Source organism: Rhodobacter sp. SY28-1 (assembly GCF_005222785.1).
GTDB lineage: Bacteria > Pseudomonadota > Alphaproteobacteria > Rhodobacterales > Rhodobacteraceae > Tabrizicola.
The window spans coordinates 276,618-332,013 of sequence record NZ_STGH01000001.1 but is presented as its reverse complement, the minus strand read 5'-3'; the positions used below and the strand labels follow the sequence as shown (position 1 = coordinate 332,013).

The following is a 55,396-nucleotide window of genomic DNA, read 5'->3' as shown; positions in this document are numbered from 1 at the left end:
CCGGCCCGGCTTCATTGATCGGATCAGACGATTTCCGTCTCGACCTCGATGTTGCCCTTGGTCGCGTTCGAATACGGGCAGATGAAATGGCCGCGTTCGGCGATCTTCTCTGCCACCGCCCGGTCGATGCCTGGCATGCTGACCACCAGCTTCACCTTCAGCCCGAACCCGCCGTCTGACCGCCCGCCGATCCCGACATGCGCCGTCACGGTCGCAGTTTCAGGCACGGTGCCCAGCTTCTCGCTGCCCGCTGCAAAGCGCATCGCGCCCAGGTAGCAGGCGCTGTAGCCCAGCGCGAACAGTTCTTCCGGGTTGTGACCAAGACCGGATCCGCCCAGTTCCTTCGGGCTGGCATGGGTCACCGTCAGCTGGCCGTTCGCCAGGCTGGCAACGCCATTGCGCCCGCCGCCGGTTGCCTTCGCTTCTGTCCAGTACTTCACGTCAACGGTCATGTTCTCTATCCTTCTAATGCGATTAAATCGTGCACGATGCTTAAGTGGCAGCAGCCCGGGCTTCTGTCAAGCGCTTGCTTTTATATCGCGCGCGATATATTAATGTTTCATGACCCTCACGCCGTCCGACATGCTCTGCTTTGCGCTGCATTCCGCTGCCCATGCCGTGCATGCGGCCTATGCGCCGCTCTTGCAGCCGCTGGGTCTCACCTATCCGCAATATCTTGCCATCTCGGCGCTCAATGCCACCGACGGGCTGACCGTCAGCCAGCTGGGAGCCGAGCTTCGACTGGAATCGAACACGCTGACCCCACTGCTCAAGCGGATGGAATCGGCAGGCTGGCTGACCCGCAGCCGCGACACCCGGGATGAGCGTCAGGTCCGCCTGCGCCTTACCGACGCAGGGCGGTCCCTGGCAGCGCAGACCGCCTTGGTCCCGCGCGCCTTTGCCGAAAAGACCGGGCTTCAGCAGTCCGAACTGGCTGACCTGCGCGACATCCTTGCCGCGCTGCGCGACCGGCTGAAACCGGCGAAAGCTTGACGGGGCGTTAACGCCCCCTCTCAAGTCCTTGATCTTGCTGGACTGGACTTTTTGTCCACGGTGGACAGATCAGGCGCTGCGCCCACGCTCGATCCGCAGGAACTGCACCAGCCGGGACGCACCCGAGGTGCCCCTTGGCCGCAACCAGGTATCCTTGGGTGTCCGGGACAGTCGCAGAAAATGCTTCACGCGGCCCCCACTCGTCCGGGCGCGGTGATCGGCAAGATGACGGCTCATGCTATCCTCCCAGGCTTCAGCATTGCCGCCAGCATGCACCCGAATCGCCGGTTTCCCTACAGTGATCCACTGTCCGCCAGCATCAAACCGCCGAAAATCCGTTGTCGACGAACAACTGGGCTCCGTTGACGAACTCGGCATCGTCCGACGCCAGATACAGCGCCGCCCGCGCCACGTCCTCAGGCTTGCCCATCCGACCCTGAGCCGCAGCAATCGCCGCGTCCGAAACGTCGACCCCGTATTTCATCAGCCCCTCGACCTCCCGGTTGCCATGCGGCGTCTGGATGAACCCCGGGCAGACCGCGTTGCAGCGGATGCCCCGATCCCGAAACTCCACCGCAATCGCCCGCGCGAACATGTGGCACGCCCCTTTCGTCGCGTCATACAGCACCTCGTTCGGCGTCGCATAGACCGCCGAGATCGACGAAGTGCAGACAATCGACCCCCCGCCGTTGGCCAGCATCTGCGGCAGCACGGCGCGGGTCATCAGGTACATCGACTTGACGTTCACATCGAACAGGAAGTCCCAATCGGCCTCTTCCGTCTCCAGGAACGGCTTGATGACAATTGTACCCGCATGGTTGAACAACACGTTCACCGGCCCCAGCGCCGCAGTCACCGCCGCCACCGCCGCCTCGACCTCAACCTTCGACGACACGTCGGCCTTGGCAAACGCCGCCTTGTGCCCTGCCACCGTCAACTCGGCCACCAGCGCCTCCCCGGCCTCCACATTGCGGTCGATCACTCCGACCGCCGCGCCCTCTGCCGCGAACAGCCGGGCCGAGGCTGCGCCCATTCCCGTCGCCCCGCCCGAAATGATCGCCGTCTTGCCCTTCAGCCGGTCCATGCTTCCCCCCTCAGCCGCCCCACCGCCCAGCGCGCCGCATCCGCAACCGCCGGGTCGTCGTCCTCAACCAGAACCGCCGCCGCCTCGCCAAGCTGCGGCAGGCCCGAGTTTCCAATCGCATAAAGCACATTCCGCACGAATCTGTCGCGCCCGATCCGCTTGATCGGAGACTCTGCGAACCGCGCCCGGAACCCGGCGTCGTCCAGTGCCGCCAACTCGGCAAGCTCGGGCAACCCGTGCTTCGGACGATACCCGATCTCCCGCGCCGCCACGGCGAACTTGTTCCAGGGGCAGACCGCCAGACAGTCATCGCACCCGTAGATTCGGTTGCCCATAAAGGCCCGCAGCTCTGTATCTACAGGCCCTTTGTGTTCGATGGTCAGATAGGAAATGCAGCGCCGGGCATCCAGTTGATACGGCGCGGGAAACGCGCGTGTCGGGCAGATATCCAGGCAGGCCGTGCAAGTCCCGCAATGGCTGACTTCCGGCGCATCCGGCTCCAGCTCCAGCGTGGTGAAGATCGCCCCCAGGAACACCCAGTTCCCCAGATCGCGGCCCAGAAGGTTGGTATGTTTCCCCTGCCACCCCAGCCCCGCCGCCTGCGCCAGCGGCTTCTCCATCACCGGAGCCGTATCGACAAACACCTTGATCTCGCCGCCAGCCTGTTCGATCAGCCAGCGCCCCAACCGCTTGAGCCGCCGCTTGACCAGGTCGTGGTAGTCCTTGCCTTGCGCATAGACACTGATGACCCCCCGGTCCCGCTGCGCAAGTCCCGCCAGCGGGTCCCCATCGGGAGTGTAGGCCTCCGCCAGTATGATGACCGACCGCGCCTCGGGCCACAGCGCCGCCGCCGACCCGCGCCATTCCTCCCGGTCGGCCATCCAGCCCATCTGCCCATGCCGCCCGGCATCCAGAAACGCCCGCAACCGCCCCGCCGCCTCCGGCACCGCGTCCGGACGGCAGATGCCCACTTTCACGAACCCTTCCTCCAAGGCCCGCGCCTGCACCTTGCGCTTCAGAAGGTCTTTCTCTTCTGCAAAGATCCCGGGGGTTCGGGGGTTGGCCCCCGATCCGCCGCCGGCCTCAGAAGTCGAGGTCGGCATAATGCGGCGCCGGCGGAAAGCCCGAGATCTGGTCCGCCAGCAGGGGCCGGAACGACGGCCGCGACTTGATCTTCGCGTACCAGTCCTTCAGCACCGCATGTCGGTTCCAGTCAACGTCGCTGATGTAGTCCAGGCAGCTCAGATGCGCCGCCGCGGTGAAATCCGCCAGCGTCATCGCATCCCCCGCCAGCCAGCGCCGCTGGTCCAGAAGCCAGGCCATATAGTCCAGGTGATACTTGATCCTGGTGGAGCCCAGCTTGACGTTCTTCGAATCCGGGTAGCCCTGGCCAGTGACCTTCTTGTTCACCCGCTCGTACAACAGCTTCGACGTCACCTCGTGGTGAAACTTGTCGTCAAACCAGGCACATAGGCGCCGCACCTCGTACCGGCCATCCGCGTCCTTCGGCATCAGCGGCACTTGCGGCGCGATCTCCTCCAGATATTCGCAGATCGCCTGGCTTTCGCTCATCACCCGGTTGCCCATCTTCAGGATCGGCACCTTCCCCGCCGGGTTGCGGCGCAGGAAATCGGGCGAGGGCTCCCAATACCGCTCCTCGACCAGCTCGGCCTCGATCTTCTTTTCCGCCAGCGTCAGGCGCACCTTGCGGCAGAAGGGCGACAGCGGGACGTGATACAGACGGTTCGAGGGTCGGTTCATCGGGCGGAGATCTCCGGTCTTCCCCTTCATTGCCGCGCCGGGGGCTGGAATTCAATCCCCGGCCCGCGTCAGCCTTCGAAACAGGCGGATCTTCCGTCCGCGGCAATGGTTTCCGCCCCCGCGATGATCGCCCGCGTCCGGCTGCGGACAAAGCTTGATGGCTCCGAGGCACTGCGCCCTTTTGGGTCCGGCAACACCGCCGCCAGCCGCGCCGCCTGCAGGGCCGACAGATCCTTGGCATCCACCCCGAAATGGTGCTGCGCCGCCGCCTGGATGCCAAAGACGCCCTCATCGAACTCGGCCACGTTCAGATAGACCTCCAGGATGCGCTGCTTCGACCAGACCAGCTCCACTGCCGGGGTCATGATCGCCTCCATCGCTTTCCGCACCCAGCTGCGACCGTGCCAGAGGAACACATTCTTCGTCACCTGCTGGCTGATGGTCGAGGCGCCCCGATTGCTGCCCTCCTCGATGGCCTGCCGGATGGCCGCCATGTCGAAACCCCAGTGATTGCAGAAGTTTGCATCCTCTGCCGCCACTGCCGACCGCCCCATCACCGGGGCAATTTCCTCCCAACTGACCCAGTCCTTCTCGATCCCGCCCAGCCGCCAGGATTCCCCCAGCTGATAGAGGTTGATCGGGGGCGGCACGAAGGCGAACAAGAGGATCAGCACGGCATAGAAGCCCGCAACCGCACCAAGACCACGCAACAGCCACTTTGCGCCCCGGTGCAGCCGCGAGACGGGCGCGGGCGGCGCGGCCTCGACGCGCGGCTTCCGTTTTCGCGCGGTCCCGCCCGGCTTTGCCGCGGGTCTATTGGCAGATTTCTCGGTCATGCAGACACATGGACGCAGCCGCAGCGCGCCCGTCAAGCCAGAAGTCGTTCAGAACGCGTCATGTCCGGCGGGCTGATCCAGTGCCGCCTCAGGGATTTGACCCTGCATGTCGATCAGCGCGTCTTCGGTGTCCGGATCAAGCCGGGTCCAGAGAATCTTCGGGGAGCCGGGCATCCCGGTCAGCTTTTCCACCACCCGGTCACGGCCAAGAAGCCTGACCCGCATGCCGACCGCCGCCCCGCCCTTGCCCAGCGCCTTGGTCGCCTCCTGCAGGAACTTTTCATCCAGTCCGACCGCACCAAGCTGCGCCGCCAGCCCCTTGGCACCCGGTTGCGGCTTGCGGCGATCCAGAAACAGAAGGCCGATCATCGCGCCCCAACGTCCACCGCCAAGCGGGTTGCCGGTCGCAAGATCGATCGACTGGTTGATCCCGACCCGGCCCGACGCATCGCGCGTTACGACCACAATATCCTCCGCTTCAGTCCCGGCCGCCCTTTGGAAGACGGCAAGCGCCTGACCGGCGGCAAAAGCGGCATTCTGCGTGCGGTAGATGGCAAGGATCAGGTCGGACACGTCACGCACTCCATGCTCGGGTCGGTGCCCCTGTATCTAGGCGCCCGCGAAATCCCGCAACAAGCGGAATCCGCGCCGCAAGCGATTTTGGCCCGGCCCAGACCAGTCTGCCCGTTCGGGGACCATTTGATCTTGACCCGCTGTGGATCGGGCTGTTCCCTGCCGCTGGCCGCGACCCGCCGGTCGGCGCCGATGCAAGCAGGGGGAGGTCAGACCAGTGATTTCGCGCAGTCATTCCACGGGCGGGACGGTGTCCGAGGCGGTGTACTCCGATTGCGAACGCTATCGCTACCTCCTGACGCGGACATGGGGGCAGGGGCCCAAGGCCCTGTTTGTCATGCTGAATCCGTCCACGGCAACCGAGGTTCAGAATGATCCGACGGTGGAACGCTGTCAGCGTCGCGCCGTGGCGCTGGGGTATGGGGCGTTCCGGGTGACGAACATCTTCGCCTTTCGCGCCACCGACCCCTGGGTCATGCGGGCCGAGGCCGATCCGGTCGGCCCTGCGAATGACGCCGCCATCCGGGACAGCGCATCCTGGGCCGACACGGTCCTGTGTGCCTGGGGCAATCATGGCCTGCACCTTGACCGGGGCGCTGCCGTCACCGACCTGTTGCGGCAGACCGGCGTGCCGCTGTTTCACCTTGGCCTGACCGGCCAGCAGCAGCCGCGCCATCCGCTCTATGTAGGCTATGACCAGCAACCCCAGCCCTGGTAGCTTTACGCGGTGACCAGCCGGATATCGGCAAGATCGACCGGCGCACCAGTCACGACCGCGACCTTTGCGCCATCAAGGTAGATCACCTGGCCTTGCCCGCCGTCATCCGGCCCCATCGTCAGGACCGGATCGGAATGCACCGACGGGTCATAGACAATGACCAGCCGATCGTCGGCAGGGTCATAATCGGCGATATGGGCAACTTCGGGCTGATCCAGCCAGTCCTGAAGGACGAAGTCATCCTCGCCATCGCCGCCGGTTGCGTAGTCCCCGGCGCCGACAAAGATCTGGTCATTCCCCGCGCCGCCGTTCAGGAAATCGACCTGTTGCGCGTCAGGGTCATCTTCCAGACCGGACATCCAGTCGTCACCCGCGCCGCCGTCCAGTTCGTCCACGCCCTGTCCGCCGATCAGCGTGTCATTGCCGGTTCCACCCGCGAGCCAGTCGTTATCGTCACCGCCATCCAGCCAGTCATCATCCTCGCCGCCCAGCAGCGTGTCAGTCCCGACACCGCCCGTCAGGCTGTCATCGCCTTCGCACCCCGCAAGGCTGTCGTTGCCCGCGCCGCCCGTCAGCGCATCATCGCCCGCCTGGCCGATCAGGCTGTCATTGCCTTCATCCCCCCAGACGGAATCGTCGCCATCACCGGCCCAGACAGCATCGTTGCCGTCCCCCGCCTCGATCCAGTCGTCCCCGCCCCGGCCGTCGATCAGATCAGACCCGCCGAAGCCGTAGATGTCGTCGTCGCCCCCCTGACCGGACAGGTTGTCGACAATGTCACCGCCCTTTAGCGTCAAAGGGTCATCCGTCTGATCCGGAGTGTCGTCGGACACCGGCACCCCAGGCTCGCCCACGATACCATCGAGCAAATCGCCGTTGTCTTCAGCATCATCTTCGGGGCCGGGCGGCAGGTCGGAATCGTCCTGTTCATTCCGATCCTCGTCCCGACTGAACATCAGGGCATCGGCAGCGATGCCGGCCATCAGGGCCCCGAACAAACCTAGCACCGCAAGCAAACCGGACCACTCCACAACACCGGGACAAACTTGAGCCCAACCATGGATCCAATACGTTAACCAACTGTTAACGAATGAAAACCTCGTCGAGAAATACCACGCCAGTGGATTTGGACAAAGCCCTGTTCGCAAGTCCGTGGCCGGATTTTGCGTTCATGGTTAAGGCCGGTTTATCTCGTCCCACCCAAGCCCCTTTCCTTTCCCGGCATTTCCGCCTATACGCCCGCATCCGCCTGAACGCGGAGCCTCCAAGGGCCTTGCTGGACGACATCCCGGCTTGCGCCATAACTCTTTTGACAGGAGATCCCGATGTCGATCACCGTTGAAGAAAAAGCGAAGCTGATCAAGGAATACGCGACCAAGGAAGGCGACACCGGTTCGCCGGAAGTCCAGGTTGCGATCCTCTCCTCGCGCATCGCCACCCTGACCGAGCATTTCAAGGGCCACAAGAACGACAACCATTCGCGTCGTGGCCTTCTCATGCTCGTCGCCCAGCGCCGCAAGCTGCTGGACTACCTGAAAAAGACGGACGAAGCGCGGTATTCCTCGCTTATCACCCGCCTCGGCCTGCGCCGCTAATCCCGGCCAAAGGTTTCGCGAACGCCCGTACCGAAAGGTGCGGGCGTTTTGCATTGCCCGTGCCGCGCGACTATATGGGGGCAAACGGAGGGTATCATGGCTGACGACAAATTCCCCGGCTGGCACGGCACGACGATCCTCGCAGTCCGCCGCGGGGGCGAGGTCGTCGTCGCAGGCGACGGCCAGGTCTCCCTCGGCCAGACCGTGATCAAGGGCACCGCCCGCAAGGTCCGCCGCCTCACCCCCGGCGGGCACGAGGTCATCGCCGGGTTCGCCGGATCGACCGCCGACGCCTTCACCCTGCTGGAACGGCTTGAGAAGAAGCTTGAAGCCGCCCCTGGCCAGTTGGCCCGCGCCTGCGTCGATCTCGCCAAGGACTGGCGGATGGACAAATACCTGCGCAACCTCGAAGCCATGCTGATCGTCACCGACGGCAAGGCTTTGTTCGTCATCACTGGCGCCGGGGACGTGCTGGAGCCGGAACACGACGTCGCCGCCATCGGGTCCGGCGGCAACTTCGCCCTCGCCGCCGCGCGCGGGCTCATGGCCACCGACCTCGATGCCGAAACCGTTGCCCGCAAGGCGATGGCGATCGCTGCGGACATATGCGTATATACAAATGGGAACCTGACGGTCGAGCGGATCAGTCCGCCGAAGGCCTGACCTTCAGCCCTGACCCATCTCTTTCTTCACCTGCATATAGGCTTGCAGGACGGCGTTCATCCGGGTCTGGTAGCCCGGCCCCTGCGCCTTGAAGAACTCCAGCACTTCGGGGTCAACCCGCAGCGAGATCAGCTTCTTCCGCGTCTGTTCGGGCAGCACCGTGTCGGTCCAGTCCCCTGCGGTCAGCACCTCTTCCACCTGGTCATCGCTGCTCAGCATCAGCGGGCTGCTCAGCGCGCGCTTTTCGGCAATGCTCAGCCGTTTCGGACCTTCGTCAACCATTCACAACTCCCTCGGACGACTGGCACTTCTGCTCTGGTTCGTGTTCTTTTACAGTCACTTCTGACCCGAAGCGCATATCAATACGAACTGTAGCTACACATTTCGCGCGTATATACTGCGGGTACATACCAATTTACCTGACTTGGTTTGCAGCCACAAACCCCTTATCTGTGCACTGACAGTTTCCCGCCGAAGAAGGCCGATGATGACCCCAGAAGACCTGCGCGCCGGCGTTGCTGCCGGGATATTAAGCGAAGCCCAGGCCGCATCGCTTTCGGCCCTTGCAAACGACCGCGCGGGCAAGCGCGCCTCCCTTCCGTCAGAAGACGAGCCGTTCGAGTTCTTTCGCGGCTTCTCGGAAATCTTCATCTCGGTCGGTCTCGTCATCCTGCTCAGCGGAGTGGCCGCGCTTCTTGCAGCTTTCGGCGGCTTTGCCCTTCTGACCCTGGTCCCGCTGGCCTGTGCCGCCATCGCCTGGTGGTGGGCCGGCTACTTCACGCTCAAGCGCCGGATGACCCTGCCCTCGATGGTCCTCGCCAGCGCCTTCGGCGTCGGGATCGTGATCTTCACCTTCACCGCGCTGGCCCAGACCGGCCTTGACGAACGCATGATCGCGATCCTCGGCTTTTCCGCCTCTGCCCTGGCGCTTGTCGCCTGGTATCAGCGCTTCCGCCTGCCGTTCGCAGCCTTCCTGACGGGTGCCGCCGTACTGGCCGCCGTCTATTCGATCACCGCCTCGGCCGCGAATGTTGTCGGCCTCGTCGGGACGGGCGGCTACCAGGCGCTCTTCGACCTTGGCGAAAGCCCGGCCTTCGCCACCGCCACGCTCCTGTTCGGGATCGGAGCTTTCCTGACCGGCATGTGGTTCGACACCCGCGACCCGCACCGCCTTGGCCGTCACTCGGCCACCGCCTTCTGGTGCCACCTCCTTGCCGCGCCCGCGCTGGTCAACACTGTGGCCGTCACCCTTATGAACGGCGGCGGCACCGGCCTTCTCGCCGTGGCACTGATCCCGATTGCCCTTCTCGCCCTGGTGATCGACCGCCGCAGCTTCCTCACTGCCGCCATCGCCTACATCGCCATCGTCATCGGCTGGGTGATGGGCGAAGGCGGCGGAACCAGCTGGATCTTCGTCCTTCTCCTGCTTGGGGCGTTCATCACCGCCATCGGCACCTGGTGGGTGCAGTTGCGCGCCGCCGTGATGCGCCTGCTTCCCGACTTTCCCGGCAAATCCCGCCTGCCGCCCTATGGATCCACCGAATGACTGACCTGACCCCCCGCGAAATCGTCTCCGAGCTTGACCGTTTCATCATCGGCCAGCGCGAGGCAAAGCGCGCGGTTGCTGTGGCGCTGCGCAACCGCTGGCGGCGCAAGCAGCTGGGTGATGACCTGCGGGACGAGGTCTACCCGAAAAACATCCTGATGATCGGCCCCACCGGCGTCGGCAAGACCGAGATCAGCCGCCGCCTTGCCCGGCTGGCCAAGGCGCCCTTCCTGAAGGTCGAGGCCACGAAATTCACCGAGGTCGGCTATGTCGGCCGCGACGTGGATTCCATCGTGCGTGATCTGGTCGACGTGGCGATCAACGACACCCGCGCCCGGATGCGCGACGACGTGAAGGCAAAGGCTCAGAAGTCCGCCGAGGATCGGGTGATCGACGCCATCGCCGGCAAGGACGCCCGCGACCAGACGCGCGACATGTTCCGCGCCAAACTGAAACGCGGCGAGCTTGACGACACCATGATCGAGATCGACGTTGCCGATGCTGCCCCCGCGATGCCCCTGGGCTTTGGCATGCCCGGGATGGAACAGCAGATGCAGGGCCTGCAGGACCTGTTCAAGGCGTTCGGCGGCCGCTCGACCCGCAAGCGGATGACCGTGGCGCAAAGCTATGAGGTGCTGATCGGGCAAGAGGCTGACAAGCTTCTCGACGACGAAGCCGTGCGCGCCGCCGCTTTGGAGGCCGTGCAGGAAAACGGCATCGTCTTTCTGGACGAGATCGACAAGATCTGCGCCCACAGCGATGCGCGTGGGGCCGATGTCAGCCGCGAAGGCGTCCAGCGCGACCTTCTGCCGCTGATCGAAGGCACGACCGTCAGCACCAAGCATGGCCCGGTCAAGACCGACCACATCCTCTTCATCGCCTCCGGCGCGTTCCACATCGCCAAACCCTCGGACCTTCTGCCCGAACTACAGGGGCGCCTGCCAATCCGCGTTGAACTCGCCCCCCTGACCGAGGATGACTTCGTCCGCATCCTGACAGACACCGACAACGCCCTGACCCGGCAATACGCAGCCCTGATGGCGACCGAGGAGGTGCAGGTCACCTTCACCGCGGACGGCATCGCCGCCCTGGCCCGCATCGCCGCCGAGGTGAACCGAAGCGTCGAAAACATCGGCGCCCGCCGCCTTTACACGGTGATGGAACGTGTCTTCGAAGAGCTGTCCTTCAACGCCCCAGACCGCTCCGGGCAATCAGTAACGGTGGACGCCGCTTTCGTGGAAACCAACATCGGCGCGCTGTCCCGTTCGGCGGATATCTCAAGATACGTGCTGTAGGTCGGGCTTCAGCCCGACTTCCTTCGACAGACGCGCCCGCACGGTCGGAACCATCCAACCCCTACACGGGAAATCCCGATCCACGGATGTAGGTTGGGCATCGGCCAGCCCTTCGACGTTCCGCAAGTACGCTCACGTCGGAACATCCCTCTCTGCCCTTACGGAACGCCGTCCGTCGCACGGGACACCCTGACCTCCGTATTTGCCCATCTCCCAAGTACTCCCGCCTGAGGCAGCAAACCTTGCCGCCCTCCCGCCGCCAATGGCCAGGCACCACGCCGAAACCCGCGTCCCCTCTCCCTTTGGGGGAGAGGGTCAGGGTGAGGGGGCTGCCTGTGAAATTCCTAACACCCGGTAAACGCCCACATCCAACCCACTGAAATCAAACGCTCTCCCCAGACCGCCCAGCGTGGACAGCCCCCTTCCCCGGCCCCCCGCAACCCGATACTCTCCCCGCACTCAAGGGGGCACGATGACCGAAGACACCGTCACGCCGATGATGGCGCAGTATCTGGAAATCAAGGCCCAGAACCCCGGCGCGCTCCTCTTCTACCGGATGGGCGACTTCTACGAGATGTTCTTCGACGACGCCGTTGCGGCCGCCGCGGCCCTCGACATCGCCCTGACGAAGCGCGGCTTCCACTTGGGCGAGCCCATCGCCATGTGCGGCGTCCCGGTCCATTCCGCCGAAGGCTACCTCCTCACCCTGATCCGGAAAGGCTTCCGCGTCGCCATCGCCGAACAGCTGGAAGACCCGGCCGAGGCAAAGAAGCGCGGCTCCAAGGCGGTCGTCAAACGCGACGTCGTCCGCCTCGTCACCCCCGGCACGCTGACCGAGGATTCCCTCCTCGAAGCCCGCCGCCACAACTTCCTCGCCGCCTTCGCCGAGGTCCGCGACCAGGCCGCCCTCGCCTGGGCCGACATCTCCACCGGCGAGTTCCGGGTGATGCCCTCCTCCCTCACCCGCCTTGGCCCCGACCTCGCCCGCATCTCCCCCCGCGAACTTCTCCTGTCCGAAGCGCGCGAGGCCGACATCACCCGCCTCATCGACGCCACAGCCGTCACCCCCCTCTCCCGCGGCAGCTTCGACTCCACCAACGCCGAGCGCCGCCTCTGCGACCTCTTCCACGTCGCCTCCCTCGACGCATTCGGCACCTTCGACCGCGCCGAAATCTCCGCGATGGGCGCCCTCATCGACTACCTCCACCTCACCCAGCGCGGTCGGATGCCTCTCCTCCGCCCACCCGTCAAGGAGCCCCTCGGCGGCACGATGCAGATCGACGCCGCAACCCGCCGCAACCTCGAACTGACCCAGGCCCTGTCCGGCGGCCGGGAAGGCTCGCTCCTCGCCGCCATCGACCGCACCGTCACCGCAGGCGGCGCTCGCCTCCTCGAACGCCGCCTCTCCTCGCCCTCGCTCGACCTCCACATCATCCACGCACGCCAGGCCGCCCTCGACAACCTCCTCGAAACTCCCTCCCTCCGCGACCAGCTCCGCGAGGCGCTGCGCCGCGTCCCCGACATCGACCGCGCCCTCTCCCGCCTCGCGCTCGACCGCGACGGCCCCCGCGACATGGCCGCCATCCGCGCAGGCCTCGAACAGGCCGGCCGCATCGCGCAACTCCTGACCGACACCCCACCTCTCCTGGCCGAAGCCGCCCAATCCCTCCTCGGCCACGACCAACTCGTCGGCCTCCTCACCCGCGCCCTCGTGACTGAGCCCCCGCTCCTCACCCGCGACGGCGGCTACATCGCCCCCGGCTACGATCCCGAACTCGACGACACCCGGGCCCTGCGGGACGAAGGCCGCGGCGTCATCGCCCGGATGCAGGCCGACTACATCGAAACCACCGGCGTCGCCTCCCTGAAGATCAAGCACAACAACGTGCTGGGCTATTTCATCGAGACCACGACCACCCACGAAGACCGCATGCGCGCCATGCCGGAGCTTTTCATCCACCGCCAGACCACCGCCGGACAGGTGCGCTTCACAACCCTCGCCCTTTCCGACCTCGAAACCCGAATCCTCAACTCCGCCAACCACGCCCTCGAAATCGAGAAACGCCATTACACCACGCTCAAAGCCGAAATCCTCGACCACTCCGCCCCCATCGCCCTCGCCGCCCGCGCCCTGGCCGAGATCGACCTCGCCGCCGCTTTCGCCGACCTCTCCGCCGAGGAAGGCTGGTGCAAGCCCGAGGTCGACGACAGCCGCGCCTTCCAGATTGCTGCAGGCCGCCACCCTGTCGTCGAACGCGCCCTCCGCAAGGACGGCCAGCCCTTCGTCGCCAACGACTGCGCGCTCACCGACAAGGACACGCCCGCCATCTGGCTGCTGACCGGCCCCAACATGGCCGGCAAATCCACCTTCCTAAGGCAGAACGCGCTAATTGCGCTCCTGGCCCAGGCAGGCTCCCACGTCCCCGCCACATCAGCCCGCATCGGCCTCGTCTCTCAGCTTTTCAGCCGGGTCGGCGCCTCGGACGACCTCGCAAGGGGCCGCTCCACCTTCATGGTCGAAATGGTCGAAACCGCCGCCATCCTGAACCAAGCCGACGACCGCGCGCTGGTGATCCTGGACGAAATCGGCCGCGGAACTGCCACCTACGACGGCCTTTCCATCGCCTGGGCCACGCTCGAACACCTGCACGAGGTCAACCGCTCCCGCGCCCTCTTCGCCACGCATTACCACGAGATGACGGCGCTTGCGGGCAAGCTGCCCGGCGTGAAGAACGCCACCGTCACCGTCAAGGAATGGGAAGGCGAGGTCATCTTCCTGCACGAAGTCCGTGAAGGCGCAGCCGACCGCAGTTACGGTGTGCAGGTCGCGCGCCTTGCGGGCCTGCCGCCCTCGGTCATCGAACGGGCCAAGGTCGTGCTCGACGCGCTGGAAAAGGGCGACCGCGAGGGCGGCAAGCAGGCCACGCTGATCGACGACCTGCCGCTGTTCCGCGCCGCACCGCCCGCACCTCCGCCGCAAAAGCAGAAGGTCTCAGTCGTCGAGGACATTCTGAAGGAGGTACACCCCGACGAGTTGACCCCGATGGATGCCCTCCGGCTCATCTACGACCTGAAGCAAGCCGCTAAAACTTAACTAAAATTTCGCTTTCTCTTCCCGAAATATCCTCGGGTGGGGTCCGGGGAGGGCAGACAGCCCTCTCCGGGGGTGCGTCCAGGATCAACCGGGGTTCGACGACACCCCGACCTGCGCCGGGCGCAGCAGGCGGTCGTGCAGCAGGAAGCCTTCCGTCGCCACCTGGATGATCTGCCCGGCCTTGGTTCCCGGCAGCGGGGCCTCGAACATCGCCTGATGCAGCTGCGGGTCGAACTGGTCCCCGACGGCGGGCGAGATCATCGTGATCCCGTGCTTCGTCATCACGTTGGTCAACTCGCGCAGGGTCAGCTCGACGCCCTCGATCAGCGCCGCCGAAGCCGCCCGAGACTCCTCCGGGATCGCCTGGATCGCCCGGTTCAGGTTGTCGTAGACCGGCAGCAGGTCCCGCGCCAACCGAGTGCCACCATACATCTCGGCCTCTTTCCGGTCCCGCTCGGCCCGCTTGCGCGAGTTCTCGGCATCCGCCAGCACCCGCATGAACTTGTCGCGCAACTCGTCACGCTCGGCCTTCAGGGCCTCCAGCTCATCCACTTGCGGTTCAAACTCTTCCAGCTCCACCTGCGAGGCGGTGGGTTCTTCCTGCGACATTGCGCTTCGTCCTTCTTCAGCCCTTGCCGCGGTCACTGACCAGGCGGCCCACCAGCTGGGCGGTGTAATCGACGATCGGGACGATACGGCCATAATTCAGCCGAGTCGGTCCGATGACGCCCACCGCGCCGATGATCTTCCGATCCGCGTTCATATAGGGAGAAACCACCAGACTTGAACCGGAAAGTGAGAAAAGCTTGTTCTCTGACCCGATAAAAATGCGCACACCGTCGCCGGCCTCGGTCAGGTTCAGGAATTCGGCGATGTCCCGCTTGCGCTCCAGGTCGTCGAACAGCACCCGGATGCGGTCAATCTCTGCCTGATCCGCCACGCCGTCGATCAGGTTCGACCGGCCGCGCACGATCAGCCGCTCCGACGGCTCCCCGGCATTTTCCCACAGGGCGAGGCCGCTTTCCACCATCTCGCGCGCCAGCGAGTCGATCTCCTGCCGTCGCTGCGCGATCTCGTTGACGATCCGCGCCCGCAGTTCGGACAGCGTCAGCCCCTCGGCCAGCGCGTTCAGGAAATTCGCCGCCTCGCGCATCGACGACGGCGTCTGCCCCGGCGGCGGGACGAAGATGCGGTTTTCCACCTGCCCGTCGGCAAAGACCAGCACCACTAGCGCCCGGTCCGGCCCCAGACTGACGAACTCGATATGCCGGATCGCCGCTTCCCGCTTCGGCGCCAGCACCACGCTCGCCCCCCGGGTGATGACCGAAAGCGCCGCCCCGACCTCATCCAGCAGGGTCGTCACGTCGTGGTCGTTGACGCCCAGGGTGGCGTCGATCTTCTCCTGATCCTCCGGCGCAACTTGGCCGACCTCCAGCAGGCTGTCGACGAAGATCCGCAGCCCGGCCTGGGTCGGTATTCTGCCAGCCGAGACATGCGGGCTGTCCAGCAGCCCCAGATATTCCAGATCCTGCATGACATTCCGCACCGTCGCGGCAGAGACCTTTTCCGACAGCGTCCGGGTCAGCGTCCGCGACCCAACCGGTTCACCTGAGTTCAGATAGCCTTCGACGACGCGGCGAAACACTTCGCGCGTGCGGTCGTTCATGTCGGACAGGATCGGCTGGCTGGTCATGGTAATCGGGGTTGCATCCTTCGGCCTTGGTTGCATATGTGGCCGCATCCCAAGGAAAGGTTCGGCGATGCGCCCGTCAGGCAGAAAACTAAGCGATCTACGGGCGGTTTCAATCGAAACCAGCGTGATGAAGCATGCCGAGGGCTCTTGCCTGATCAAGATGGGCGAAACCCATGTCCTGTGTTCCGCCACCATTGAGGACAAAGCTCCCCCCTTCCTGAAGAACACCGGCCAGGGCTGGGTGACCGCGGAATATGGGATGCTGCCCCGCGCCACCAACTCCCGCACCCGGCGTGAGGCGGCAGCAGGCAAGCAGTCGGGCCGGACGCAAGAAATTCAACGGCTTATCGGTCGTTCCCTGCGCGCCGGAGTGGACCGGCAGGCCCTTGGCGAGCGTCAGATCGTCATTGACTGCGACGTCATCCAGGCCGACGGAGGCACCCGCTGCGCCTCGATCACCGGCGGCTGGGTCGCGTTGCGTCTTGCGGTAAACAAGCTCCTGACCTCCGGCGTCATCACCTCGGACCCGATCCTGGATCACGTTTCGGCAGTCTCCTGCGGCGTCTATGCCGGCCAGCCCGTCCTCGACCTCGATTACCTTGAGGATTCGGCCGCCGGGACCGACGGCAATTTCGTCATGACTGGCGCGGGCAAACTGATCGAAGTCCAGATGTCCGCCGAAGGTTCCGCCTTCAGCCAAGACGAACTCCTCCACCTCCTCGACCTCGCCCGCCAGGGCAATGCGGCGCTGGTCGCGGCGCAAAGAGCAGCCCTGAGGCTGTAATGCTGCACCGAGGGGATCGCCTTCTCGTCGCCACGCACAACTGTGGCAAGCTTGAAGAGATCGCCGATCTCCTCGCCCCCTTCGACGTGACCGTCTTGGGCGCCGGAGACCTTGGCCTCCCCGAGCCCGAGGAAACTGAAACCACCTTCGTCGGCAACGCCCGCCTGAAGGCCCACGCCGCCGCCAAAGCTTCCGGCCTCATCGCCCTCGCAGACGACTCCGGTCTTTCCGTCGACGCCCTTGGTGGAGCCCCTGGCGTCTTTACCGCCAACTGGGCCACCACTTCAAAAGGTCGCGACTTCAAGGTTGGCATGGAGCGTGTCTGGCGCGAGCTGGAGGCGATGCACGCCCCCGAACCCCGCACCGCCCAATTCTGCTGCACTCTCGTTCTCGCCGCGCCAGATGGCCAAGACCTTGTCTTCGAAGGCAAATCCCCCGGCCGCCTCGTCTGGCCCGGACGTGGCGAGCAGGGCCACGGCTTCGATCCCATCTTCATGCCTGACGGCTACACCCAGACCTTCGGCGAGATGGACCGCTGGGAGAAGAACCGCCTCTCGCACCGCGCCGACGCCTTCCAGAAACTCGTCGTCGCCCTGTTTCCCTGATGGAGGACTGGCGCCACGCCGGCTTCGGCCTGTATATACACTGGCCCTTCTGCCAGTCGAAGTGCCCCTACTGCGACTTCAACAGCCACGTCGCCGCCCGCATCGACCAATCCCGATGGCTTCAGGCCTTCGAGCGTGAAATCGACCGCATCGGCGCGCTCACTCAGGGCCGCATCCTCAACACCGTCTTCTTCGGCGGCGGCACCCCCTCGCTGATGGAAGCCACCACCGTCCAGGGCATCCTCGACCGCATCCGCGCCACCTGGACCCTTGCGAATGACATCGAAATCACCCTTGAAGCCAACCCCGGCAGCGTCGAGGCCGCCCGCTTCGAGGGCTACGCCAAGGCAGGCGTCAACCGGGTTTCTCTTGGAATCCAATCCCTTGACCCCGAAGACCTCCGCCGCCTGGGCCGGATGCACACGGTGGGTGAGGCCGCAAGGGCCATCGCCATCGCCCAATCCGTCTTCGACCGCGTCTCCATCGACCTGATCTACGCCCGCCAGAACCAGACCCTCGCCGCCTGGCGCGACGAACTCCACCGCGCGCTCGACTTCGGCACCTCGCACCTCTCGCTCTACCAGCTGACCATCGAGGATGGCACCGTCTTCGGCCAGATGCACGCGAAGAACCTCCTCAAGGGCTTGCCCGAGGAAGATCACTCCGCCGACATGTTCGAACTGACGGAGGAAATCACCCGGGCCGCCGGACTCCCCGCCTACGAGGTATCGAATCACGCCCGCCCCGGAGACGAATCGCGCCACAACCTGATCTACTGGCGGATGGGTGACTACGCAGGAATCGGTCCCGGCGCCCACGGCCGACTCACCCTTGATTCGGCCCGATTCGCCACCGAGGCAGAACGTCAGCCAACCCCCTGGCTTGACCGCACCCTCGCCCGTCCCGGCTCCGCCGAAACGACCGACAGACTATCGCCCGAAGACCGCGCCGCCGAGTACCTGATGTTCGCCCTGCGCCTGAGGGAAGGCGCATCTCTTCAACGCTTCGCTGCCCTCGCCGGGCAACCGCTCGCCGAAAATGCGCTCGCCGAAGTCGAAACCCTGGGCCTCCTCGCCCGCGACGGAGACCGCATTTCAACGACCGATCACGGCGTCATGGTGCTGAACGGCATCCTCCGCGCTCTGCTGGCTGACCGACAAAGCGCGGGCTAATCAGTCTTCATCTGGTAGCTGCGACAGAATACGGCACAACCTGTCGAGATCATCCAGCGAACCATAGCGGATCACCAGTTCTCCGCTTTCCCCACCCGAGGCATGCTCGATCCGCACCGGCATCTTCAGGTTGGCGGAAAGGTCCCCTTCCAAGGCCCGCGTGTCTGCGTCTTTCTCCGATCCCTTGGCAACCTTCGGCGCCGTCGGCTTGACCGAGTCCTGCGCCTTCATCAGCCGTTCGACTTCGCGCACCGACAGCCCCTTGGCCGCGACCTGCGCCGCCAACTCGCTGGCCTTCGGGCTGCCGATCAGCGCCCGCGCATGCCCCGCCGACAGCTTCCCGTCGCGGACCAGATCCTGCACATCGTCAGGCAGAGTCAGCAGCCGCAACAGATTCGCGACGTGGCTACGGCTTTTCGAAAGTGCCTCGGCCAGTTTCTCCTGCGTGTGCCCGAATCGGGTCATCAGTTGACGAAAGCCGAGCGCCTCTTCGATGGCGTTCAGATCCGCCCGCTGGATGTTCTCGATGATCGCGACTTCAAGCACTTCGGTGTCGGTAAAGTCCCGCACTACAACGGGAACTTCGTGCAGTTGCGCCATCTGTGCAGCGCGCCAGCGACGCTCTCCAGCGACGATTTCATAGAGGTCACGGCCCGGTTTGCGGCGCACGATAAGCGGCTGAATCACGCCCTTCTGCCGAATCGAATCGGCCAGCGACTCAAGCTCATCCTTCCGGAAATCAAGCCGCGGCTGTTGTGGGTTCGGCTCAAGCTTGTCCACCGGAAGGTGCATCTCGGCCTTCCGAGGTGCCGCCATGTGTTCCGGGCCAGCCAAATGAACATCCGCCATCAGGGCAGACAAGCCACGACCAAGGCCTCTCTTTTCGGTTTTCGACATGCTCAGGCCTCTGAAACTTCTGGGGTTTTGCGCCGGTCGGCAATTTCCTTCGCCAAGGCACGATAGGCCTCGGTCCCCTTTGAACTGGGGTCGTAGGTCAGGACTGGCAGCGCATAGGACGGTGCTTCACTGATTCGCACATTGCGCGGAATCGTCGTCTTCATGACCAGGTCGCCCATGTTGGCCCGGGCATCTGCTTCAACCTGAGCCGTCAACCTGTTGCGGCGGTCGTGCATCGTCAACACTACCCCTTCGATTCGCAGGTCGGGATTCGCCGACCGTCGCACATCGCGAATCGTCAGCATCAGCTGCGACAGACCTTCCAGCGCGAAGAACTCGCACTGCAGCGGAACAAGCACCGAGTTGCAGGCAACCAGCGCGTTCACAGTCAGCAGGCTGAGCGCCGGGGGGCAATCGATCAGGATGTAGTCAAAACCATAGGCGTCCATCTCTGGCCGCCGCAGCGCGTCGTGCAGCAAGTAACTGCGCTTTTCGTTCGAGACGATGTCCAGGTCGGCAGAGGACAGGTCGGCATTTGCGGGGATGATCATGACATCCGGGATGCCTGTCTCCAGCACAACATCCTGTAGGTCCGCTCCATCGACAATCAAATCGTAGCTCGTCTTCTTCCGCGCATCCGGCCGCACACCCAGACCAGTGGACGAGTTCCCCTGCGGATCGATGTCGACCAGCAGCACTTTCTTCCCCAGTTCTGCAAGGCCCGCAGCCAGGTTGATCGCAGTTGTCGTCTTGCCAACTCCACCCTTCTGGTTCGCAAGAGCGAGGATGTGCGGGTGCGTTGAGTTAGTGTTGGACACGATGGATATCCCTGATCACAAGAATTGCTGCGCCCGCTTCGGACAGGCTGGGCTTGATGTCAACGTCGAACGCCCAAGTCTTGCGTGCCTCTGCAATCTCATCCTGAAACCGTGCGCCTTTCGGAAAGATCGCGGTGCCGCTTTTCGACAAGTGAGTCTCGACGAATCCAAGAAGCGCAGTGAGAGGCGCAAGTGCCCGTGCTGAAAGGACATCGGCGTGGAGCGGGCTCACTGCCTCGATTCGCTTGCTGAGAACAGTAACTGGCAAGGCCAATGCCTGTGCTGCTTGCCGAAGGAATGTCGCTTTGCGAAGATCTGACTCGACAAGCGTGACACGCAAGTCGTGCTTCGCGCTTTTCGCAAGAATAGCGACAACAATCCCCGGAAAACCCCCACCAGAGCCAAGGTCGACCCAAGTCTGCGCCGATGGAGGGCAAAGTGAGAAGATCTGAGCCGAGTCAAGGATGTGTCGCTGCCAGAGGTTGCCAACTGTAGTTTTGCTGACAAGGTTGATTGCTGGCGTCCAGCGCTGAACTAGATCTTCGTAGGCTTTCAAAGCATCGAATGTTTCACGTGAAACATCGACGCCCCCGACCGAAAGCTGTTCGGCATCAGTCATCCGGCAAGCCGCTCTGACGTCTTGCGCAAGTGCGAAAGCACTAGAAGAAGCGCTGCCGGTGTAACACCTTCGATCCGTGATGCCTGGAGAATCGAATCAGGCCTCGCGCGTGAAAGCTTCTGCTTCAGCTCGTTCGACAGGCCGGAGATCCCGCCATACTCGAAATCCCCGGGAATTCGCTGTGTTTCCTGGCGGCGCAAATCCGCAACTTCCTTCGCTTGCCGATCCGAGTACTGGTCATAGGTCGAATCGATCTGGAGCTGGGTGAGGACGTCAGGGTCCAAGTTCTGGTAGGTGCGAAACGCCTTTACTACAACATCCAGATCGACCCCCGGCAGGGACAGGACGTCATAGGCTGTCCGCTTGCCACCGTCCCTGCTGACTGCAATTCCGGCATCGTTCAGCGCTTTCGGTCCGATCGTGACGCCCAACAGCTCCGCCCGTCCGGACTCCAGCGCTTCCAGCTTTGCGTCAAAGGCCCTGCGGCGCGCACCAGAGATGCAGCCCAAGGTCAACCCTACCGGCGTCAGTCTGCGGTCTGCGTTGTCCGCCCGCACAGTCAGCCGGAACTCGGCGCGAGAGGTGAACATGCGGTAAGGCTCGGTCACTCCGCGCGACGTCAGGTCATCGATCATCACGCCGATGTAGCTTTCCGTGCGGCTGAACTCCACCGGGTCAAGCCCACTAGCAGCAGCTGCTGCATTCAGGCCAGCTACAATCCCTTGTGCCCCAGCCTCCTCATACCCTGTTGTCCCGTTGATCTGGCCAGCAAAGTACAAGCCGGCCACCGCGCGGGTTTCAAGTGTTCGGTGCAGGCCGCGCGGATCGAAGTAGTCGTATTCGATGGCATAGCCAGGCTGCAGGATTTCAGTCCGCTCAAGCCCTGGAATCGTGCGGATGTAGGCGTGCTGAACCTCTTCGGGCAGCGAGGTGCTCAGGCCATTCGGATAGACAGTATGGTCGTCCAGCCCCTCAGGTTCCAGGAAGACCTGATGCGACGTCTTGTCGGCAAAGCGCACCACCTTGTCCTCGATCGACGGGCAATAGCGCGGGCCCACGCCTTCGATGTGACCCCCATACATTGCGGAGCGGCCAAGGTTGTCCCGCACGATCTGGTGGGTCGCCTCAGAGGTATGGGTGATTCCGCAAGAGATCTGCCGCGCCTCCGGCACCCGGTTCAAGAAGGAAAACACCGACGGAACCTCATCCCCAGGCTGGCTTTCCAGCCGCGCCCAGTCGATTGTCCGGCCGTCCAGCCGCGGTGGGGTGCCTGTCTTCAGCCGCCCCACGGGCAGCGCCAGATCCGCCAGTTGCGCCGCGAGCAGCTTCGACGGCGAATCACCCATCCGACCACCTGACATCCGCCGGTCGCCGATGTGAATCACCCCGTTCAGGAACGTCCCGGCCGTCAGAACGACCCGGCCCGACGCCAGTTCCACGCCGGAGGCGAGAACGACTCCCGCCACCGAACCGCCAACCAGCTTCAACCCAGCGACTTCGCCCTCGATCACGTCCAGCCCCGGCGTCGCGAGCAATTCGGCCCGCATCGCCTCCCGATACAAACGCCGGTCGATCTGCGCCCGCGGCCCCTGTACGGCAGGCCCCTTCCGGCGGTTCAAGAGGCGGAACTGGATCCCCGCCTTGTCCGCCATCCGCCCCATGACCCCATCCAGCGCGTCGATCTCGCGCACGAGATGGCCCTTCCCCAGCCCGCCAATCGCCGGGTTACAGGACATCGCGCCCAGCGTTTCTACGCGCAGCGTCACCAGGGCTGTCGACACCCCCATCCGGGCTGCAGCAGCAGCAGCTTCAGCGCCCGCATGGCCGCCGCCGATCACGATGACGTCGTAGTGTTTCACGTGAAACCCTCACTTACCGATGCAGAAGCTGGCGAAAATCTCGCCCAGCAGGTCGTCGACATCCACGCGGCCGACCAAGGCATCCAGTGCCCGGACCGCCTGCCGCAGATGCTCCGCCGCCAGCTCGACGCGCGAGTCAGGTCTTACCACTTCCGCCCGTGACTCGGCCAGAGCGGCAATCGCTGTTGTCACAGCCACGCGATGCCGTTCGCGCACCAACGCGCCTGCCGACCCGACGCGTTCGCCCAGGATTTCGCCGATCCGCGCCATCAGTTCTGGCACACCGAGTCCGGTCTTGCCCGACACAGCCAAACCAGACCAACCAGATTTGGTGTCCGCTTTTCCAAGAACCACCAGATCGTCGCCCGTTGGCTCCAGCGGCAGAGGCGACCCATCGGTCAGGAACAGCCGCAAATCCGCCGCCTCGGCCCTGGCCAAGGCCCGCTCGATACCGGCGCGTTCCAGCCGATCCTCGGTATCTCGCAGGCCCGCAGTGTCCAGGACGGTCACCGGCAGCCCGGCGATTTCCATCCGCACCTCGATCACGTCGCGCGTCGTCCCGGCAATCTCCGACGTGATCGCCGCTTCGCGCCCCGCAAGCTGATTGAGCAGCGTCGACTTCCCCGCGTTCGGCGCGCCGACAATCGCCACCTCGAACCCGTCCCGGATCCGCTCTGCCGCAGCAACCCCCGCCGCCTCGCGCCCGAGGTCCGCCATCAGCCCGTCGATCAGCGCCAGCACCTCGGGCGAGACGTCCACCGGCACGTCCTCATCGGCGAAATCAATCGTGGCCTCCATCAATGCCCCCGCCCGGATCAGATCGCGGCGCCAGCCCTCGACCTTCTGACCCACGGACCCCGACAGCACTCGCACTGCCTGCCGCCGCTGCGCCTCGGTTTCGGCGTCAATCAGGTCGGCCAAGCCCTCGACCTGCGCCAGGTCGAGCACGCCGTTCTCCAGCGCCCGCCGGGTGAACTCCCCAGGCTCAGCCAGCCGCAGCCCCGGCTGCGCAGACAAGGCCCGCAGCACGGCAACCACCACCGCCGGGCCACCGTGGCAGTGCAGTTCCACCACCATCTCGCCAGTGAAGCTCGCCCCCTCGGCAAAGGTCAGCACCAACGCCTCGTCCAAAAGCACGCCGTCCCAGACCAGCCGCCGCAGCCCCGCCACCCGCACCGCTGGCAGCGTTCCACAAAGCGCAAGACCGGCCGCCACCGCGTCCGGTCCCGAGATCCGTACCACGGCGAGGCCCGACCGACCCCGCGCCGTGGCGAGGGCATAGATCGTGTCCATCGCCTGCGGCCCTTAGGTGTTCATCGACTCGAAGAATTCCGAGTTCGTCTTCGTCTGCTTCAACTTCGAGATCAGGAACTCGATCGCATCCGTCGTGCCCATCGGGTTCAGGATCCGGCGCAGGACGTAGGTCTTCTGCAGGTCCATCTTGTCGACCAGAAGGTCCTCTTTCCGGGTGCCGGACTTGAGGATGTCCATCGCCGGGAAGACACGCTTGTCGGCAACCTTGCGGTCCAGCACGATTTCGCTGTTACCCGTGCCCTTGAATTCTTCGAAGATGACTTCGTCCATCCGGCTGCCGGTGTCGATCAGGGCGGTGGCGATGATGGTCAGCGACCCGCCTTCCTCGATGTTCCGGGCAGCCCCGAAGAACCGCTTCGGGCGCTGCAGGGCGTTCGCGTCCACACCGCCGGTCAGCACCTTGCCCGAGGACGGAACCACGGTGTTGAAGGCGCGGCCCAGACGGGTGATCGAGTCGAGCAGGATCACCACGTCGCGCTTGTGTTCAACCAGGCGCTTGGCCTTCTCGATCACCATTTCCGCGACCGCGACGTGCCGCGTGGCCGGTTCGTCGAAGGTCGAGGCCACGACCTCGCCCTTCACCGTGCGCTGCATGTCGGTGACCTCCTCGGGGCGTTCGTCGATCAGAAGGACGATCAGATAGCACTCCGGATGGTTCGTCGCGATGGAATGGGCGATGTTCTGCAGAAGCACCGTCTTGCCGGTCCGCGGCGGGGCCACGATCAGCCCACGCTGGCCTTTCCCGATGGGCGAGACGAGGTCGATGATCCGGGCCGAGCGGTCCTTGATCGTCGGGTCCTCGACTTCCATCTTCAGCCGCTCGTCGGGATACAGCGGCGTCAGGTTGTCGAAGTGGACCTTGTGCTTGGCCTTTTCCGGATCGTCGAAGTTGATCTTCGTGGCCTTGGTCAGGCTGAAGTAGCGCTCGTTGTCCTGCGGGGCCTTGATGACACCCTCGATGGTGTCCCCGGTGCGAAGCGAGAACTGGCGGATCATTTCGGGCGAGACGTAGATGTCATCCGGACCCGGCAGGTAGTTCGCCTCGGGTGAGCGGAGGAACCCGAACCCGTCCTGCAGCACTTCCAGAACGCCGTCGCCGCCGATCTCCCAGCCTTCCTCGGCGTGCTCCTTCAGCAGCGAGAACATCATCTCGCCCTTGCGCATGGACGGGGCGTTCTCGATCTCCCACTCCTCGGCCATGGCCAGCAGATCGGCGGGGGTCTTCGCCTTCAGTTCGGCAAGATTCAAGCGTTCGACGTTCATGGAATACCTTTGGGCGGACCACGCCCGTCAGGGGGGTCTCAGCGGATTTGGGACGGGAGATGCATTGGGCCGGACGGCCCTGCGGCGCCCGTTTACACCGCTGCAACAGCCCGAGTCAATCTGGCAGACCGGGATCGGCTAACAGCGTCGCGCCGGGGGCCAAAAAGACCAGCCGGTTCTGCGGAAAATCCCACAGTGTCGGGGTATCGGCCAGAAACTTTGCCCCAAGCCGCAGAAAGTCGGACGGGCCACTGCGGCGGAAATCCATCGGACCACCCGCCACTACCAGCGACACTGTGATCGGTCCGAACTCGGTTTCCCCCAGCCGGATGGTGGACAGGTCCCAAATATCGGGCCCTCCGGTCAAAAGCCCTGACGCCACCAGCGCCTCTTGCGTCTCAGGTCGCAGATACAGCGTCCCGTTGTCGCCTGTATCGACATCGACCAGCATCGCCTGGTCACCGATCTGAACCGCCAAGGTCGGCTGCTCGCCCTTCCAGTAGGAAAAGACCACCTCGCCCCGAACATCTTCCGGGGTCAGCGCAAAGGTCCCCTCCCGCAGGATAACCAGCCGATTCCGCGCATAATCCACCAGGAACGGGTGCGGTTCTACGGCAGGAGAGCCGAGAAACCCCATGAAGCCTTCGCCAAAGCCAGCTTCGACAAAGCCGAAATCCCCGCTGACCACTTTTGCAGGCAAAGCCAGGACCTGACCGTCAACTTGCAGCTCCGGTGCGTCGTGCAGCATCACGATGATCGGCTGACCCGAGGCCGCATTCCCCCGCGCAACCTCTTGCCCCGCGGCAAGGTCGGCCGCATCGCGGTTCAGCATCGCGAGCTCGGGTGTGCCATTGTCCAGCATCATCTGGCCGGGCTGACCATTGATGCTCACCTCAAGCATCGGCTTGCCATCAACGACCGCAAAGGGAATGTCGCGCCGATCCTGCCCCTCGGGCAACAGGTCCGCAAAGGCGGGAGCGGCGCAGAGCGCCAGAAGACAGACCAGCCTCACCATCTTAGAATGACCGAGAAGACGATGACGACCATCAGCACGGTCGGTACCTCGTTCATCAGCCGGTAGGTCCGGCCATTCCGCGTGTTGGTCCCTGCCAGAAACTCTTTCCGGCGCAGGCCAAGCCAGTGGTGGAACCATGTCATCGCCAGCACGCTTGCGGCCTTGACCCAGGCCCAGGCGAAGGACCAATCCACCACCCCCGGCGTGAACACCAGCGCAAGGCCAAAGACCCAGGTCGCCACCATCGCCGGGTTCATGATCCCCCGCAGCAACCGACGCTCCATCGTCTGGAACATCTTGTCTGTCGGTGACCCGGCCTCGACCTGCTCCACATGGTAGACGAACAACCGCGGCAGGTAGAAAATCCCCGCCATCCACGAGATCACCGACACGATATGCAGGGACTTCGTCACCAGATACCAGTCGGCCAGAAAATCGCTGATCGTCTCAAGCATGGTCTCACCCGCTGCGCCTTGCGCCTTCTTCTATAAAGTTAAATGAAAAGAAAGAATGTTGATGATGTTGGGCCTGTGGAAAACGGGATTCTCCAGCCCATCCCCGGAACCGTCCACAAGGAGGAGGCTGGGGACAAATCAGGGAAAACCCGCGCCGGAAGGTGAATACTCCTGGAAAGTTATTTTCTATCAAATGCTTACATGAAGATCTCGCCGCACATAATCCACAGGCAGGCGCCGTCCCCACCCCGGGCACAACCTGTTTTCCCGTCCCGCGTGACAAACCTGCGCACAGCGGGATATCTCTGACCCAGTCGCTCTGGCAACCTTCCCCTGCCCACAAGACCGACCCAGGACCACCAGACGCCCCCATCGGGGACCCAGGAACAAACCGAGGATATGCACAGCCTTGCCCCAGCCCTTCATCCTCGCGTCCACCTCGCCAACCCGTCTCCAGATGCTCCGTGCCGCCAACCTGGATCCCATCGCCATCGCGCCAAGGGTCGATGAGGCCACCATCCGCGACGCACTCATCGCCGAAGGCGCCAGCCCCCGCGACATCGCCGATGCGCTGGCCGAGATGAAGGCCCGCAAGGTTGCCGAGAAACACCCCGAGGCGCTCGTCCTTGGCTGCGACCAGGTCCTCGCGCTCGACCGCCAGACCTTCGCAAAACCCAAAACCCCGGACGACGCTCGTGCCCAGCTGCGACAGCTTCGGGGCAAGACCCACAAGCTCCTCTCGGCCGCCGTCGCCTATGAAAACGCCGAACCCGTCTGGCGCCACGTCGCCGAGGCCCGGCTGACCATGCGCGATTTCTCCGACGCCTATCTGGACGACTACGTCACCCAAAACTGGGACTCCATTCGCCACTCCGTCGGTGGCTACAAGATCGAGGAGGAAGGCGTCCGCCTGTTCTCGTCGATCCAGGGTGACCATTTCACCATTCTTGGCCTGCCACTTTTACCCCTGTTGGCTTGGGCAGGCACAAAGGGCATGATCGCGCAATGACCGACCATCCCCGCATTCCGCTTGCCGCCGTCATCGGCCATCCGATTGCCCACAGCCGCAGCCCGGCGCTGCACAGCTACTGGCTGAAGCGCTACAACATCAAAGGGCACTATATCCCCATCGACATCGCCCCCGTCGATCTGCCCCGCCTCCTCCGCACTCTGCCGGAACTGGGGTTTGTCGGCTGCAACGTCACCATCCCGCACAAGGAGGCGATCCTGCAGATCGCCGATGTCGTCACCGACCGCGCCGCGCTGATCGGGGCCGCCAACACCCTGATCTTCCGCAAGGATGGCAAGATCCACGCCGACAACACCGACGGCTCGGGTTTCATTGCCAACCTTCGCCAGAACGCCCCGGACTGGAAACCCGCCTCCGGCCCCGCCGTCGTCCTTGGTGCTGGTGGGGCCGCCCGCGCCGTCGTCGCTGCTCTGATCGAGGTCGGTGTCCCTGCAATCCACCTTGCCAACCGCACGCGCGCCCGGGCCGACGCCATCCGCCAGGACTTCGGGGCGAAGATCCATGTCCACGAATGGGTGCAGGCCCCGAACCTTCTCGACGATGCGGTTACCGTCATCAACACCACCTCGCTCGGCATGACCGGCAAGGCCGAATTCCACGTCCCGATGCACCGCCTGAACCCGGGTGCCGTCTGCAACGACCTCGTCTATACCCCGCTCAAGACCCAGTTCCTGATCGAGGCCGAGGACCGCGGTGGCATCATTGTCGACGGGCTGGGTATGCTCCTCCACCAGGCCGCTCCCGGCTTTGAGCGCTGGTTCGGCGTCCGGCCCGAAGTCGATGACGCGGCCCGCAAGGCTGCCCTCGCAGCATGAGCTTTGTGCTGGGCCTCACCGGATCAATCGGCATGGGCAAGTCGACGACGGCCCGGATGTTCGCCGATAAGGGCATTCCGGTCTGGGATGCTGACGCGACCGTTCATCGGCTGTATGCCCCGGGCCAACCGGCGGCACTGACCATAGGCGCCCTCTTCCCTTCGGCCATTGACGCGGACGGCAGCGTGAACCGCGCAAACCTGCGCGCGCTGATCCAGGCTGATCCTACCGTGTTTGATCGCCTGAACACTGCCGTCCACCCTCTGGTCGCGGCCGACCGCGCGGCGTTCCTGATGGCGCATGACGCGGCGCCCATCGTCCTTCTCGACGTGCCGCTTTTGTACGAAATCTCGCTGGACCATGCCTGCGATGCCGTCGCCGTGGTGTCCGCCCCGGCCGAGGTGCAGCGTGACCGCGTCCTGTCCCGCGGCGCGATGACCGAGGCCGAGTTCGAAACGATCCTTGCCCGCCAGATGCCCGATGCCGAAAAGCGCAAGCGGGCCGATTACATCATTCCGACCACCAGCCTTGAAGCCGCCGAAACGGCGGTCAAGGATGTGCTGGCCGATATCCAGCGCCGGATTGCAGAGCATGCGTGAAATTGTTCTTGATACCGAAACCACCGGCTTTGAACCCGCCGAGGGCCACCGCATCGTTGAAATCGGCGCGGTCGAACTTTTCAACCATCTCCCCACCGGGCGCACCTACCACCAGTATATCAACCCTGAACGCGGCATGCCTCTCGGCGCGTTCGAGGTGCATGGCATTGGCCATGACATCCTTGAAACACCCGGCAAACCGGTCCCTGGCGGTGTGACACTGAAGGACAAGCCGGTTTTCGCCCGCATCGGACAGGCCTTTCTCGATTTCATCGGCGATGCGCAGCTTGTGATTCACAATGCTGCCTTCGACATGAAATTCCTCAATTTCGAACTGGAACGCTGTGGCCTGCCTGGCCTGCCCTTTAGCCGCGCGACCGACACTCTGGCCATCGCACGGACCAAGTTTCCCGGCTCGCCAGCTTCGCTCGATGCGCTTTGCCGCCGCTTTGCCATTGACAACTCGATGCGGGAAAAGCACGGCGCGCTTCTGGACAGCGAAATCCTGGCCGAAGTCTATCTGGAACTGATCGGCGGCCGGCAGCCCGACCTTGTGCTGGGCAGCGCCGCCCCCGCCCCTGCGCGCAGCGCCACGGGTGAAGCGATCACCTGGCGACCACGGCCGCGGCCAGAGCCCCTGCCGCCCCGCATCAACGAGGACGAACTTGCCGCCCATGCCGCGATGGTTGCCAAGCTGGGTGATGCCGCGATCTGGAAGAAGGACGTCTGACGGACGTCATACGGGAGCCGCCGCTGCAACCCGCGTCCCCTCTCCTCTTGGGGGAGAGGGTCAGGGTGAGGGGGCAGACCGCCTCACCCTGCGAAACGCCGCGTCAGTTGACGTTCTCGGTCGGAGCAGCCGAGGCCGCCTGTGCCTGCGCGCGCCGCGCAAGTTCCTGACGGTAAAGCGCCATGAAATCGACCGTGTCGATGTTCAGCGGCGGGAAGCCACCGTCACGCGTCAGGTCCGAGATGATCCGGCGGGCAAACGGGAACATCAGGCGCGGGCATTCGATCAGCAGGAACGGATGCAGCTGTTCCTCTGCCACGCCCTCGATGTGGAAGGTGCCGCCGTACTCCAGTTCCAGCAGGAACAGGACATCGCCGTTGACCTTGTTCTTCGAGGTCACCTTGTACTTGGTGATGACTTCAAACTGGTTGGCCACCGGGCGCTTGCGCGCATCAAGGCTGACCGCGACCTGGATGTCCGGCTGGACCTCTCCGGCGCTCAGGCCCTTCTGGACCACCATGTTCTCGAACGACATGTCGCGCACATACTGGGCCAGCACCTGCATCTTGATCTGGGCCGGTGCTTGGGCCGCTGCCGCTGCCGCGCCATTCCCTGCCGGGGTTTCGTCTGCCATATCCGGGTCTCCTTGGGCGGATTTGCCGCCTTCTATCAGGTCGGGGGCCTGCTCTCAATGCTGCGGTTGTGCGGGACGGAAATGGCCGACCCCAGGGGGTCGGCCAGGTGTTAATTTTCCGTATACGTCCGCGACCAACATTCTGATTTCATTTAGAATCCAGAAAATGTCCACCGTGGACAGATTGTGTCTCGGATCAGAGAATCTCGCTCATCTTCACGACCCGACCCTCGGCGACCGACTTCAGCGCCGCCTCGGCGAGCGCCAGGGCCAGCAACCCATCCTCCCCGGACGGAGAAGCCTGGGCCTTCCCCCCCATCGCATCGATGAAGGCCGCAATCTCGGCCGCATAGGCCTCGGTATAGCGGGTCATGAAGAAGTCATGCAGCGGCGGCCGGGTATACCCCGCACCCGTCGCGACCTCGATCGAAACCGGCCGCTGGTTCTCCGCCGCGACCGACCCTCCCGACCCGTGCACCTCGATCCGCTGGTCGTAGCCATAGGTCGCCCGACGCGAGTTCGAGATCACCGCCATCTTCCCTGTGGCCGTCTTCAGCATCACCTGAACGGAATCGCTGTCCCCCGCCTTGCCAATCGCCGGGTCCACCAGAACCGCCGCCATCGCCGAGACTTCGGACACTTCCTCCCCCAACAGGAAGCGGGCCATATCGAAGTCATGGATCGTCATGTCCCGGAAGATCCCGCCCGACCGCTTGATATAATCGACCGGCGGCGCACCCGGGTCGCGGCTGGTGATGACCACCATCTCCACCAATCCGATCGTCCCCTTGTCAATCTCGCCCCGGACCGCTTGGAAATGCGGGTCGAAGCGGCGGTTGAAGCCGACCATCAGAGTGCCCTTGTGGGCGCGGACGACCTCCAGGCACTGCTTCACGCGGGCCAGGCTCAGATCGATGGGCTTTTCACAGAACACGGCCTTCCCGGCCTTCACGAACTGCTCGATCAGATCGGCATGGGTATCCGTAGGCGTGCAGATCACCACCGCGTCGATATCCTTCGCCGCCGCGATGGCTTCGATGGTCCGCACGTCGCAGCCATACTGGTCCGCAATCGCCTGCGCCGCCGCAGGCATCGCATCCGACACCGCCACCAGCTTCGCGGCCGGGTTGCCCGTCACCGCCTTCGCATGAACCTTCCCGATGCGCCCCGCACCCAGAAGCCCGAACCTGATCGTCATCTTTCTCCTTACTCCGGGTAGGCCCCGGCGACGTTCTGATCGAAATCCACCAACGCGCCGGTCATCACGCCGGACGCGTCGGAAAGCAAGTAGCTGGCCAGCCCCGCGACATGGGCGGGTTTCACCAGCATTCCCATCGGCTGCCGCGCCTCGGCGGCCTGCAACCAGCCGTCCTGCGCGCCGTGAAACCGGCGCTGCGTCTCATCTTCGCCGGGGGTGTCCATCCAGCCGCAATTGATTCCGTTGACCCGGATGCGATGCCCCCGCAGGGCCTGAGCGGCGTTCTTGGTGATGTTCGCAAGGGCGGCCTTCGACGCCGAATAGGGCGCGAGGTAGGATTGGCCGCAGTGCACCACCATCGACAAGATGTTCACGGCACTGGCGGGATACTTCCCTGCTACCGCCAACTGGGCGAAGCGCTGCAAGCCGAAAAACGGCCCCCGCGTGTTCACCGCAATGTGCTTGTCGAAATCTGCGGGCGAACAATCGAGGATCGAGCCCCTTTCGGTCGTCGCCGCCGCGTTGACCAGCGCGGTCACCCGCCCGAACCGCGCCGCCGCATCGTCCACCACCGCGATGGCATCCTCGACGACCCCCATGTCGGCCCGCCGGAAATGTACGTCGACCCCAAGCGCCCGAAGGCGATGCACCGCCGCTTCGCCCTCGGCCACCCGTCTGCCCGCGACGACCAGCCGGGAGCATCCATCCGCCACCAGCGCCTCGGCAATCGCAAGGCCGAGCCCTTGAGTGCCGCCCGCGATGACGGCGATGGTATCCTTGTGGTCAGGCATAAGCCGCATCCGTTCCGCCTTTGACGCCAGTGATGTAGCTGACGATGTCATTCCCGTCTGTCTCATCCTTCCGCAGCGAGGCGACGATCCGACCGCGCCGGAAGACGACGATCCGGTCCACCAGATCGAAGACCTGCCGCAAGTTGTGGCTGATCAGGATCATCGGGATGCCCCGATCCTTCAGCCCCCGGATGATGTTCTCCACCTGAGCCGTCTCCTGCACCCCCAGCGCCGCCGTTGGTTCGTCCATGATGACGAGCTTTGACGCAAAGGCCGCCGTTCGCGCGATGGAGACGCACTGCCGCTGACCGCCCGACATGTTGCGGATCGGGTTGTCGACGTTGGGAATCTTCACCGCCGTGGTCTTCAAGGCCTCCAGCGTCCGGTCCCGCATCGTCTTGCGGTCCAGCCAGGAAAACGGCCCAAGCTTGAACTTGAAAAGCTCGCGCCCCAAGAACAGGTTCGAGGGCACGTCCAGATCGTCGGCCAGCGCCAAGGTCTGGAACACCGTCTCGATCCCGGCCTGCCGCGCCTCCAAAGGCCCCGCAAAACTTACCGGCTGACCATCGAAGATGATATCGCCGGAAGTCCGCTGCTCCACCGCCGTAACCTGGCGCACGAAAGTGGATTTCCCTGCGCCGTTGTCGCCCACCACTGCGACATGCTCGCCGTCGTGCAGGATGAAGTTGGCGTCTTCCAGCGCATGGACACCACCGTAGTGCTTGGTCAGGCCGCGGGTTTCCAGAATGATCTTCGACATGGCCGTTACCCCCGGGTCCGTTTGCGTTGACGCCACTGGTCCAGAACCACGGCGCCGACGATGATCGCGCCCTTCACCATCTCCTGGTAGTAGGCGTCCAGCTTGATCGAGGTGAAGCCCGAGATGATCACTGAGAAGATAGCGGCCCCCAGCACCGTGCCAAGAATCGACCCGCGCCCCCCGGCCAACGAAACGCCCCCGATCACCGCCATCGCAATGGCGTCGAGTTCGTACATTACCCCCATGCCCGCCTGTGCGGTCAGGTTCTTCGATGTGAGCAGCACCGCCGCCACTGCCGCCAGCAACCCGGCGATGGCATAGACCAGCACCTTGTGCCGATCGACGTTGATCCCCGACATCCGCGCGGCGGCCTCGTTCGAGCCGATGGCATAAGAGCGCTTGCCGTAAAGCGTGTAGGTCATGATGACGTGGAACAGGATCGCCAGCAGGACGAAGATCACGGCCGGGTTCTGGCCTTGCCAGGAGAGAAGGCCAAAGGTCATTCCGCCCAGAAGGTCGCCATTTGCCAGCGTCCCATAGGTTTCCGTCGGAAAGCTGACCGGCTGCCCGTTCGACCACCAGCGGGCGACGCCCCGGGCGCTGACCATGACGCCCAGCGTGGCGATGAAGGGCGGGATCTTGGTGTAGGCCACCAGCAAGCCGTTGATAAGCCCCGCGACCAGCCCGCAGGCCAGGCCCACGACAATCGGCACGATCACTGGCAGGTCCATCGCCCATTCCCCGAAGATCGCCTTCGGGTTCGGGTTGCCGTTGACCATCGCGGTCTGCGCGAAGCTCATCACGATCATTGCGGTCGCACCCACCACCGACCCCGAGGACAGGTCGATCCCGCCAATGATGATGACCTGCGTCACCCCCAAAGCGATGATTCCGATGATTGCGACCTGCAGGATCATGATGTCCAGTCGCTGCTGGTTGAAGATGGCGTCGACGTTGTCGCGCATGTTGAACAGGAACGACCCGCCCTGCAGCCGGTTCAGGATCTCGAAGATCAGGACGATCAGCACCAGCGCGCCGAATACGTTCCATTCAGGCGCGCGGGTGCGCTTTGCCGGATCGTATTTCAAGCCGCCCAGACCATGCGTTGCTTCTGCCACGTCGCCGTCCCTCCCCCAGGATGCAATCAGGTTGGCCGATGTTACCCCATCCGCGCCAGAAAAACGGGGCGACTGTCGCCAGCCGCCCCAAGGGTGCCCGGAAGGGGCGTCAGTTCTTCGACAGGTAGCCGTCGATGTTCGCGGGCGTCACCAGTTCGAACGGAATGTAGACCTTCTGGTCCACCGCCTCGCCCGCGGCGAGCTTCACCGCCGCATCCAGTGCGCCGCCACCCTGGGCAGCAGCGTTCTGGAACACGGTGATGTCCAGTTCCCCGGCCTGCATCGAGGCGAGCGCATCCTGCGTCGCATCCACGCCCGAGACGATGACCGAGCCCATGTCGATCCCCGCAGCCTTCATCGCCTGGATCGCACCCAGCGCCATCTCGTCGTTGTTGGCCAGAACGCCGTCGAATGCCGCGCCGGTCGACAGCCAGTTGGTCATCAGCGACTGGGCCTGATCCCGCGACCAGTTGGCGGTCTGCTGGTCGATCACGTTGACCTTCACGGCGCAGAGGCCCTCGTTGATGACGTCGGTGTAGTTCTGCGTGCGCTGGACGGCGGCCTGGTTCGACAGTTCACCCTGCATGACGTAGACGCTGACTTCTTCCTTGCCGGCAGCTTTCCACTGGTTGCACTGCTCGATGAATCCCTGGCGCGAGGATTCGGATTCGTTCGAGGCGACGAAGGCTTGGTTGTCGGGCAACGTGTCCACGTTGATTGGCTGGCGGTTCACATAGACCAGCGGTACGCCCGCAGCGGCCGCGGCATCCGACATCGCCTGAGTGGCCGAGGTGTCGACCGGGTTCACGATGATCGCGTCCACTCCGCTGGCGATGAAGTTGTTGATCTGGTCCAGCTGCTTGGCGACGTCGTTCTGCGCGTCCTCGATCTGCACCGAAAGGCCGGCGGCATCGGCCTGTTCCTGAATGCCGTTACGCAGAACGGTCAGGAAGTTGTCGTCGAACAGTGCCATCGACACGCCGATCCCTTCCGCCATTGCGGTGGTGCCCATCAGCGAAACGAGGCCTGCAGCAAGAAGCGTCTTTTTCATGTCTCTCTCCCTATTTGGATGTCCGGCGGCATCCTGAATTGTGCCGGAAAGACCCGTTTCCTCCCGGGTCAGATATCAGGCCGCGCGCGCGGCGAGGCCGGATCGGATGAATTCGAACGACTTGGCCAGTTCGGCGCCCGGATCGGTGTAGGCGTGCACCTCGGGTGAAAACGCCTCATAGCTGACCGGCCCGTTCCAGCCCGCCGCTTGCAGGGCGGCAATCTGCTCCACATTGCCCAGCCGGTCACCCTTGGTGACCAGCACGCGGTGCGGGTCGCGCATGTCGGACAGGCCCACCTCCTGGTCGACCACGCCCGAGACATGGACGATCCCGGTGTGTTCGGGGAAGAGCGGGCCGCCGTGCGCCAGCGTGTGGTGAAAGGTGTCATGCACCAGCTTGAACCGGCCCTTGCCACCGACCGCCTCGATCCCTTCCACCGCCTCGGATTTGTAGCGCAGCGCGCAGATCTCGAAGCCCAGCGGCTCCACCATCCCGACCAGCCCGTGGTCCTCCAGCATCGGCTTCAACGCCTTCAGCGCAACGCGTAGGTTCGCCTGCCGCTCGCCGTTGCCCATGCCCAGGTTGTCGTTGCGCGGGATGAGGCTGACGGCCTCGGCACCCGCAGCCCTGGCGATCTTCATCAGCGCCAACGCCTCGGCTTCCTTGTCCGCGGACCAGTCGTTGAAGCGCTTGACCTCGGCCACGGCCAGAAGGCGAAGGCCGTTGTCTCGGACGACGGCCCTTGCTTCGGCAGGATCCAATCCGTCAAACAGGGGCTGCGGCAGGTCGTTGCGGACTTCGATCCCGACGCAACCGAGCTTTGCCGACAGGGCAACGAGGTCGTGGAACGAAAGCCGCGCCACCGTCATGTGGTTCAATGCGAAGTGGATCACTCGTGGTCTCCCCAATCACGGCATTCGTGGTTGGCCGGACCATCCCCGAGACTCTCCCATCGCGTCAATCCGTCGCGGGGCGAAACCATCATTTCTGACGAAATGCCACGCACGAACGTGATTTGTTTTCGTCAGACGCTTTCAGGAAGGTAAAGGTCGGGCTGCAGGAAGTGCTGGCCCTGGACCGGGATCATTCCTCCATTGACGGCTTCTGTCGCCAGCCGGATGAGGTCCTCGCACAGTCGGGCAAGCGGAGTGGCGATGACCATCGTGACGTGCCGCCCGATCAAGGCGGCGCGGCTTTCAGGTGTCAGCTCGTTCACCACCAGTGCGACCTCGCCCGGCTGCCGCGCCTCGCGCACAGCGGCGATCGCGCCCTCCATACCGCCGCCAGCGCAGTAGATGCCGCGCAGGTCTGGGTGGCGTGACAGGAGATCCAGCGTCGCCTCATAGGTCAGCTGCCGGGTTTCCAGATTGATCAGGGTATCGAGCACCTGGAATTGCGGCGCGTGCTCACGGAAATAGCTGCGCACCCCGGTTTCGCGCAACTCGTGCCCGTGCCAGCGATAACCCCCGACGAAGACCGCAATCTTTCCGGCGTGATGAGCGGCCGTGGCGATCATGTGAGCAGCAATACGGCCAACCTTCAGGTTATTGAGCCCAAGGTAGTTTTGTCGGACGCCCTGGCCAAAATCGTTCAGCAGCGAAAAGCACGGTATGCCTTTCGCGTTCAGGCGCATCACCGCTTCGGTCACTTCGGGATGCGTGACGGCGGTCGCGGCGACAGCATCGACACGGCCCGCCATGCCTTCCATCAGTTCGGTGAAGTCCTTCGGCGACTGCGATGACGCGAAAGCCACCTGAAGCGAGGCGCGTACGCCGACTGCCTGTGTGACCGCGCGCTCGGCTTCGAGCCTGAACTGCTGATAGAAGGACTGCCTCTCCTTGTGCAGAACCAGCCCCAGCCGCAGGCGCGGCAAGTCGGCCTGAACCCGCTGCCCGATCAGCGGAGCGGCATGGTAGCCAATCAGGCGCGCAGCCTCATAGACCTTGCGGGCCGTCTCTTCCCGGACCTTTTCGCGGCCGTTCAGAACGCGGTCCACCGTGGCGCTGGAAACGCCTGCCTCTCGGGCGACATCATGAATTGTAGGTCGGTTGGCCATCGGTCTGACGAAAATCCATCATGCTCTGCCGGAATGATGATGGATCATGACGAAACCTGCAAGCAAGGCTATTGGAGATTTGCCCGGCCCCGACTTATCCACGGCACGAGGAGCCGGCCCTGGTCATCCAAGGCCAAGGAGGATGTGAACGAGATGAGCAAGCGGGACTACAGCCTTTTCGGCCCTGACGCCAAACGCGCCGTCGAAAGCGGTCTGACGGCGGCCGAGTGGTATCACACCGAGGTGCCGCGGAAGGTGATGAAGGACCTGATGGCGCGCAGCGACGGTCCGGCGATCCGCGACACGATGATCTACTACGGCAGCATGATCGTCCTGGCGGGAATCGGCATCGCACTTTGGCCCTCGCTCTGGTCAGTCCCGTTCTGGCTGGCCTACGGGGTCCTTTACGGCTCGGCTTCGGATTCGCGCTGGCATGAATGCGGCCACGGCACCGCGTTCAAGACGCCCTGGATGAATAATGTGGTCTACGAGATCGCCAGCTTCATGATCATGCGAAATTCGGCGACCTGGCGCTGGAGCCACGCGCGACATCATTCGGAGACCTACTTCGTCGGTCGTGACCCGGAGATTGCCGTGATGCGTCCGCCGGAGGTCGCAAAGCTGATCCTCAACTTCTTCGGTATCTTGGACGTCATCGCCTTTGTCCCACGCATCCTGCGCAACGCAATTTCTGGCCCCACGGCCGAAGAGCGCACCTACGTTCCCCAAAGCGAATGGGGCAAGGTCCAGCGTGTCGCCATCATCTACGTCGCGATCTATGCCGTCACGATCCTTGCGGCGGTCTTCTGGGGCTCGATCCTGCCCCTGATGGTGATCGGGCTGCCCCGGATGTACGGCGCATGGCATCACATCATGACTGGCTTGCTTCAGCACGGCGGGCTGGCGGACAACGTGATCGACCACCGGCTGAACAGCCGCACCGTGTACATGAACCCGATCTCACAGTTCATCTACTGGAACATGAACTACCACGTCGAACACCACATGTTCCCGATGGTCCCCTACCACGCTTTGCCGCGCCTGCATGAGGTCATCATGGGCGATCTACCGCCTCCGAACCGGTCCATCGTCGAGGCCTTTGCCGAGATGTGGCCCGCGATCAAGCGTCAGGTCATGAACGAGGACTACTTCGTCAAGCGAGACCTGCCTCCGACGGCAAGGCCCTACCGCGAGGATTTCCATCACTATGTTCCCGGGATGATGCAGCCCGGCGCCGCAGAATAGAGGACGGACCATGCCCTGGATTGACGCCTGCTCGACCGACGACATCGATGAAGAAGACCTGATCCGCTGGGATCATGGTGGAAAGACCTTTGCCATCTATCATTCGCCGGAAGGAGAGTTCTTTGCGACGGCAGGTCTGTGCACCCACGAGAACGTCCATCTGTGTGAGGGCTTGGTGATGGGTCACCTGATCGAATGCCCCAAGCACAACGGTCAGTTCGACTATCGCACGGGCGAAGCCAAGCGCGCCCCTGTCTGCGTGAACCTGCGGACCTTCCCGGTGAAGGTCGAAGGCGACCGCGTCTTTGTCGAGGTGGAGTGATGGCCCCACCTACCGTAAGGGACCTGATGGATGCCCGCGGCAAGCACCAGTTTGCGATGCTGCGGGTCGAGACGCTGGAGGAGGCAGAGGCTGCCGCGAAGGCTGGGGTCGAGCTTCTGTCGGTTCCCCCTTCGATGGTGATGGACCGTCGCTTCCGCGACGTGGCTCCGGATGCCTTCGCCTTCCCCGGCGACAATTTCTACGAGATCGGCGGGACGGATGATTTCCTGCGCTGGGCCTTTCCGCTGTTCAAGCACGGAGCCGATGGCTTCTACTGTTCGGGTTCGCTGGCCACCGTCCGCGCGATGGCGGACCACGGTCTGCCGGTCTGTGGTCATGTGGGGCTGATCCCGTCAAAGCGGACCTGGACCGGCGGATTCAAGGCGGTGGGCAAGACCTTGGAAACCGCGCAACTTGTCTGGAACCAGTGCGTGGCGCTGGAACAGGCGGGGGCCTTTGCGGTCGAGATCGAGGTGGTGCCACATTCCATCACGCAGGCGATTGCGGAACGGACGAGCCTGTTTCTGATCTCGATGGGTGCCGGTGCGGCGGGTCACGCACAGTATCTGTTCAGCGACGATGTGCTGGGACAGAACCGCGGGCGGGTGCCGAGACATGCGAAGGTCTATGCCGACTTTGCTGCCGAGCATGACCGGCTGCAGACCCTGCGGATCGATGCGATGAGCCGCTTTGCAGCCGATGTTCACGCGGGCGACTATCCTGCCCCGCAGTATCTGGTGGACTGCGAGTCCGATGTTGTCGAAGCCTTCCGTGACTGGCTGGACAGGTCAGCCTGACGGGATAGCCGTCCGGAGGGCTGCCTTGATGCTGTCGACCAGGCGTTGCGCTGCGGGAGTCAGTTGTGACCCGATGCGGGTAACCAGGCTGAATGGTGCAACTGTCAGGCCGAGGTCGATTGGCAGTGACACGAACGGGACCGAAGGGTTGCCGGACAGGCTGTCGACCACGGGGGTTGCCAGAGGGGCGATGGCGTCGGTCTGGTTCAAGATCGCCAGAGTGAAGAGGAAAGACGAGGTCGATATGCGGCGGTTGGGAACTGGCATGCCGATCTCGGCCAGACGGGACATCACGGTCTGCGTCAACAGCGTTTCGTCGTCGCCCATGACCCAATCATACTGAAGAAGGTCTGCGGCGGTGATCTTGGGCCGCACCAGAAGGGGGTGGCCGCGGCGGACGACCAACGACAGAGGCTCGGTGGCCATCACGTCCGCGTCGAGCTGGGTTTCCCCGGCGGGAACGCGCGCCAGGGCGAAGTCCAGCCGTCCGTCCCGCAACAAGTCGCACAGGTTGATCGAAGTCGCGACGGTTACCTCGGCCCGGAAATCGGGAAGGTTCTTCTGCATGGCGGTCAAGGTCGGCAAGATGAGGCTGAGTGCGGGGCCCGTCACCGCGCCGACGCGAACGATGCCCGCCCGTCCGGTCGCAGCTTCGGCCACTTCCTGCGCGGCGTCGAACAGCTCCATCTCGATCCGGGCGGCCCGGCGTGCCAGAGCTGCACCCACATGGGTCAGTCGCAACCCCCGTCCCTGACGCTCATGCAGGCTGAGGCCGAGGGCGGCTTCCATCTCTGCCAGGAGTCGAGAGGCGGCTGGCTGCGCAATGCCGATCTTGCTGGCCGCTGCGCCGAGGGCGCCTTCTTCGGCCAAATGGGCGAGCAGGCGCAACTGAACGGGCTTCAGGCGGCGAAGCTGGGTCATAAGGGCGGAGGCTGTCGGAATCATGGCGATTCTGTTATGAAAAGACATCCAAGACCTATTTGACAGGTATGGGTCTTCTGCGCAATGTGCGCTTCGTCCGTAAGCAAGGGCCGTGTCAACGTGCTCAATGCGGATGCAAACCAAATATCATCGGGAGGAAACAGATGATTTTGACCCGTCGCGGCCTAATGGCCCTTGCCGGAACCACCGCCGCCCTTTCCGCCTTGCCGGCCTTTGCCCAGGACAAGGGCGCTGTCGGCATTGCGATGCCGACCAAATCCTCTTCGCGCTGGATTTCGGACGGTGAGTCGATGGTGAAGGCCTTCACCGAAGCCGGCTACACTGCGGACCTGCAGTATGCCGAGGACGACATCCCGACGCAGCTTGCCCAGATCGAGAACATGATCACCTCGGGCGTCAAGGCGCTGGTCATCGCGGCCATCGACGGCACGACGCTGTCGAACGCGCTGGACAACGCTGCCGCGCAGGGCATCAAGGTCATCGCCTACGACCGTCTGATCCGCGACTCGGGCTCGGTCGACTACTATGCGACCTTCGACAACTTCAAGGTCGGCGTGCAGCAGGCGGAATCGCTGGTTGTCGGTCTGAAAGAGCGCTTTGCCGACGTGAAGCCGTGGAACGTCGAACTGTTCGGCGGCTCGCCCGACGACAACAACGCTTTCTTCTTCTACAACGGCGCGATGTCGGTTCTTCAGCCGATGATCGACAGCGGCGAGATCGCCATCCCGTCGGGCCAGATGGGCATGGACGTGGTCGGCACCCTGCGTTGGGACGGCGCGGTGGCGCAGGCCCGGATGGATAACCTTCTGTCGTCGAACTATGGCGACAAGGCGCTGCACGGCGCGCTGTCGCCCTATGACGGGCTGTCCATCGGCATTCTGTCGTCGCTGAAGGGCGTGGGCTACGGCTCGGGCGACCTGAAGATGCCGATCGTCACCGGTCAGGACGCCGAGATCCCCTCGGTCAAGTCGATGATCGCAGGCGAGCAGTATTCGACCGTGTTCAAGGACACCCGCGAACTGGCCAAGGTCACCGTCAAGATGGTGGACGCGGTCCTTGCAGGCGGCGAGCCGGAAATCAACGACACCGAAACCTACGACAACGGTGTGAAGGTTGTTCCGTCCTACCTTCTGGAACCCGTCTCGGTGAACATCTCGAACTACGAAGAAATCCTCGTGGGTTCGGGCTACTACACTGCGGACCAGCTGAAGTAAGCTGAGCCGAAGGGCCTGCCTGCGCCGCTCCCGCGCAGGCGGGTTCCCTTGGGGGAGGGAACATGTCGACACTTCTGGAAATGCGGGAGATCAGCAAGATCTTCCCGGGCGTCAAGGCACTGGACCGGGTCAGCCTGAACGTCGAAGCCGGAGAGATCCATGCGATCTGCGGCGAAAATGGCGCCGGAAAGTCCACGCTGATGAAGGTCCTGTCGGGTGTGTACCCGCATGGCAGCTATGACGGCGAAATCATCTATGACGGCCAGCCTCTGCACAATCGCGGCATCCGCGACAGCGAGGAAAAGGGCATCATCATCATTCACCAGGAACTTGCGCTGATCCCGCTGCTGTCGATCGCCGAGAACCTGTTCATGGGCAACGAGGTCGCGGCGAAGGGCGTGATTTCGTGGCCCCTCGCGATGCAGAAGACCGGAAACCTGCTGCGGCAGGTCGGCCTGAACGAACCCCCCAGCGCCATCGTCGGCAAACTGGGTGTCGGAAAGCAGCAGCTGATCGAGATCGCCAAGGCTCTGTCGAAGAACGTTCGCCTTCTGATCCTGGACGAACCGACCGCCGCCTTGCAGGAAGCTGACGCCGACCGTCTTCTGGACCTGATGCTGGAGCTGAAGGCCCAGGGCGTTACGCAGATCATCATCAGCCACAAGCTGAACGAGATCTCCCGTGTGGCCGACCGGATCACCGTGATCCGTGACGGCACCTCGGTGTCCACCCTGTCCAAGGCCGAGATTTCCGAAGACCGTATCATCCGCGACATGGTCGGCCGCGACATGGCGCACCGCTATCCAGAGCGCACCTTTAACCCGGGTGAGGTGCTGTTCGAGGTGGAGAACTGGTCCTGCTGGCACCCCGAACAGGCGGGACGCCAGATGATAAAGGGCGTGTCGCTGAATGTCCGCAAGGGCGAGATCGTCGGGATCGCCGGACTGATGGGGACCGGGCGAACCGAGCTGGCGATGTCGATCTTTGGCCGCAGTTACGGAAAGAGCCACGCGGGCAGCGTGCGGATGCACGGGAAGCCGGTCGATGTCTCGACGGTCACGAAAGCGATCGCTGCCGGAATCTCCTACGTCACCGAGGACCGCAAGGCGCTGGGCCTTATCCTGGAAGAGCCGATCCTCAAGAACATCAGCCTGGCAAACCTGGTCGGGATTGCGCGCCGGTCGATCCTGGACAAGCGGCGCGAGGCCCAGGTAGCAGAGGGCTATCGCACCCAACTTGCGATCCGGACCCCCGGCGTGCAGCAGAAGGTCGTGAACCTGTCCGGCGGCAACCAGCAGAAGGTCGTGCTGTCGAAGTGGCTGTTCACCGACCCGCAGCTTCTGATCCTGGACGAACCGACCCGCGGCATCGACGTCGGTGCGAAGTTCGAAACCTACACGATCATGAAGGATCTCGCGGAACAGGGACGCGGGGTGCTGATGATTTCGTCGGAAATGCCCGAGCTGCTGGGCATGTGTGACCGGATCTATGTGATGAACGAAGGTCGGATCGTGGGTGAACTGACGCGCGAGGAAGCAAGCCAAGAAAAGATCATGGCTATGATCGTGCGGGACGTCGGCAAGGGGAAGGTGGCGTGATGGCGGACAAGCAAAGTTCTTTGGGGGGGCATCTGCGCGAGAATGGAATGCTGCTGGCGCTGGTCGCCATCGTGGCGCTGTTCTCGGTGCTGGTTGCAATGCAGGGCAAGCCGATGTTCCTGCAGGCGCCGAACATCACCAACATCTTCCTGCAGAACGGCCACGTCATCATCCTGGCGCTTGGGATGCTTCTCATCATCGTCTCCGGGCATATCGACCTGTCCGTCGGGTCGGTGGCCGCGTTCACCGGTGCGGTGGCTGCATGGCTGACTGTCGATCTGGATTTGCCAGTCTACGCTGTTATTCCGCTTACGCTGATCGTTGGAGGCCTGATCGGGGCTGCGCAGGGCTATTGGGTGGCCTATTGGCGCATCCCGAGCTTTATCGTGACGCTGGCCGGGATGCTGGTCTTCCGAGGCGCGACGCTTTGGCTTTTGGGCGGGCAGAACATCGGCCCGTTCCCGAAAGAGTTCCAGGCGATGTCCTCGGGCTTCATTCCTGACCTTACCGGCCTGATGAAACCGCATGGCCTGACCCTCATCATCGGCGCGGTTGCCATCGCAGTTGTTGTCTGGATCGGCCTGCGATCCAGGCAGCGCGACGCTGAGTTCGGCATCATCCCGGAACCGTCGGGCCTGTTCTGGGGACGCACGCTGATTATCGCCGCAGCCATGGCCTTTGTCGGCTGGCAGCTTGCAAGCTTCCGTGGCCTGCCGAACGTGCTGGTGGTTCTGGCGGTGCTGATCGTGCTGTACGCCTTTTTCACCGAGAATACGGTGCAAGGGCGGCGCATTTACGCAGTGGGCGGGAATGAAAAGGCGGCCAAACTATCGGGGATCAACACCGAACGGCTCGTCTTCGCCTGTTTCGTCAACATGGGCGTCCTGGCCGCGCTCGCCGGCATGATGGTGACGGCACGCCTGAACTCGGCAACTCCGAAAGCCGGGACAGGGTTTGAACTGGACGCCATTGCGGCCGTCTTCATCGGCGGCGCCTCGATGACCGGCGGGTCGGGCAAGATCATCGGCGTGGTGATCGGGGCTCTGATCATGGGCGTGATGAACATGGGCATGTCGATCCTGGGCGTCGGCATCGACTATCAGCAGATGATCAAGGGTCTGGTGCTTCTGCTTGCCGTGATCTTCGACGTCTACAACAAGAACAAGTGAGGCTGGCGATGTTGCATCTTTCTACCGTGAAGGGCGTGGGCGTGGTCGTTCGCCAGTCGGGCGAAGCGCGCGTCCTGCGGAACACAGGGTCGGTCTATGAACTGGCCACTGCAGCGATCGCCTCTGGCCAGGGTCTAGCCGCCGAGGTCTCGCGCCGTGAGCTTGGCGAGACGGTCGACCTGTCCCGGGCCGAGTTCGAGCTTCCGGTCAGTCACCCTGATCCGGCCCACCTTCACCTGACCGGAACCGGGCTGACCCACCTTGGCAGTGCCTCTGCTCGCGATGCGATGCACGCAAAGCTTGCGGGCGCAGAGACCCTGACCGACAGCATGAAGATGTTCCGGATGGGGCTGGAGGGTGGTCGGCCGGCTGCCGGTGAGGTCGGTGCGCAGCCGGAATGGTTCTACAAGGGCAACGGATATGCTGCCGTTGCGCCCGGCGCAGCGCTTGAGGCCCCCGGATTTGCAGAGGACGGGGGTGAGGAGCCGGAACTTGCGGGCATCTACCTGATCGGACCCGACGGCACCCCGCACCGCATCGGCTGGGCGCTGGGCAACGAGTTTTCGGATCACGTCACCGAGCGGGTGAACTACCTGTGGCTGGCACATTCGAAGCTGCGGGTCGCGTCCTATGGTCCGGAGATTCTGGTCGGCGACCTGCCAGCTGATGTCAGGGGCACCAGCGCCATCATTCGCGGTGGAAAGACGCTGTGGGAAAAGCCCTTCCTGTCAGGCGACGCGAACATGTCGCACAGCTTTGCCAACCTGGAACACCACCACTTCAAGTACGACATCTTCCGCCAGCCCGGGGACCTGCATGTGCACTACTTCGGCACGGCAACCCTGTCCTTTGCGGACGGGATCAAGACCGAGAACGGAGATGTCTTCGAGATTTCGGTGCCCGACTTCGGTCAACCGCTTCGCAATACTCTGACGTTTGCGCCCAAGACCAAGGGCCTGACGCAAGTTCGCCCGCTGTAAGGAGCTTTGGCCATGTCAAAATTCACGCCCGCCCCGTGGCCCCGCAAGCTCCGTTCGCAGGAATGGTTCGCTGGCACGTCAAAAGATGCGATCTACCATCGCAGCTGGATGAAGAACCAGGGCCTTCCCGCCGACCTGTTCGACGGCCGCCCGGTGATCGGCATCCTCAACACCTTCTCCGAACTCAACCCCTGCAATGCCCATCTGAACGACCTGGCCGAGCGGGTGAAGCACGGGGTCTACGAGGCTGGCGGTTTCCCGGTCATCGTCCCGGTCTTCTCGGTTTCGGAATCCGGCTTCCGCCCCACGGCAATGATGTTCCGCAACCTCGCAGCTATGGCGGTCGAGGAAACCATTCGTGGCCAGCAGATGGACGGCGTTGTGTGCCTGGTCGGCTGCGACAAGACCACGCCTTCGCTTCTGATGGGCGCGGCTTCGGTCGACCTGCCGACGATCATGGTCTCTGGCGGCCCGATGCTGAACGGCTATTACCGGGGTGAACGGGTTGGCTCGGGCACACATCTCTGGAAGTTCTCCGAAGCCGTCAAGGCCGGTGAAATGACCGCAGAGGAATTCGTCGAAGCCGAAGCCTCGATGTCCCGTTCGCCCGGGTCGTGCAATACGATGGGCACGGCCTCGACCATGGCCAGCATGGTCGAGGCACTGGGGATGACCTTGTCCGGCAACGCCGCGATCCCGGCCGTCGACTCACGCCGCCGCGTCATGGCGCACCTCACCGGCCGCCGCATCGTGCAGATGGTGAAGGACGACCTGAAGCCGTCGGACATCCTGAAGCGGGAAGCCTTCCAGAACGCCATCCGCGCCAATGCGGCCATCGGCGGCTCGACCAACGCCGTGATCCACCTCCTCGCCATCGCGGGCCGTTGTGGCATTGACCTCACCCTGAACGACTGGGACGAATGGGGCCGCAATGTCCCGACCATCGTCAACCTGATGCCGTCGGGCAAATACCTGATGGAGGAGTTCTTCTACGCCGGTGGCCTGCCTGCGGTCATCAAGCGGCTGGGTGAGGCGGGCCTTCTGAACAAGGACGCGCTTACCGTCTCCGGCGGCGGTGTCTGGGATGAGGTCAAGGACGTCCGCAGCCACAATGACGACGTGATCCTTCCAGCCGAAAAAGCCCTCACCCAGTCGGGCGGCATCGTCGTCGTCAAAGGCAACCTCGCGCCCGATGGCGCGGTTCTGAAACCTTCTGCCGCTACCCCGGCCCTGATGCAGCACCGGGGCCGCGCCGTCGTGTTCGAAGACATCGACGACTACAAGGCGAAGATCGAGGACGAGAGCCTGGACATCGACGAGACCTGCGTGATGGTCCTGAAGAACTGCGGACCGCGCGGCTATCCCGGCATGGCCGAGGTCGGCAACATGGGCCTGCCGCCAAAGGTCCTGCGCAAGGGGATCACGGACATGGTCAGGATCAGCGACGCGCGCATGTCCGGTACTGCCTATGGCACCGTTGTCCTGCATACCTCGCCCGAAGCCGCGCGGGGTGGCCCGCTGGCCGTGGTCCGCAACGGGGACATGATCGAACTGGATGTGGCGAACCGCCGGCTGCACCTCGACATCTCCGACGAAGAACTGAAGACCCGTCTTGCAGCGTGGAAACCCGCCGTTGAACCGCCATCGGGCGGCTATGCCAAGCTGTACCACGACCACGTCCAGGGCGCTGACCGGGGGGCTGACATGGACTTTCTGGTTGGCTGCCGTGGCAACGCCGTCGCGCGGGAGAGCCACTGATGGCCGGGAAGACCAAGGTCGCGCTTGTCGGGATCGGCAAGATCGCCCTCGACCAGCATGTCCCCGCGATTGCGGCCAGCGCCGACTGGGAGCTTGCGGCGACCGTAAGCCGCAAGGGCAGCGTGTCTGGGGTGCCTGCCTTTACCGACTTCGCGGCCTTTCTGGCGGAGCGTTCCGACATCCCGGTCGTCTCGCTGTGCATGCCGCCGGTTCCGCGCTTTGACTACGCAAAGGCGGCCCTGTTGGCCGGGCGACATGTGATCCTTGAAAAGCCGCCCGGAGCCACTTTGGCCGAAGTTCATGAGTTGCAGGCGATCGCCAGCCAGAGCGGACTGTCCCTGTTTGCCACCTGGCACAGCCGGATGGCGCATGCCGTCGCCCCGGCAAAGGCCTGGCTGCGGGGTGCGACCGTGAAGCAGGCCCACATAACCTGGCGCGAGGATGTGCGGAAATGGCACCCAGGCCAAGACTGGGTCTTCGAGCCAGGTGGAATGGGGGTCTTCGATCCAGGCATCAACGCGCTGTCAATTCTGACCGAGATCCTGCCGCAGCCTGTCCACCTGACCAAGGCTCGGCTGGAGTTTCCCGAGAACCGCCAGACACCTATCGCGGCACAGCTGACCTTCAGCGGCAACGTTACTGCAGATTTCGATTGGCGGCAGGAAGGGCCCCAGACCTGGGATATCGCCGTCAGCACTGACAAGGGCGAGCTCGCCCTTCGCATGGGCGGGAATGTCCTTGAAATCAACGGTGAAGCCACGGCGGGCGAGAATTCGATCATGGGTGAGTACCCGTCCCTTTATGCCCGCATGGCCGAACTGGTTCGCGTCCGTGCGTCCGATGTTGATCTGTCGCCCATGGTCCACGTTGCGGATGCGCTGACCCTGGGCTCACGCATTACGACTGCAGCCTTTCATTTCTGACCCAAGACGGCGCGTGTAGCGCCCATTCAGGAAAGACACCCCATGCTGACCGGAAAACACCTCATTGCTGGCGAATGGCTTGGTTCGGCCCAAAGCTTTCAATCTTCGCCAGCCCATGGTCCTGCACGCACCTTTTCAGCCGGGACCCCGTCGCATGTCGACGCGGCTTGCGAAGCGGCAGAAGCAGCATTCCCCGCATATTCGACCACCTCGAACTGCGAGCGCGCGGCGTTCCTGAACCGCATCGCGGATGAAATCGAGGCCAGAGGGGCCGAGATCACCGAAATCGGCACGCAGGAAACCGGCCTTCCCGCCGCGCGCCTGGATGGTGAGCGGGGCCGGACCGTCGGGCAGCTGCGCCTTTTCGCTACGCATATTCAGGCCGGTGGCTGGCTTGACCGGCGGCATGATCCGGCGCTTCCGGAGCGGCAACCCGCCCCGCGCCCCGACCTGAAGATGATCCAGCGCCCGGTCGGTCCTGTTGCGGTTTTCGGCGCGTCAAACTTCCCGCTTGCCTTCTCGGTCGCCGGCGGGGACACGGCATCGGCCCTGGCCGCGGGCTGCCCGGTGGTCGTCAAAGGCCATTCTGCCCATCCGGGGACGGGAGAGGTTGTCGCCCAGGCCATTGATGCGGCAATCAAGGCGACGGGCAGTCCGGCAGGCACGTTCAGCCTTGTCCAAGGTGGCAAGCGCGATGTGGGCGAGGCGCTGGTGCAGAACCCCTTCATCAAGGCGGTCGGCTTTACCGGCTCGCTTGCCGGGGGACGCGCTCTGTTCAACCTGTGTGCCGCGCGCCCCGAGCCGATCCCGTTCTTCGGCGAACTTGGATCGGTCAACCCGATGTTCCTGCTGCCTGCCGCACTTGCCGCGCGCGGCGAGGCAATCGCCAAGGGATGGGCCGGATCGTTGACCCTTGGTGCCGGCCAGTTCTGCACCAACCCCGGAATCGCCGTCGTCATTGATGGTCCGGACGCCGATGCCTTCGTCGAGGCCGCGAAGGCGGCTGTTGGTGCGGTGGGTCCGCAGACCATGCTGACCGACGGGATAGCCGAGGCGTTCCGGGCGGGTCGGGACCGCGTTGCCCGTGGGTCCGGGGTCCGGTCGGTGCTGACCAGTACCTGCGACCTGCGAAATGCGACACCCTATCTCTTCGAGGTCTCGGGGGCTGATTGGCTGGCTGACCACAATCTTGCCGAAGAGGTGTTCGGTCCGCTTGGGCTGATTGTCCGTGTGCGTCATGCCAGCGAGATGCAGGCCATTGCCCGCAGCCTGGAGGGCCAGCTGACCTGCACCCTGCATCTGGAAGCAGAGGACATGGATCTTGCACGCCTGCTGATGCCGCTTCTGGAGCGCAAGGCCGGTCGGGTTCTGGCCAACGGTTTCCCGACCGGGGTCGAAGTCGTCGATGCACAGGTCCATGGTGGCCCCTATCCTGCATCAACCAACTTCGGGGCGACCTCGGTGGGGACGCTGTCCATTCGCCGCTGGTTGCGGCCCGTGGCCTATCAGAACATGCCGGATGAACTGCTGCCGCGGAACTGGTTGGCTTGATCATGGCAGGGCTTGTCACAGTCGGGCAGCTAGATGGGCAGGATGTCCGGCGGGTCACCCTTTCCGGCGAACGGGGGCTTCAGGCTGAAATCCTGACCAACGGCGCAAGATTGGCGGCACTTTGGGTGCCGGACCGCGATGGCAAGCTGGCGGACATTGTCCTCGGCTTTGACACTCTGACCGATTGGCAAGGTCGAGGTGGCTATCTTGGGGCGACGTGCGGCCGGTATTCGAACCGCATTGCTGACGGTCGTTTCAGCCTGGACGGGCGCACGGTCCAAGTTGACCGCAATGAGGGACAGCAGCATCTGCACGGCGGCCGATCAGGACTGGACACGAAGCACTGGACGATCGTCGACCATTCCGACAGCCATGTCACCCTGGAAACCTCGTCGCCGGATGGCGAGATGGGCTATCCGGGCGTGATGACCGCGCGTGTGACCTACCGGGTCGAGGGCCTGGGGCTGACAATCGAACTGGAAGCTCGCACCGACGCGCCCACGGTCGTCAACCTAGTCAACCACGCCTATTTCAACCTTGCCGGTCATGCTTCTGGCGACGTGCTCGGCCAGCACTTGCAGATCGATGCCGGGTACTATCTGCCGGTCGATGACCGTCTGATTCCGACCGGCGAAGTGCGCCTGGTCTCCGGGACACCGTTCGACTTCCGGACGGTCCGGCCGATCGGGGCAGAGATGCCGGGTCCGGGTGGATTTGACCACAACTTCTGCCTTTCCTCGACGACCGACGAGAAAGGCCTGCGGCGATGCCTGCGCGCCGAAGACCCGGTTTCAGGCCGAAAGATGCAGCTTTCGACGACCGAGCCTGGCGTGCAGATCTATACCGGGGCGCATTTCGACGGGACGCCGGGCAAGTCCGGCGCGCGCTATCCGAAGTTCGCCGGATTTGCGGCAGAGACCCAGCGCTTCCCGAACTCGCCGAACACCCCGCACTTTCCGTCAGCACGGCTGGACCCCGGTCAGGTCTATCGACACCTGATGCAGTTTGACTTCACGCCCGCCTGATCACCTAAGGCGGCAAACCTTTCTCAGTTTGTGTCCGATGCGTGCCAAATCTGAGCGTAGGCTCACGTTTGTCTCTGGCTGCGATGACCTCTCTGGAATCCTGCCGGCTAGACTGATCTCGTGAGTCCGCCGTCGACGCGCAGCGTCTGGCCCGTCACATAGCTGCTGTCGTCCGACAGAAGGAAGGCTGCGGCCTTGGCCTGTTCCTGCACCGTCCCGATGCGCTTGAGTGCGGCGAGTTCGCCGTACTTGGCGACATCCAGACTGTCGGTGAAGCCCGGGGCAAGGCAGTTCATCCGGATGTTCACCGGTCCGTATCGGTCGGAGTAGAGCTTCGTGAACGTCGAAACAGCCGCCCGATAGGTACACGACGCGGGGAACCAAAGTGACGGCTCGTGGCTGGCGTAGGTGGTGATGTTGACGATGGACCCTGACTTCTGTCTTTCCATCATCGGGGTTACCAGACGCGCCATCCGGATGACGGAGGTCAGGATCATGTCATGCGCGAGGTCCCAGCCCTCGTCTGGAATGGACAGCAGATCGCCCTTGGGCGGATGGCCGGTATGGTTCAGGACAGCATCGATCCGACCATGAGTGGACATGGCAAGATCGACCACGGCCTTCAGGTCATCGGCACTTTGCGCGACACCGCGATGCGCGACGCCGCCCAGTTCAGCAGCAAGAGCCTCGCAGCTCTCAGACGGGGACATCAGAACAAGCGCATACCCGCGCCCGTGCATTTCGCGGGCAATGGCGGCACCGATGCCGCGCCCTCCTCCAGTAACAAGACAGACCTTCTGCGTCATGGCTTTATCCTCGGACAGGGTTGATGCGGGTGAACGGTCTCAGGCGGCCCAAGGTGAAATATGGAAATAGTGCCGGGCAGAGAAGCGAAGGCAAAGTTCTGGTGATCCCTTCGAGCGATATCTTGCTGTCTTGGTAGCCCACGTCAATGCGCCGCACCGCCGAGCGAAGGAACGCACCAAGCACCTTTAGGCGCCGACCCTAGTTCCAATTCAGAACCGGCTGCATCGTGGCTGCGAACTCCGCCTTTTCTTCGTCCGTTAGCAGGCCGAACGGCATACGGCAGGTTCCGACCGGATTGCCCTGAAGCTCGCAGCCATACTTGAGCTTCTGCACGAACTTTCCGGACTCCAGAACGTTCATTGCGGGCCAAAGCATCTGCATGATTTCCCTGGCGCGTGCGTGATCGCCCCTGCGGAACGCCGCGTCCATCTCGCAGACCGGCTTGGCCATGCAGTTGGCCGGGCCACAGATCCAGCTGTCCGCGCCCCACTGCATGAAGTCCCAAGCGATGTCATCCGAGCCGGAAACCAGCTGAATCCGCCCGGCGTATCGGGTGGAGATACCGATCGCGCGCTGAAGAACTCCGGAACTCTCCTTGATCCCGATGATCCGCGGATTGTCGGCCAAGGCATCCAATGCCTCATACCCGATCTCGACCCCATCCTTACCCGGGTAGGAATAGAGTACGATGTTCGTGTCCGTGGCGTCGATGACCTTGGTGAAGTGTTGGACGATCTCGGCCTGGCTTGGCTTGGTGTAGAACGGAACGGCAAGCAGGACGGCATGATACCCCATCGCCTTTGCGCGCAAGGTGTTGGCGATCACACCGGCGGTGGAAGGCGCGTTAGTTCCGGCGATCAGCAGTTCGTCGGGGCGTGCAAAGTCCTTGACGAACTGCAGCACGCTATCGCGCTCGTCATCGCTCATCAGGTTGTATTCGCCAGAAGACCCGCAAGGCACCCATCCGGCCACCCCCGCCGCGCGCAATGACCGCAAGTGCCGGTCGAGGGCGGCAAAGTCGATATCGCCCGCAGGGCTGAAGGGCGTAATCAAGGCGGGCAATACCCCGGAAAGCTTTAGCATGATGATCCTTTTCGAGCGCTGACATCGGGCTGTTGCGGAAGCCCGCGCTTGGACTTCAGCGGGTGCAGATCGTGATCCAAACGGTCGGCCGACGCGGACGCAACGCCTACGAAGGGCTTTTGATAGCTGCACTTATGACGACACGATGACGACACGTCAAATCAAAAATAGACAGTGTCGACTTGTTGACGTCATTTGGTCTAAGGTTGCCCCAGGGTTCAGAAGGAGGGCTGGATTTGCGCGAAGAGTCTGAACCAAAACGGCTGAAGGGTACCGGCGTCCGATATGCCTATGAGACGCTGCGGGACGAAATCCTTTCGCTCGATCTTCAACCCGGTGCGGTGCTGGATGAAACGTCACTCGCCGAGCGCTTTTCGATGTCGCGCTCTCCGGTGCGAGAGGCGTTGATCCGTCTGGCGGGTGATGACCTTGTCGTGACGCTGTCAAACCGGTCGACGGTGGTCGCGCCAATCGACGTGCAAAGCTTCCCCAAATACGTCGAAGCCCTGGACGTCGCGCAGCGGATGAACACGCGCTTGGCGGCAGAGTTGCGGACCGACCTTGACCTCAAGACAATCGCCCGCCGCCAGAGAGAGTTTGTGGCAGCCGTCCACAAAGGGGAACATCTGGCCATGTCCGAAGCGAACAAGGCGTTCCACATGTCGATCGCGCATGCGGGCCGCAACCCTTACCTCGCGGCGTTCTACGAACGACTTCTGAACCAGGGACGACGGATGCTTCATCTCCATTTCGCCTATCTTGAACAAGGAAATGAGGAAGTTCTGCTGACAGACGAGCATGACGAAATGCTGGCAGCGATCCGTGACCGGGATGTGGCGCGGGCCGATGCACTTGCACATGCCCACACCCGGCAGTTCCGCGACAACTTCATCACCTACATGACGCAGAATTACCTGAAGGACGCATCTTTCGTCACGCTCGGGCCCGCAGCCTGACCTGCTGGCGTGCGACGGCGAACGGGTCGGACAACACTGCACGCTGAAGGCATCTACCGTTCAGTTCGTCGGGCTGCGGAGGGCCGTGACGTTCGTCGCAAGTACCTCGATCCCGCCAGCCAGAACCAGCGTCGTGCCAGCGCTGCCGCCCTTGGCTTCCACCACCCGCGCGTAATGCTCTACGGGACGGGAATCGAGCAGGGTCTCGCCGTTCAGACTCTCCAGTTCGATGGTGTAGATGCCGGGCGGAAGTGGCGAGCCGTCGGTTCCGCCCCCAAGCCATTGGTAGGGCTCGGTGCTGACGGGGATCTCCTCCCGGGATACAAGGTTGCCAGCGCTGTCCCGAACCGCCAGCACCGCCCGGGTCGACCCCACGGCTGGATTGGGCGACAGCGTGACCGGAGTCCCCTCATACAGGATCGGCGCATTCGACCGGGCTTCCTTGCCGATCCAGCTTGCCATTTCGGCCATGCCCAGCTGCTGGAACCTGCCTTGAAGATCGGCAAGCAACTGGTTGGTGCGCACTTGCTGCTCGACCCCTGAAAAGGTCGCCAACTGGACGGCATAGTCGGCGGAATCAATCGGGTTCAGCGGATCCTGATTCTGCATCTGAACCGTCAGCATCCGCAGGAAGGTGTTGAAGTCCGAAGTGATCTTCGACGGAGCGGCGGCACTGTTGGCCGAGGCCGCAACAGGATTGACCGAAGAGACGTCCATGCTTTCCTCACAGTCTGAGATCGAGAGATGCGCCAACCGACCGCATCGGGGTTACTTCTGCCTGGTTGGCGTCGTCGAAAGGTAGGGCTGTTCCAAGAGCGCGGGGCTCTCTCTGATGTTCAGACCTCTCCTCCCGACCGCCCTGGCTGAAGCCGATGTCGGCACCCGAGTAGCCCGCATTCCGCAGGGCGTCGACCAGCTCGCCAGCGTGCCGTCGGAAAAGATCAAGCGTTTCTGGCCGCTCGACGCTGATCATTATCATCATTCGATCCGGGTTTGCGGAATCGGGCTCCATCCGAAGTCGGACGTGGCCAAGCTCCTCAGGTGCCAGGGCCAATTCAGTCATCGTGCTTGAATTGCGGACCAGCACATCCGAGAGCTGTGACGCGACCTGTGGGATATGCAGTGCATGGGCGTTGTTCGACCCGCTGTGCATGGTCGATGGAGTATGGGTCGGCGAGATCAAAGCAAGAGACTCCGCCACCTGTGTCCATCCGGCGCTTGAGGGATGATCGGCGACCCAAGGCGTGAACAACAAGCCGGAGACGGACCCATTGAAATTGCTGGCCCCGACCTCGGGAAGGTTCGTCGACAATCCCGAAGCGGTGAGCTTTGGTCCTTCCGCGGGCCGGTCTTTGGTCGAGGTCGTATCGGGCTGTTCCTTCTCGCCCGCAGACGCAACAAACATCGGGACTGCCGGGCCATCGTTCGCGCCGCCTTCGACCACAGGTCCCGCTTCGATTGCAATGGAAGTCTGCAAACCACTAACCGCAGATCCGGAATTCGACGACGTGAGCGAATCTGGTGTCGAGAAGAACCGCTCCCAAAAGCTTGTCGTCGGCTTGTCGGGTTCGGCTTTGATTTCGGCTCGTGA

Annotated in this window: 58 protein-coding genes (1 of these 58 running past the window's edge); 26 read left to right on the top strand and 32 right to left on the bottom strand. The window is 63.5% G+C overall.

The genetic code is table 11. The features are described 5' to 3' along the window. Positions 1-23 precede the first annotated feature (23 nt). Positions 24-452 (bottom strand): organic hydroperoxide resistance protein, encoded by a 429-nt coding sequence (locus E8M84_RS01630; protein WP_137109433.1) that lies wholly within the window; start codon positions 450-452, stop codon positions 24-26. A 109-nt stretch (positions 453-561) separates the two neighbouring features. Between E8M84_RS01630 and E8M84_RS01625 the strand changes: the two genes are divergently transcribed. After that, a complete protein-coding gene (locus E8M84_RS01625; protein WP_137109432.1) occupies positions 562-993 on the top strand; it encodes a MarR family winged helix-turn-helix transcriptional regulator in 432 nt (143 codons plus the stop codon). A gap of 69 nt (positions 994-1,062) precedes the next feature. Here E8M84_RS01625 and E8M84_RS21365 read toward each other — a convergent pair whose 3' ends face one another. The 6 genes from E8M84_RS21365 to E8M84_RS01600 all read right to left on the bottom strand — a co-directional run bounded on the left by E8M84_RS21365 (position 1,063) and on the right by E8M84_RS01600 (position 5,247). Then, positions 1,063-1,230, bottom strand: a complete 168-nt coding sequence (locus tag E8M84_RS21365) for a hypothetical protein (RefSeq protein WP_170971819.1) — start codon at positions 1,228-1,230, stop codon at positions 1,063-1,065. Between the two features lie 82 nt (positions 1,231-1,312). Then, complete coding sequence (locus tag E8M84_RS01620; protein WP_137109431.1) at positions 1,313-2,077, bottom strand: SDR family NAD(P)-dependent oxidoreductase; 765 nt, start codon at positions 2,075-2,077, stop codon at positions 1,313-1,315. Further along, positions 2,065-3,096 carry a tRNA epoxyqueuosine(34) reductase QueG gene (queG, locus tag E8M84_RS01615; protein ID WP_240790322.1) on the bottom strand — a complete coding sequence of 344 codons (1,032 nt, stop codon included), beginning with the start codon at positions 3,094-3,096 and terminating at the stop codon, positions 2,065-2,067. The genes E8M84_RS01620 and queG overlap by 13 nt, the downstream gene beginning before the upstream one ends. 64 nt (positions 3,097-3,160) lie before the next feature. After that, a complete protein-coding gene (locus E8M84_RS01610) occupies positions 3,161-3,838 on the bottom strand; it encodes a glutathione S-transferase family protein (protein ID WP_137109429.1) in 678 nt (225 codons plus the stop codon). Positions 3,839-3,906: 68 nt separating this feature from the next. Then, entirely contained in the window at positions 3,907-4,674 is a 768-nt protein-coding gene (mtgA, locus tag E8M84_RS01605) for a monofunctional biosynthetic peptidoglycan transglycosylase (protein ID WP_137109428.1), read from the bottom strand. 48 nt (positions 4,675-4,722) lie between these two features. Continuing rightward, on the bottom strand, positions 4,723-5,247 hold the full coding sequence (locus E8M84_RS01600) for a DUF1269 domain-containing protein (protein ID WP_137109427.1): 525 nt from the start codon (positions 5,245-5,247) through the stop codon (positions 4,723-4,725). A 217-nt stretch (positions 5,248-5,464) separates the two neighbouring features. Between E8M84_RS01600 and E8M84_RS01595 the strand changes: the two genes are divergently transcribed. Then, positions 5,465-5,965 carry a DUF1643 domain-containing protein gene (locus E8M84_RS01595; protein WP_137109426.1) on the top strand — a complete coding sequence of 167 codons (501 nt, stop codon included), beginning with the start codon at positions 5,465-5,467 and terminating at the stop codon, positions 5,963-5,965. A gap of 2 nt (positions 5,966-5,967) precedes the next feature. Here the strand turns inward: E8M84_RS01595 and E8M84_RS01590 are convergent, their stop codons facing one another. After that, positions 5,968-6,948, bottom strand: coding sequence for a calcium-binding protein (locus tag E8M84_RS01590; RefSeq protein ID WP_137109425.1), 981 nt, complete (start codon positions 6,946-6,948; stop codon positions 5,968-5,970). Positions 6,949-7,290: 342 nt separating this feature from the next. Between E8M84_RS01590 and rpsO the strand changes: the two genes are divergently transcribed. Together rpsO and hslV are read left to right on the top strand one after the other, a co-directional pair. Next, a complete protein-coding gene (gene rpsO / locus E8M84_RS01585; RefSeq protein ID WP_137109424.1) occupies positions 7,291-7,560 on the top strand; it encodes a 30S ribosomal protein S15 in 270 nt (89 codons plus the stop codon). Positions 7,561-7,656: 96 nt separating this feature from the next. Further along, positions 7,657-8,223, top strand: coding sequence for an ATP-dependent protease subunit HslV (hslV, locus tag E8M84_RS01580; RefSeq protein WP_137109423.1), 567 nt, complete (start codon positions 7,657-7,659; stop codon positions 8,221-8,223). 3 nt (positions 8,224-8,226) lie between these two features. Here the strand turns inward: hslV and E8M84_RS01575 are convergent, their stop codons facing one another. Then, positions 8,227-8,505 (bottom strand): BrnA antitoxin family protein, encoded by a 279-nt coding sequence (locus tag E8M84_RS01575; RefSeq protein WP_137109422.1) that lies wholly within the window; start codon positions 8,503-8,505, stop codon positions 8,227-8,229. Between the two features lie 205 nt (positions 8,506-8,710). Here E8M84_RS01575 and E8M84_RS01570 point away from each other — a divergent pair, with 205 nt between their 5' ends. The 3 genes from E8M84_RS01570 (at position 8,711) to mutS (ending at position 14,158) form a co-directional block, all read left to right on the top strand. Further along, positions 8,711-9,769, top strand: coding sequence for a hypothetical protein (locus E8M84_RS01570; protein ID WP_240790259.1), 1,059 nt, complete (start codon positions 8,711-8,713; stop codon positions 9,767-9,769). Next, positions 9,766-11,064, top strand: a complete 1,299-nt coding sequence (hslU, locus tag E8M84_RS01565; RefSeq protein WP_137109420.1) for an ATP-dependent protease ATPase subunit HslU — start codon at positions 9,766-9,768, stop codon at positions 11,062-11,064. The genes E8M84_RS01570 and hslU overlap by 4 nt, the downstream gene beginning before the upstream one ends. 472 nt (positions 11,065-11,536) lie before the next feature. Then, entirely contained in the window at positions 11,537-14,158 is a 2,622-nt protein-coding gene (mutS, locus tag E8M84_RS01560) for a DNA mismatch repair protein MutS (RefSeq protein ID WP_137109419.1), read from the top strand. An 84-nt stretch (positions 14,159-14,242) separates the two neighbouring features. On the opposite strand, the gene E8M84_RS01555 is transcribed toward mutS, so the two are convergent. Together E8M84_RS01555 and hrcA are read right to left on the bottom strand one after the other, a co-directional pair. Next, entirely contained in the window at positions 14,243-14,767 is a 525-nt protein-coding gene (locus E8M84_RS01555) for a nucleotide exchange factor GrpE (RefSeq protein WP_137109418.1), read from the bottom strand. A gap of 16 nt (positions 14,768-14,783) precedes the next feature. Next, on the bottom strand, positions 14,784-15,851 hold the full coding sequence (gene hrcA / locus E8M84_RS01550) for a heat-inducible transcriptional repressor HrcA (RefSeq protein WP_137109417.1): 1,068 nt from the start codon (positions 15,849-15,851) through the stop codon (positions 14,784-14,786). Positions 15,852-15,918: 67 nt separating this feature from the next. Here hrcA and rph point away from each other — a divergent pair, with 67 nt between their 5' ends. The 3 genes from rph to hemW are packed head-to-tail and all read left to right on the top strand — an operon-like array spanning position 15,919 to position 18,412. Further along, a complete protein-coding gene (gene rph, locus E8M84_RS01545; protein WP_137109416.1) occupies positions 15,919-16,635 on the top strand; it encodes a ribonuclease PH in 717 nt (238 codons plus the stop codon). Then, positions 16,635-17,240: an RdgB/HAM1 family non-canonical purine NTP pyrophosphatase gene (gene rdgB / locus E8M84_RS01540; protein ID WP_137109415.1), complete on the top strand. Its 606-nt coding sequence runs from the start codon at positions 16,635-16,637 to the stop codon at positions 17,238-17,240. The genes rph and rdgB overlap by 1 nt, the downstream gene beginning before the upstream one ends. Next, a complete protein-coding gene (gene hemW / locus E8M84_RS01535) occupies positions 17,240-18,412 on the top strand; it encodes a radical SAM family heme chaperone HemW (RefSeq protein WP_137109414.1) in 1,173 nt (390 codons plus the stop codon). The genes rdgB and hemW overlap by 1 nt, the downstream gene beginning before the upstream one ends. On the opposite strand, the gene E8M84_RS01530 is transcribed toward hemW, so the two are convergent. The 8 genes from E8M84_RS01530 to E8M84_RS01495 all read right to left on the bottom strand — a co-directional run bounded on the left by E8M84_RS01530 (position 18,413) and on the right by E8M84_RS01495 (position 26,652). Continuing rightward, complete coding sequence (locus tag E8M84_RS01530) at positions 18,413-19,309, bottom strand: ParB/RepB/Spo0J family partition protein (RefSeq protein WP_137109413.1); 897 nt, start codon at positions 19,307-19,309, stop codon at positions 18,413-18,415. Between the two features lie 2 nt (positions 19,310-19,311). Next, a complete protein-coding gene (locus E8M84_RS01525; RefSeq protein WP_137109412.1) occupies positions 19,312-20,127 on the bottom strand; it encodes a ParA family protein in 816 nt (271 codons plus the stop codon). After that, complete coding sequence (rsmG, locus tag E8M84_RS01520) at positions 20,114-20,746, bottom strand: 16S rRNA (guanine(527)-N(7))-methyltransferase RsmG (protein ID WP_137109411.1); 633 nt, start codon at positions 20,744-20,746, stop codon at positions 20,114-20,116. The genes E8M84_RS01525 and rsmG overlap by 14 nt, the downstream gene beginning before the upstream one ends. After that, positions 20,743-22,605, bottom strand: a complete 1,863-nt coding sequence (gene mnmG, locus E8M84_RS01515) for a tRNA uridine-5-carboxymethylaminomethyl(34) synthesis enzyme MnmG (RefSeq protein WP_137109410.1) — start codon at positions 22,603-22,605, stop codon at positions 20,743-20,745. Before mnmG ends, rsmG begins: the two co-directional genes overlap by 4 nt. A gap of 9 nt (positions 22,606-22,614) precedes the next feature. Beyond that, on the bottom strand, positions 22,615-23,898 hold the full coding sequence (gene mnmE / locus E8M84_RS01510) for a tRNA uridine-5-carboxymethylaminomethyl(34) synthesis GTPase MnmE (RefSeq protein WP_137109409.1): 1,284 nt from the start codon (positions 23,896-23,898) through the stop codon (positions 22,615-22,617). 12 nt (positions 23,899-23,910) lie between these two features. Next, positions 23,911-25,182 (bottom strand): transcription termination factor Rho, encoded by a 1,272-nt coding sequence (gene rho / locus E8M84_RS01505; RefSeq protein WP_137109408.1) that lies wholly within the window; start codon positions 25,180-25,182, stop codon positions 23,911-23,913. A 115-nt stretch (positions 25,183-25,297) separates the two neighbouring features. Beyond that, the gene (locus tag E8M84_RS01500) at positions 25,298-26,197 is read right to left on the bottom strand and encodes a hypothetical protein (protein ID WP_137109407.1); all 900 of its coding nucleotides are present in this window, start codon (positions 26,195-26,197) and stop codon (positions 25,298-25,300) included. Beyond that, positions 26,191-26,652 (bottom strand): CopD family protein, encoded by a 462-nt coding sequence (locus E8M84_RS01495; RefSeq protein ID WP_137109406.1) that lies wholly within the window; start codon positions 26,650-26,652, stop codon positions 26,191-26,193. Before E8M84_RS01495 ends, E8M84_RS01500 begins: the two co-directional genes overlap by 7 nt. A 409-nt stretch (positions 26,653-27,061) precedes the next feature. Here E8M84_RS01495 and E8M84_RS01490 point away from each other — a divergent pair, with 409 nt between their 5' ends. From E8M84_RS01490 to dnaQ, 4 genes are read left to right on the top strand one after another with little or no spacing between them, the layout of a single operon-like run. Beyond that, a complete protein-coding gene (locus E8M84_RS01490; RefSeq protein ID WP_137109405.1) occupies positions 27,062-27,661 on the top strand; it encodes a nucleoside triphosphate pyrophosphatase in 600 nt (199 codons plus the stop codon). Further along, the gene (locus E8M84_RS01485; protein ID WP_137109404.1) at positions 27,658-28,497 is read left to right on the top strand and encodes a shikimate dehydrogenase; all 840 of its coding nucleotides are present in this window, start codon (positions 27,658-27,660) and stop codon (positions 28,495-28,497) included. The genes E8M84_RS01490 and E8M84_RS01485 overlap by 4 nt, the downstream gene beginning before the upstream one ends. Further along, positions 28,494-29,096 (top strand): dephospho-CoA kinase, encoded by a 603-nt coding sequence (gene coaE, locus E8M84_RS01480; protein ID WP_137109403.1) that lies wholly within the window; start codon positions 28,494-28,496, stop codon positions 29,094-29,096. Before E8M84_RS01485 ends, coaE begins: the two co-directional genes overlap by 4 nt. Next, entirely contained in the window at positions 29,089-29,826 is a 738-nt protein-coding gene (gene dnaQ, locus E8M84_RS01475; RefSeq protein ID WP_137109402.1) for a DNA polymerase III subunit epsilon, read from the top strand. Before coaE ends, dnaQ begins: the two co-directional genes overlap by 8 nt. 103 nt (positions 29,827-29,929) lie before the next feature. Here the strand turns inward: dnaQ and secB are convergent, their stop codons facing one another. The 8 genes from secB to E8M84_RS01435 form a co-directional block, all read right to left on the bottom strand. After that, positions 29,930-30,460, bottom strand: a complete 531-nt coding sequence (secB, locus tag E8M84_RS01470; protein WP_137109401.1) for a protein-export chaperone SecB — start codon at positions 30,458-30,460, stop codon at positions 29,930-29,932. Between the two features lie 196 nt (positions 30,461-30,656). Next, the gene (gene iolG / locus E8M84_RS01465; protein WP_137109400.1) at positions 30,657-31,658 is read right to left on the bottom strand and encodes an inositol 2-dehydrogenase; all 1,002 of its coding nucleotides are present in this window, start codon (positions 31,656-31,658) and stop codon (positions 30,657-30,659) included. Between the two features lie 8 nt (positions 31,659-31,666). Further along, a complete protein-coding gene (locus E8M84_RS01460) occupies positions 31,667-32,449 on the bottom strand; it encodes an SDR family oxidoreductase (RefSeq protein ID WP_137109399.1) in 783 nt (260 codons plus the stop codon). Further along, on the bottom strand, positions 32,442-33,209 hold the full coding sequence (locus tag E8M84_RS01455; RefSeq protein ID WP_137109398.1) for an ATP-binding cassette domain-containing protein: 768 nt from the start codon (positions 33,207-33,209) through the stop codon (positions 32,442-32,444). Before E8M84_RS01455 ends, E8M84_RS01460 begins: the two co-directional genes overlap by 8 nt. Before the next feature lie 5 nt (positions 33,210-33,214). After that, positions 33,215-34,327 (bottom strand): ABC transporter permease, encoded by a 1,113-nt coding sequence (locus E8M84_RS01450; protein ID WP_137109397.1) that lies wholly within the window; start codon positions 34,325-34,327, stop codon positions 33,215-33,217. A 109-nt stretch (positions 34,328-34,436) separates the two neighbouring features. Next, a complete protein-coding gene (locus E8M84_RS01445) occupies positions 34,437-35,378 on the bottom strand; it encodes a substrate-binding domain-containing protein (RefSeq protein WP_137109396.1) in 942 nt (313 codons plus the stop codon). Positions 35,379-35,453: 75 nt separating this feature from the next. Continuing rightward, positions 35,454-36,272 carry a TIM barrel protein gene (locus E8M84_RS01440; protein ID WP_240790257.1) on the bottom strand — a complete coding sequence of 273 codons (819 nt, stop codon included), beginning with the start codon at positions 36,270-36,272 and terminating at the stop codon, positions 35,454-35,456. 131 nt (positions 36,273-36,403) lie between these two features. After that, positions 36,404-37,435 carry a LacI family DNA-binding transcriptional regulator gene (locus E8M84_RS01435; RefSeq protein WP_137109395.1) on the bottom strand — a complete coding sequence of 344 codons (1,032 nt, stop codon included), beginning with the start codon at positions 37,433-37,435 and terminating at the stop codon, positions 36,404-36,406. Positions 37,436-37,588: 153 nt separating this feature from the next. Here E8M84_RS01435 and E8M84_RS01430 point away from each other — a divergent pair, with 153 nt between their 5' ends. From E8M84_RS01430 to E8M84_RS01420, 3 genes are read left to right on the top strand one after another with little or no spacing between them, the layout of a single operon-like run. Next, complete coding sequence (locus E8M84_RS01430) at positions 37,589-38,680, top strand: fatty acid desaturase family protein (RefSeq protein WP_137109394.1); 1,092 nt, start codon at positions 37,589-37,591, stop codon at positions 38,678-38,680. 10 nt (positions 38,681-38,690) lie between these two features. After that, positions 38,691-39,002, top strand: coding sequence for a MocE family 2Fe-2S type ferredoxin (locus E8M84_RS01425; protein ID WP_137109393.1), 312 nt, complete (start codon positions 38,691-38,693; stop codon positions 39,000-39,002). Further along, positions 39,002-39,799 carry a 3-methyl-2-oxobutanoate hydroxymethyltransferase gene (locus tag E8M84_RS01420; protein WP_137109392.1) on the top strand — a complete coding sequence of 266 codons (798 nt, stop codon included), beginning with the start codon at positions 39,002-39,004 and terminating at the stop codon, positions 39,797-39,799. The genes E8M84_RS01425 and E8M84_RS01420 overlap by 1 nt, the downstream gene beginning before the upstream one ends. Here the strand turns inward: E8M84_RS01420 and E8M84_RS01415 are convergent. Further along, positions 39,791-40,720 (bottom strand): LysR family transcriptional regulator, encoded by a 930-nt coding sequence (locus E8M84_RS01415; RefSeq protein WP_170971818.1) that lies wholly within the window; start codon positions 40,718-40,720, stop codon positions 39,791-39,793. The genes E8M84_RS01420 and E8M84_RS01415 overlap by 9 nt on opposite strands. Before the next feature lie 188 nt (positions 40,721-40,908). Here E8M84_RS01415 and chvE point away from each other — a divergent pair, with 188 nt between their 5' ends. From chvE to E8M84_RS01375, 8 genes are all read left to right on the top strand, one after another. Further along, entirely contained in the window at positions 40,909-41,955 is a 1,047-nt protein-coding gene (gene chvE, locus E8M84_RS01410) for a multiple monosaccharide ABC transporter substrate-binding protein (protein WP_240790321.1), read from the top strand. Positions 41,956-42,017: 62 nt separating this feature from the next. Continuing rightward, complete coding sequence (mmsA, locus tag E8M84_RS01405) at positions 42,018-43,553, top strand: multiple monosaccharide ABC transporter ATP-binding protein (protein ID WP_137109389.1); 1,536 nt, start codon at positions 42,018-42,020, stop codon at positions 43,551-43,553. Further along, positions 43,553-44,722 carry a multiple monosaccharide ABC transporter permease gene (gene mmsB, locus E8M84_RS01400; RefSeq protein ID WP_137109388.1) on the top strand — a complete coding sequence of 390 codons (1,170 nt, stop codon included), beginning with the start codon at positions 43,553-43,555 and terminating at the stop codon, positions 44,720-44,722. The genes mmsA and mmsB overlap by 1 nt, the downstream gene beginning before the upstream one ends. A gap of 8 nt (positions 44,723-44,730) precedes the next feature. Further along, entirely contained in the window at positions 44,731-45,702 is a 972-nt protein-coding gene (araD1, locus tag E8M84_RS01395; protein WP_137109387.1) for an AraD1 family protein, read from the top strand. A 12-nt stretch (positions 45,703-45,714) separates the two neighbouring features. Continuing rightward, a complete protein-coding gene (gene araD, locus E8M84_RS01390) occupies positions 45,715-47,460 on the top strand; it encodes an L-arabinonate dehydratase (protein WP_137109386.1) in 1,746 nt (581 codons plus the stop codon). Next, the gene (locus E8M84_RS01385) at positions 47,460-48,383 is read left to right on the top strand and encodes a Gfo/Idh/MocA family protein (protein WP_137109385.1); all 924 of its coding nucleotides are present in this window, start codon (positions 47,460-47,462) and stop codon (positions 48,381-48,383) included. The genes araD and E8M84_RS01385 overlap by 1 nt, the downstream gene beginning before the upstream one ends. A gap of 42 nt (positions 48,384-48,425) precedes the next feature. Further along, complete coding sequence (locus E8M84_RS01380) at positions 48,426-49,934, top strand: aldehyde dehydrogenase (NADP(+)) (protein WP_137109384.1); 1,509 nt, start codon at positions 48,426-48,428, stop codon at positions 49,932-49,934. A gap of 2 nt (positions 49,935-49,936) precedes the next feature. Further along, positions 49,937-50,959 (top strand): aldose epimerase family protein, encoded by a 1,023-nt coding sequence (locus E8M84_RS01375; protein ID WP_137109383.1) that lies wholly within the window; start codon positions 49,937-49,939, stop codon positions 50,957-50,959. A 107-nt stretch (positions 50,960-51,066) separates the two neighbouring features. Here the strand turns inward: E8M84_RS01375 and E8M84_RS01370 are convergent, their stop codons facing one another. Together E8M84_RS01370 and E8M84_RS01365 are read right to left on the bottom strand one after the other, a co-directional pair. Further along, positions 51,067-51,765, bottom strand: a complete 699-nt coding sequence (locus E8M84_RS01370; protein WP_137109382.1) for an SDR family oxidoreductase — start codon at positions 51,763-51,765, stop codon at positions 51,067-51,069. A 199-nt stretch (positions 51,766-51,964) separates the two neighbouring features. Beyond that, the gene (locus E8M84_RS01365; RefSeq protein ID WP_137109381.1) at positions 51,965-52,849 is read right to left on the bottom strand and encodes a dihydrodipicolinate synthase family protein; all 885 of its coding nucleotides are present in this window, start codon (positions 52,847-52,849) and stop codon (positions 51,965-51,967) included. 236 nt (positions 52,850-53,085) lie between these two features. On the opposite strand from E8M84_RS01365, the gene E8M84_RS01360 reads away from it, so the two are divergent. Next, positions 53,086-53,805 (top strand): GntR family transcriptional regulator, encoded by a 720-nt coding sequence (locus E8M84_RS01360; protein ID WP_170971817.1) that lies wholly within the window; start codon positions 53,086-53,088, stop codon positions 53,803-53,805. A gap of 60 nt (positions 53,806-53,865) precedes the next feature. Here the strand turns inward: E8M84_RS01360 and E8M84_RS01355 are convergent, their stop codons facing one another. After that, positions 53,866-54,522, bottom strand: coding sequence for a flagellar hook capping FlgD N-terminal domain-containing protein (locus tag E8M84_RS01355; RefSeq protein ID WP_137109380.1), 657 nt, complete (start codon positions 54,520-54,522; stop codon positions 53,866-53,868). Between the two features lie 7 nt (positions 54,523-54,529). After that, a protein-coding gene (locus E8M84_RS01350) for a flagellar hook-length control protein FliK (protein WP_170971816.1) crosses the window boundary here: on the bottom strand, positions 54,530-55,396 show its 3' portion. It continues 771 nt past the right edge of the window; only the last 867 of its 1,638 coding nucleotides appear in the window; its start codon lies beyond the right edge, outside the window; it ends in the stop codon at positions 54,530-54,532.

What these genes read in the sequence shown, in the direction of transcription:
- E8M84_RS01420 (WP_137109392.1), top strand. Translation starts at nt 39,002, where the DNA reads ATGGCCCCACCTACCGTAAGGGACCTGATGGATGCCCGCGGCAAGCAC.
- E8M84_RS01575 (WP_137109422.1), bottom strand. Translation starts at nt 8,505, where the DNA reads ATGGTTGACGAAGGTCCGAAACGGCTGAGCATTGCCGAAAAGCGCGCG.
- hslU (WP_137109420.1), top strand. Translation starts at nt 9,766, where the DNA reads ATGACTGACCTGACCCCCCGCGAAATCGTCTCCGAGCTTGACCGTTTC.
- mtgA (WP_137109428.1), bottom strand. Translation starts at nt 4,674, where the DNA reads ATGACCGAGAAATCTGCCAATAGACCCGCGGCAAAGCCGGGCGGGACC.
- E8M84_RS01570 (WP_240790259.1), top strand. Translation starts at nt 8,711, where the DNA reads ATGACCCCAGAAGACCTGCGCGCCGGCGTTGCTGCCGGGATATTAAGC.
- rdgB (WP_137109415.1), top strand. Translation starts at nt 16,635, where the DNA reads ATGCTGCACCGAGGGGATCGCCTTCTCGTCGCCACGCACAACTGTGGC.
- hemW (WP_137109414.1), top strand. Translation starts at nt 17,240, where the DNA reads ATGGAGGACTGGCGCCACGCCGGCTTCGGCCTGTATATACACTGGCCC.
- E8M84_RS01365 (WP_137109381.1), bottom strand. Translation starts at nt 52,849, where the DNA reads ATGCTAAAGCTTTCCGGGGTATTGCCCGCCTTGATTACGCCCTTCAGC.
- rph (WP_137109416.1), top strand. Translation starts at nt 15,919, where the DNA reads ATGCGCCCGTCAGGCAGAAAACTAAGCGATCTACGGGCGGTTTCAATC.
- araD1 (WP_137109387.1), top strand. Translation starts at nt 44,731, where the DNA reads ATGTTGCATCTTTCTACCGTGAAGGGCGTGGGCGTGGTCGTTCGCCAG.
- E8M84_RS01555 (WP_137109418.1), bottom strand. Translation starts at nt 14,767, where the DNA reads ATGTCGCAGGAAGAACCCACCGCCTCGCAGGTGGAGCTGGAAGAGTTT.
- rho (WP_137109408.1), bottom strand. Translation starts at nt 25,182, where the DNA reads ATGAACGTCGAACGCTTGAATCTTGCCGAACTGAAGGCGAAGACCCCC.
- E8M84_RS01380 (WP_137109384.1), top strand. Translation starts at nt 48,426, where the DNA reads ATGCTGACCGGAAAACACCTCATTGCTGGCGAATGGCTTGGTTCGGCC.
- E8M84_RS21365 (WP_170971819.1), bottom strand. Translation starts at nt 1,230, where the DNA reads ATGAGCCGTCATCTTGCCGATCACCGCGCCCGGACGAGTGGGGGCCGC.
- coaE (WP_137109403.1), top strand. Translation starts at nt 28,494, where the DNA reads ATGAGCTTTGTGCTGGGCCTCACCGGATCAATCGGCATGGGCAAGTCG.
- E8M84_RS01445 (WP_137109396.1), bottom strand. Translation starts at nt 35,378, where the DNA reads ATGAAAAAGACGCTTCTTGCTGCAGGCCTCGTTTCGCTGATGGGCACC.
- E8M84_RS01415 (WP_170971818.1), bottom strand. Translation starts at nt 40,720, where the DNA reads ATGACCCAGCTTCGCCGCCTGAAGCCCGTTCAGTTGCGCCTGCTCGCC.
- E8M84_RS01375 (WP_137109383.1), top strand. Translation starts at nt 49,937, where the DNA reads ATGGCAGGGCTTGTCACAGTCGGGCAGCTAGATGGGCAGGATGTCCGG.
- E8M84_RS01500 (WP_137109407.1), bottom strand. Translation starts at nt 26,197, where the DNA reads ATGGTGAGGCTGGTCTGTCTTCTGGCGCTCTGCGCCGCTCCCGCCTTT.
- dnaQ (WP_137109402.1), top strand. Translation starts at nt 29,089, where the DNA reads ATGCGTGAAATTGTTCTTGATACCGAAACCACCGGCTTTGAACCCGCC.
- mnmE (WP_137109409.1), bottom strand. Translation starts at nt 23,898, where the DNA reads ATGGACACGATCTATGCCCTCGCCACGGCGCGGGGTCGGTCGGGCCTC.
- E8M84_RS01370 (WP_137109382.1), bottom strand. Translation starts at nt 51,765, where the DNA reads ATGACGCAGAAGGTCTGTCTTGTTACTGGAGGAGGGCGCGGCATCGGT.
- E8M84_RS01425 (WP_137109393.1), top strand. Translation starts at nt 38,691, where the DNA reads ATGCCCTGGATTGACGCCTGCTCGACCGACGACATCGATGAAGAAGAC.
- E8M84_RS01485 (WP_137109404.1), top strand. Translation starts at nt 27,658, where the DNA reads ATGACCGACCATCCCCGCATTCCGCTTGCCGCCGTCATCGGCCATCCG.
- E8M84_RS01630 (WP_137109433.1), bottom strand. Translation starts at nt 452, where the DNA reads ATGACCGTTGACGTGAAGTACTGGACAGAAGCGAAGGCAACCGGCGGC.
- mutS (WP_137109419.1), top strand. Translation starts at nt 11,537, where the DNA reads ATGACCGAAGACACCGTCACGCCGATGATGGCGCAGTATCTGGAAATC.
- iolG (WP_137109400.1), bottom strand. Translation starts at nt 31,658, where the DNA reads ATGACGATCAGGTTCGGGCTTCTGGGTGCGGGGCGCATCGGGAAGGTT.
- E8M84_RS01460 (WP_137109399.1), bottom strand. Translation starts at nt 32,449, where the DNA reads ATGCCTGACCACAAGGATACCATCGCCGTCATCGCGGGCGGCACTCAA.
- E8M84_RS01430 (WP_137109394.1), top strand. Translation starts at nt 37,589, where the DNA reads ATGAGCAAGCGGGACTACAGCCTTTTCGGCCCTGACGCCAAACGCGCC.
- E8M84_RS01385 (WP_137109385.1), top strand. Translation starts at nt 47,460, where the DNA reads ATGGCCGGGAAGACCAAGGTCGCGCTTGTCGGGATCGGCAAGATCGCC.
- E8M84_RS01530 (WP_137109413.1), bottom strand. Translation starts at nt 19,309, where the DNA reads ATGTCGAAAACCGAAAAGAGAGGCCTTGGTCGTGGCTTGTCTGCCCTG.
- hslV (WP_137109423.1), top strand. Translation starts at nt 7,657, where the DNA reads ATGGCTGACGACAAATTCCCCGGCTGGCACGGCACGACGATCCTCGCA.
- secB (WP_137109401.1), bottom strand. Translation starts at nt 30,460, where the DNA reads ATGGCAGACGAAACCCCGGCAGGGAATGGCGCGGCAGCGGCAGCGGCC.
- E8M84_RS01355 (WP_137109380.1), bottom strand. Translation starts at nt 54,522, where the DNA reads ATGGACGTCTCTTCGGTCAATCCTGTTGCGGCCTCGGCCAACAGTGCC.
- chvE (WP_240790321.1), top strand. Translation starts at nt 40,909, where the DNA reads ATGGCCCTTGCCGGAACCACCGCCGCCCTTTCCGCCTTGCCGGCCTTT.
- E8M84_RS01620 (WP_137109431.1), bottom strand. Translation starts at nt 2,077, where the DNA reads ATGGACCGGCTGAAGGGCAAGACGGCGATCATTTCGGGCGGGGCGACG.
- E8M84_RS01590 (WP_137109425.1), bottom strand. Translation starts at nt 6,948, where the DNA reads ATGGCCGGCATCGCTGCCGATGCCCTGATGTTCAGTCGGGACGAGGAT.
- E8M84_RS01610 (WP_137109429.1), bottom strand. Translation starts at nt 3,838, where the DNA reads ATGAACCGACCCTCGAACCGTCTGTATCACGTCCCGCTGTCGCCCTTC.
- E8M84_RS01455 (WP_137109398.1), bottom strand. Translation starts at nt 33,209, where the DNA reads ATGTCGAAGATCATTCTGGAAACCCGCGGCCTGACCAAGCACTACGGT.
- hrcA (WP_137109417.1), bottom strand. Translation starts at nt 15,851, where the DNA reads ATGACCAGCCAGCCGATCCTGTCCGACATGAACGACCGCACGCGCGAA.
- rpsO (WP_137109424.1), top strand. Translation starts at nt 7,291, where the DNA reads ATGTCGATCACCGTTGAAGAAAAAGCGAAGCTGATCAAGGAATACGCG.
- mmsB (WP_137109388.1), top strand. Translation starts at nt 43,553, where the DNA reads ATGGCGGACAAGCAAAGTTCTTTGGGGGGGCATCTGCGCGAGAATGGA.
- E8M84_RS01495 (WP_137109406.1), bottom strand. Translation starts at nt 26,652, where the DNA reads ATGCTTGAGACGATCAGCGATTTTCTGGCCGACTGGTATCTGGTGACG.
- araD (WP_137109386.1), top strand. Translation starts at nt 45,715, where the DNA reads ATGTCAAAATTCACGCCCGCCCCGTGGCCCCGCAAGCTCCGTTCGCAG.
- E8M84_RS01435 (WP_137109395.1), bottom strand. Translation starts at nt 37,435, where the DNA reads ATGGCCAACCGACCTACAATTCATGATGTCGCCCGAGAGGCAGGCGTT.
- mmsA (WP_137109389.1), top strand. Translation starts at nt 42,018, where the DNA reads ATGTCGACACTTCTGGAAATGCGGGAGATCAGCAAGATCTTCCCGGGC.
- E8M84_RS01625 (WP_137109432.1), top strand. Translation starts at nt 562, where the DNA reads ATGACCCTCACGCCGTCCGACATGCTCTGCTTTGCGCTGCATTCCGCT.
- rsmG (WP_137109411.1), bottom strand. Translation starts at nt 20,746, where the DNA reads ATGACTGATGCCGAACAGCTTTCGGTCGGGGGCGTCGATGTTTCACGT.